Raw genomic sequence first — 57,196 nt, forward strand, 5'->3', positions numbered from 1 at the left:
CGCCCATCCGCTCGTCGGCGATGTGCCCCTCGGCGTCGATGGAGAACGAGTACCGCCCGAGCGCATCGCCGATGGGCCGCGACTCGATCCGGGACAGGTTCACCCCGCGCGCGGCGAACTGCTCGAGCATGTCCAGCAGGGCGCCCGCCTCGTTGCTGGGCAGGTGCACGTCCAGGGTCGTCTTGTCCGCGCCGGTGGGGGCGGGCACCTCGCCCGGGCGGCCGACGAGCACGAACCGGGTGACGGCCCTGTCGTTGTCCTCGACGTGCTCGGCGAGGACGTGCAGCCCGTAGTGCGCGACAGCGGGAGGCGGCACCAGCGCGGCGTCGAACGCGAGCTCCGGGCCACCGCCCTGGGCGACCTGCTCGGCGAGGAGCGCCGCGGGGGCGGTGTTGGACGTGGCAGGCACATGCGCGACACCGGGCAGGTGCGCGGCGAGCCAGCGCCGGCACTGCACCCACGCGTGCGGGTGCGCGGAGATGCGGTGGACGTCCTCGAGCCGGACCCCGGGCGCGGCGACGAGCGTGAACCCGACGGGCACGAGCATCTCGCGCAGCAGCACCAGCGGCTCGCCCACGGCCAGCGCGTCGAGGGTCGCGGTGACGCCACCCTCGGCGGTGCTCTCGATCGCGACCACGGCGAAGTCGGCCAGGTCGGAGCGCACGGCCTCGATCGCGGAGACCACATCCGTCTGCGGCAGGTACTGGGACTCGTCCGGGGAGGCCACCTGGCGCAGGGCGGCCTCGGTGAACGTCCCGGCGGGGCCGAGGTACGCGTAGCGCGGGACGGACATGGACGTCCTCCGGTCGGTGCTCAGGCCGTGGGCTGACGCGGACGGCGGATTGGGAGCGGCTGGTGAGGGGCTCGTGCGGATACCGTGCGCCGCCCGCGCCCAGCAGGGCGTCCGGGTCTGGAGCACGACTGGACGAGCCTAGTGCGACCGTAGGCTGGCCCGGTGCCGACGCCTCCCCGCGCCCTGACCCCCCGCCACGCCCTCGCCACCGCGATGGCGGCCGTGGTGGGCGCGCTCGTGCTGCTGCTCGGGCTCGCCGGCCCGGCCGCCGCCGCCATCCCGGCGTCGACCCCCGCATCGTCCCCCACCGCCAAGTCCAGCGCGTCCAACCCCGCCGCCGTGGAGGCGAGCCACGCGCCTGTGGTGCTCATCGGTACCACGGGCCTGCGCTGGGACGACATCGGCACGCTCACCACCCCCGCGCTGTGGACGATGTCCCGCGAGGGCGCCGTGGGCAGCATCGCGGCCCGCAGTGTCCACTCCTCGAACTGCCCCGCGGACGGGTGGCTGGCCGTGTCGGCGGGCGCCCGCGCCGCGGACCTGGTCGCCGAGGATCGCACCTGCCGCACCCTGCGCGACCCGCTGCCCGACCAGGCGGTGCCGGCCTGGGACGACTACCTGCAGTCGGCGGCCGAGGAGGACTACGCGTCGAGGCCCGGCCTGCTCGGCGACACCCTCGCGGCGACCGGCACCGCGGCCGTCGGCATCGGGCCCGGCGCGGCGATCGCCCTGGCGGGGACGGACGGCGTGCCCGTCGGGCAGCACCTCAACCGCCCGTGGACCACGTCCGCGCTGCAGACTGCGGTGCGCGACGCGCTGGACGGTGGCGCACAACTCGTGGTCGTCGATGTGGGCTCCATCCGCGACCCGGGCCAGAGCACCTCGGACCGGGTGGTGGCGCTGCCCACCGACGAGGCGTCCGAGGACGACGTCGAGACCCCCGAGCTGGTCGGCCCCGACGCCGTGACCGAGCCGACGCACGGCGAGCAGGCGCAGATCATCGACGCGCGCGTGGGCGCCGTGCTGGCTGGTGTCTCGGACACACGCGTCGACACGACGGTGCTGGTGACGTCGCTGGCCGACTCGTCCCGGCGGGCGCAGCTCCAACTCGCCGCCGCGAGCGGCCCGCAGGCCACCGGCGACGGCGACTACGCGGACGCGCTGCTGGCGGCGCGCTCCACCCGTCAGCCCGGCTACCTGCAGACCACCGACGTGACCCCCACGATCCTCACGGCGCTGGGCCTGCGCGGCGACGTGCCGGCGGGCGCGCTGGTCGGCACCACGATCACCACGACCCCCGGCCCGGCGCTGGCCAGCAAGCGCGTGGCACAGCTCGTCGACGACAACGACCACGTGCTCGCCGTCACGCCGCTGGTCTCGTCGTTCTACGTGATCTTCGTGGCGATCAACCTGATCCTGTACGCGCTGGTGACCGTCGGCCTCAACGGCCGGGTGCTCGACTGGTGGGGCCGCACGCTCGACCGCTGGGCGCCCCGCAAGGGCCGCCGCGCGCTGGCCGCCAGCACCGACCCGGTGCTCGTCCTCAAGCAGCTCCGCGTCGCCGGCGTGGCCGTGGCCGCGATCCCGGTCTCGACGTTCCTGGCGAACCTGAGCCCGTGGTGGCGGGTGGACCCGCCCTCGTACGCGCTCACGGCGCTGATCGTCACGTGGGTGGGCGTCATCACGGCCATCGCGCTGCTGCCGCGCTGGCGGAACTGGCTGCTGGGCCCCTTGGGCGTCGTCGCGGCGATCACGGCAGTGGTCATCGCCATCGACATCGCCACCGGCGCGAACCTGCAGCTCGAGTCCCTGATGGGCACCCGCTCGCTCATCGCGGGCCGCTTCTACGGGTTCAACAACACGGCGTTCGCGCTGTTCGCCACCGCGGCCGTGCTGCTCGCGGTCGCCGTGACCAACCCGCTGGTCGCCCGCGGCCGACGGGGCGCCGCCGTGGGGGTCGTGGTGGCCATCGGGGTCGCCGCGACGCTGCTGGACGGCCTGCCGAGCATCGGCGCGGACTTCGGCGGCCCGCCCGCCCTGGTGCCCGGCTTCGCGGTGCTGGCGCTCCTCGCCGCGGGCATCCGCCTCAACTGGTGGCGCGCGCTCAGCGTGCTGGCCGCCGGCGCGGTGACGGTCACGGTGTTCGCGGTCATCGACTGGCTGCGCCCGGCCGACTCCCGCACCCACCTGGGCCGCTTCGTCGAGACGGTGCTCGATGGCGGCCTGTGGCCCGTGGTGGCCCGCAAGCTCAAGCAGAACGTGGACATCCTGTTCAGCAACGAACTGACGCTGCTCGCCATCGGCGGCCTGGTCGTGGTGATCCTGGTGCTGGGCCGCCCGCTGCGCACCGCCGTGGGGGCTCCCGACGGCGGCGCCTACGGGTGGCTGTCCTCAGGCGCCCCGCTCACCCGGCTGGGCACGGACGCCCCGATGCTGCAGTCCGGGCTGGTGGCGCTGACAGTCACGCTGGGCATCGGCTTCGCGGTGAACGACTCGGGGGTGGTCATCCCCGCCATCGGCATCGCGATCACCGTGCCGCTGCTCATCGCGGCATGCGCGAACTGGCTGCTGCTGCTGCGACAGCGGCACCCGGCCGGCGCGCAGGCGCCGTCCGGGCAGGAGGGCGTCAGCCCTTCGGGTCCCGCGCCGGAGTGACGGTGGACCGCAGCGCCCCCGCGGCGCGGCGGACGCGGCGCGCGTTGACGGCGAGCTGCACGTCCCGGTACTGCGCCGCGCGGTGGAGCTGGCCCTTGAGGTCCGCGCCGGACGGCCGGTGCCGCAGATCGCACGGGACCTCCACGGCCACGAAGCCCTGACGCAGCAGGTCGATGGTCATGCCGGTCTCGACGCCCCAACCCCGGGCGAGCGGGGTGGCGGCCTCGAAGGCCTCACGGGTGAGGCAGCGCATGCCCGACAGCGGCTGGGTGGGCGTCCAGCCGGTCATCGCCGCGATGGCGCGGCGCGCGGCGCCCACGACGATGCCGCGTCCACCCGCGCCGGGCTGCGGCGGCAGCAGGGCGATGGACAGGTCGGCGGTGCCCTCGAGCACCGGCGGGACGAGGGGCGCGGTGTTGACTGCCGTCTCCCCCAGGTCCCCGTCGATGAACAGCAGCAGGCGCGGCAGGCGGTCCGGGGCGTCACGCATCGCGACGACGGCGGCGCCCGTCTCCATCGCGGCGGCCTTGCCACGGTTATGCGAGTGGCGCACCACCACGGCGCCGGCCTCACGGGCCACATGTTGGGTGTTGTCCTCGGAGCCGTCGTCGACGACCAGCACGAGGTCGACGTGCGGGATGGCCCGGGCGGAGCGGACGGTGGCGGCGATGCGCCGGGACTCGTCCTTCGCGGGGATCACCACGGCGACGCGCTGACGCGACCGGGCGCCGGGCACCTTCTTGGTGGGGCTGGTGAGCGGCTCGCTGGACGAGACCGCGCGGCGTGAGCCCCGTCGGCGCGACGTCTTGGGCGGCGTCTCCTCGCCCGACGACACGTCGTCGGGGGCGATGTCGTCCGCCTCCTGGGGCTCGGGCGTGGCGTCCACCCGCGCGACCTGCGCGTTCGTCTCGACTTCGGCAGCCTTGCCGCCCTGGCGCATCACGAAGGCCAGCCTACCCAGCCTGCGGGGTCCTCGCCGTCAACGCGGTGGGGACCCCGCAGTGCGGAGGGGGTCAGCGCAGCGTGACCTGACGGGCCACGAGGCCGGCGCGGGCCCGGCGGGCGTTCGCGTCGAGCGGCGTCTCATCCGCCAGGGCGGCCTCGAAACGGGGCAGGAACTCGGTGACGGCGCCCTCAATGTCCTCGGCCTCGGTGCCGCGGGCCAGCTCCCACACCGGCACCACGATGCCGCTGGAGCGGAAGTACCCGACGAACTTGGCGCCGTCGAAGCCCGACTCGCGCTTCGAGTGCAGCCGCGCGAGGGCGTCGAGGACCTTCTGCTCGTCATGCGGCTGCGCCCAGCGCAGGAACTCGCGCGAGCCCATGCGGCACCAGTACGCGGACTCCACGGAGCCCAGCTTGACGGTGGGGATGATGCCCGAGTCGGCCTCCTCGATGGCGGCGGCCAGGTCGGCGGTGCGCTCGGTGCCGGGCGCGAGCCAGTAGCCGAAGCTCTCCTCGACCGTCACCTCGAACGGGATGCTGAGGTCCAGCACGTCCTGCAGGCGCGGGCCGGGGCCGGGCAGGCCCTCGGGCTCCACGGCGGTGCCGGGCTCGACGTCCAGCGCGGCGAGCAGCACGGCCGCGAGGTCGCGGCTCGCGTCGCCGGAGCCGCCCTGCGACTGGAGGGCGAGCAGCACCACGCCGTCGTCGCGGTGCAGCGCCGGCCAGCCCATCGGCAGCACAGTGGTGAGGAGCACCTCGCGCGAGCCGTACTCGGCGGTGGTGCGGGCGGGAGCGGTCGCGGCGGGCACGACCTCCTTGAGGGCGACCCAGTCGGGCTCACCGGGGAGCCCCTCGAAGGGGCGCAGGACGAAATCGACTGAACCAGTGGCCATGGGCGACGAGATTACCCGCTGTGCCGATGTGACCCTCGCCTGAGCGGGTGACCTGCGGCGTTGTCGGTGGCAGGATCGCTGCATGGACCCGCGCGCCGGAACCCTCGCCCAGCCTGCCGACCTCATCGACGTGGACGCGCTCGTCAGCGCGTACTACGAGCGGAGCCCCGATCTGGACGATCCCGCCCAGCAGGTGGTGTTCGGCACCAGCGGGCACCGCGGCTCCGCGTTCGACGGCGCGTTCAACGAGTCGCACATCATCGCCACGACGGCCGCGATCGTCGAGTACCGGCGCGGCCAGGGCACCGACGGCCCCCTGTTCATCGGCCGGGACACGCATGCGCTGTCGCTGCCCGCCTGGCAGACGGCCGTGGAGGTGCTCGCGGCTGCCGGTGTGGAGCTGTTCGTCGACGCGCGCGACTCGTACACGCCGACGCCCGCGGTGTCCCACGCGATCCTGCTGCACAACGGCGCGACCAGCCTCGACGGCGTGCGGGTCGAGGGCCCGGGCCTAGCCGACGGCATCGTCGTGACCCCATCGCACAACCCGCCGCGCGATGGCGGCTTCAAGTACAACCCGCCCACCGGCGGCCCGGCGGGGTCGGATGCCACCGCGTGGATCGCCGCCCGGGCCAACGAGCTGCTGCGCTCGGGCGTCGGCCAGGTGCGGCGGCTGTCGCTCGCGGCGGCCCTCGCCGCCGAGACCACCCACAAGCACGACTTCCTCGAGGCCTACGTCGACGACCTCGCCAACGTGATCGACCTCGACGCGATCCGTGACGCCGGGGTGCGGATCGGCGCGGACCCGCTCGGCGGGGCGTCCGTCGAGTACTGGGGCGCCATCGGCGAGCGGTACGGGCTGGACCTGACCGTCGTGAACCCGACGGTGGACCCGCGGTGGGCGTTCATGACGCTCGACTGGGACGGCAAGATCCGGATGGACTGCTCCTCGCCGTCCGCGATGGCGTCCCTGGTGCGCACGATGGCCGACGGGGCGCCCTATGACATCGCCACCGGCAACGACGCGGACTCCGATCGGCACGGCATCGTGACGCCCGACGCGGGCCTGATGAACCCGAACCACTACCTCGCGGTGGCCATCGAGTACCTCTACTCCGGCGCGCGCCCCGCGTGGCCCGGCGACACCGCCATCGGCAAGACCCTCGTGTCGTCCTCGCTGATCGACCGGGTCGCGGCCGGGCTCGGGCGCCAGCTGCTCGAGGTGCCCGTCGGGTTCAAGTGGTTCGTGCCCGGACTGCTCGACGGGTCCGTCGGCTTCGGCGGCGAGGAGTCCGCCGGCGCCTCGTTCCTGCGCCGCGACGGCCGCGTGTGGACCACCGACAAGGACGGGCTGATCCTGGCGCTGCTGGCCTCCGAGATGCTCGCCACCACCGGACGCTCCCCCTCCCAGCACCACGCCGACCTGGTGCAGCGCTACGGCGAGTCCTGGTACGCCCGGGTGGACGCCCCGGCGACCCTCGAGCAGAAGGCTCGGCTCGCGAAGCTGTCGCCCGAGCAGGTCACCGCCACGACCCTCGCCGGCCAGGAGATCACCGCCAAGCTGACCACTGCCCCCGGCAACGGGGCGGCCATCGGCGGGCTCAAGGTCACCACCGAGGACGCGTGGTTCGCGGCCCGCCCCTCCGGCACCGAGAACGTGTACAAGATCTACGCCGAGTCCTTCATCAGCCCCGAGCACCTGGTGGAGGTGCAGGAGCAGGCGCGGTCCGTGGTGAACGACGCGCTCGCCTGATCCAGGCCCTGGTCCGGGCCCCCGGACGCCGCACATCGGGCATACCCCGCACCCGATAACTGAGTGCGGGGGCACCGCCGTGCGATGAGAGAATCAGCGGGTGTTCAGCCCGTACCGCACGATCCTCGCGCGGCCCGGCGCACTGGCCTTCTCCGCCTCAGGCGTGATCGCACGCCTGCCCATGTCCATGGCGGGCATCGGGATCGTCCTCATGGTCGAGGCGCTGTACCACTCGTACGGCCTGGCCGGTCGCGTGTCCGCGGTCTACGTCCTCGCCCAGGCGATCTGCTCCCCGCAGCTCGCCCGCCTCGTCGACCGCCACGGCCAGGCCCGCGTCATGCGACCCGCCATCACCGTCGCCTCGCTCGGCCTAATCGGCATCGTCACGGCCGCGATGTCCCACGCCCCCACCCCGTGGCTGTACGCGACGGCGGCCCTCACCGGCGCCACGATCGGCTCCTTTGGCGCCCTGGTGCGTGCCCGCTGGTCGAACATGCTCACGTCCTCCCGGGACGTGCACACGGCGTACTCGCTGGAGTCGGCGCTCGACGAGCTCGTCTTCGTGGTGGGTCCCGTGCTCGCGACGATCCTCGCGGCCAACGTGTCCCCCGCCGCCGGCCTGCTGGTCGCGGTGCTCGGGATGATCTGCGGCGGATTCTGGTTCCTCAGCCAGCGGGCCACCCAGCCGGCGCCCACGGTGCGGGAGGTGGACGCGCCCCGGCAGGGGTCGGTGCTCCGCTCCGGCGGCATGGTCGTCCTGGCGATCGTGTTCGTCGCCATCGGCGCGATCTTCGGCGGCACCGACGTCGCGACGGTGGCCTTCGCCGACGAGCATGGGCGCCCGGACCTCGCGGGTGTCGTGCTCGCCGTGTTCGCCCTCGGCTCGCTGATCTCCGGGCTGCTCTACGGCCTGCGGCACTGGGTCATGGCGCTGTGGAAGCGGTTCGTCATCGGCACCCTCGTGCTGGCCGTCGGCGCCTCGCTGTTCGTGCTGGTCCAGTCGATGGCCATGCTCGCCGTCGTGATGTTCGTCGCCGGGTTCGCGATCTCCCCCACGATCATCAACGGCAACGGCCTGGTGCAGCACTTCGTGGCCCGGGAGCGCCTCACCGAGGGGCTGACCTGGGTCGGCACCGCGCTCGGTGTGGGCGTCTCCGTCGGCGCCTCCGTGGCGGGCATGGCCATCGACGCCCGCGGCTCGCACGGCGGGTTCGCCGTGGTGGTCGGGGCTGCGGGGCTCGCGGTGCTCGCGGCCGCCGGGTCGACGCGCGTGCTGCGCAAGGGCACCGCGGACGTCCTGGCGCATGAGGTCGCGGATGCCGAGGTCGAGCCCGAGCCGGTGAGCCCCACTGCCGGCGCCGCCATCACCGCTGCCGAGATCGCCGCGGCGGAGCACTCGGCCAACGCGGCAGATGGCGCGGCCGAACCGCCGGAGCAGGGCCACCCCGGGCGCTAGCCTTCCGGCGTGCTCGACCACGCCCCGGCCCCGCTCGACCCCGCCACGCTGCACGCCCTCGGGACGGTGCTGGCCCCACTCGGGCCGCTCGACCGCGCCGAGCTCCTCACCGGCGGGATGTTCGCCATCACATACCGGGCGACCCTCGCCAACGGCACGCGCGTCGTCGTCAAGACGGCCCCCACCGCCACGGACCGGCTCCTGCGCTACGAGCAGGACCTGCTGCGCACCGAGGCGCTGGTGTACGGCCTCGCAGCCGGCCGGCCGGACCTGCTCATGCCGCGCGTCCTGCTGACCGATCTCAGCCGCAGCGTGCTGCCCAGCGACGTGCTGGTGGTCACGCATCTCGACGGCACGCCGCTGGCCGATCTGGGCGAGGTCGACGCGATGACGAGCCGCCGTGTGGAGCAGGACCTCGGCGCGTTCATGGCCCGCCTGCACACCGTGCGCGGCTCGCGGTTCGGCTACCCGAACGAGGCGACCGGACTGCACGCCGCCACCTGGCCCGAGGCGTTCGGGGCCATGGCGGGCGCGCTGCTCGACGACGCCGCCGCATGGGGCGCCGAGATCCCCGCCGATCGGGTGCGCGCGGCGTTGGCCCGGCACGCCGCGGCACTGGCCGAGGTGCGCTCCCCGGCGCTCGTCCACACCGACCTGTGGCCCGGGAACCTGTTCGTCGAGCCGACGACGGGCGCCCTCGTCGGGGTCATCGACACCGAGCGCGCCGTGTGGGGCGACCCGCTGCTGGAGCTCGCGGGCGCCGACCAGATGGGACTGGGGCCCGTCCCGGAGGCGCTGCTCGAGGGCTACTCCTCCGCCGGGGGCTCGCTCGCGCTGGGCACGCTGTCCGGGGAGGCCCGCCTGTGGCTCTACCGGATGTACATGAGCCTGGTGCTGACCGTCGAGATCGGCCCGCGCGGGTACACCGGCGACTGGCTCGGGGGGCACCGCGCGAAGGCCTGGGCGAACCTGCACGCGGCGCTGGACGCGCTGGGCTGACGGCGGCGGTGTGCTCGACGTCGCACGTCGGCCCGGGTGCGGCCCGCAGATTGCCGGACCACGATGAGAGCGGCCAGCACCCCGGCCAGCACCCCCGTGGAGGTCCCTCATGGCACACCAGAACGTCGCCGAACAACTCGTCGCCCAGATCATCGCCGCCGGGGCGCGGCATGTGTACGGCATCGTCGGCGACAGCCTCAACCCCATCGTCGACGCGATCCGCCGCGCGGCGAAGGACGGCGCCGACATCGCCTGGGTGCAGGTGCGGCATGAGGAGTCGGCGGCATTCGCGGCTGCGGCGGAGGCCGAGCTGACGGGACGCCTGGCGGTATGCGCGGGATCGTGCGGGCCGGGCAACCTGCACCTGATCAACGGCCTGTATGACGCGAACCGCTCACGGGTGCCCGTGCTCGCGATCGCCTCGCACATCCCCAGCCCGCAGATCGGCACCGGCTTCTTCCAGGAGACCCACCCGGACCGGCTGTTCACCGAGTGCTCGGTGTTCTCCGAGATGATCTCGACGGCCGCCCAGGCGCCCCGGGTGATCCGCTCGGCGATCCACCACGCGTACGGCGCCCCGGGCGTCGCGGTGCTGACGCTGCCCGGCGACGTCGCCGAGCTCGAGGCGCCCGCGATCGTCCCCGACGTGCTGACTCCCCCGGAGCCGCCGCGCGTGGTGCCGCATGAGGACGCGCTCGAACGCCTCGCGGCGGTGATCGACGACGCCAAGAAGGTGACGATCTTCGCGGGCGCGGGGGTCCGGGGCGCGCATGACGAGGTGGTCGCCCTCGCCGAGCGGCTGCACGCGCCCATCGGGCACACGCTGCGCGGCAAGGAGTGGATCCAGTACGACAACCCGTTCGACGTGGGCATGACGGGGCTGCTGGGCTACGGCGCGTGCCAGGCGGCGCTCGACGGCGCCGATCTGGTCCTCATGCTCGGCACGGACTTCCCCTACGACCAGTTCCTGCCCGCCGACGTGGTCACCGCGCAGGTGGACATCGAGCCCACCCGGCTGGGGCGGCGCACCCGCAAGGACGTGGCGGTGGTGGGTGATGTCGGGGAGACCGTCCGGGCGCTGCTGCCCCGCGTGCAGCGCAAGCGCTCGCACCGGTTCCTCGATCAGATGCTGCGCAAGCACGAGCGGGCGATGACCGGCGTGGTCGGCGCGTACACCAAGGATGTGGAGCACCACACACCGATCCATCCCGAGTTCGCGGCGGTGCTGCTCGACGAGGAGGCCCCCGAGGACGCGGTGTTCACCGTGGACACGGGCATGTGCAACGTGTGGGCCGCGCGCTACCTCACGCCCAGCCCTCAACGCCGGGTCATCGGCTCGTTCCTGCACGGCTCGATGGCCAACGCCGTGCCGCATGCCATCGGCGCCGCGCATGCCGACCGGGACCAGGGCCGGCCCGCCCGCCCGGTCATCGCGCTCGCCGGGGACGGCGGACTGTCGATGCTGCTGGGCGAGCTCATCACGCTGGTGCAATACCACCTGCCGGTGAAGGTCGTGCTGTTCGACAACGCGACGCTGGGCATGGTGCGCCTCGAGATGCTGGTGGACGGCCTGCCGTCGTTCGGCACCGACTCCCCGGCCGTCGACTACGCGGGCGTCGCCCGGTCGTTGGGCATCCACGCCGAGCGCGTCGAGGACCCCGGCCGCGTCCGCGACGCGCTGCGTGAGGCGCTCGCGCACGACGGGCCCGCGCTCGTCGACCTGGTCACCGACCCGCACGCGCTGTCCCTGCCGCCGAAGATCACGCGCCAGCAGGTCGCCGGGTTCACCGCGGCCATGAGCAAGGAGATCCTGGGCGGCGGGATGGGCGAGGTCATGGCGATGGCCCGCTCGAATCTGCGCAACGTGCCGCGCCCCTGACCGCCGCCTGGGGCTCGGCGCGATCACGGCTCGGTACGATCGCTGCCGTGGGCGGCGAGCCCCGGGCCGCTGACGCGGACCGCACCGAGGAGAGCTTGAGGGTCGATGTCGGACGTGCAGCACGTGGTGGTCATGGGAGTCTCGGGCTCCGGGAAGACCACCGTCGCCCAGCTCGTCGCGGAGCGCCTGCACCGGCAGTTCCTGGAGGCCGACGACCAGCACCCCGCGGCCAACGTGGCCAAGATGGCGGCGGGCGAGCCGCTCACCGACCAGGACCGCGCCCCCTGGCTCGCGACCCTGCGTGACTGGCTGGCCGAGCAGACCCGTGCGGGCCGCCCCAGCGTGCTCACCTGCTCGGCGCTCAAGGTCGCCTACCGCGACGTGCTCCGCGCCGGCGGGCCCGTGCTGTTCGTCCACCTGGACGTGACGCCCGACGTGCTGGCCCAGCGGATGGGCCAGCGCGTCGGCCACTTCATGCCACCCGCGCTGCTGGGCTCCCAGCTCGCCGCGCTCGAGCCCTTGCTGCCCACCGAGCCCGGGTTCACGCTCGACGCCACGGGCACGGCGCAGTCGCTGGCCGCCCAGATCGCCGACCGGGTGCGCGCGCTGTCCGACACGACGATGTGACCCCGACGACGTGGCCTGCGGGCTACGTGGCCGGCGGCGCCAGGATCTGGGACCCGACGAGAACGGGCGTGCACATCCGTGCGCTGAGCACGACCGCGGCCGGGATCTCCCACAGCGGATCCCAGTGCGCTGTGAACCGCAGCGCGTCGCCGCCGTGCACAGTCGGAGGGACGAAGAAGATCAGCGCACCCGACCCACGCGCGGCCGGCCAGTACTGCTGGACCCGGCCACGGGCGACGACCGCACGCTTCTCGTAGGCGGTCACCGGCCCGGCGCGGTGGGCTTCTTCAAGGTCGCGGAGGTCCTGCTCGCGCAGCTCACCGTCCAGGACGGCGTCGCTGAGCGCGTCCCCGCTGGCGTAGAACATCGCCGTCTGCGTGTGCGTCACGTCGAGCAGTGCCGCCGACGGGGTCGCGACCCCGAGGAGGTCGAGCACGGGGAACGCGGCGGGGATCGGGGTGTGGACCTGGCCGGGGAACGGCTCGAACTCCTGGCTCCGGAGCGCGGGGAGCCTCTTTCCCTCCCACCAGGTCCTGGCGGGGAACTCCATCTGGGTGGGGTCGTACGTCGGCCAGCTCACGAGTACATCCGATCGATGGTCCTGGCGAGCAGGACGGTGGTGTTCATGCGGGCGGAGGCCACGATCGCGTCGCGGACCGCGGTGGGCAGGTCGGTGGCGCTCAGGCTCACCAGCAGCCCGTCCACGTTCGACAGGCGGTACTCGCCTCTCACGGTCGGAGCGCAGACCAGGGCGTACTCGCCGGTCACGTCCGAGTGCGCGGGCCACAGGCGCAGCAGGCTGCCGCGGCGCGCGATCGCGCGCTTCTCACGGGTGAACAAGACCTCGCGGTCGATGCTGAACCAGTCGTGCTGCTCGCGGGTCATGTCGGAGGGGTTCACGTGGGCGTCGCTGAGCTCGTGCCTGATGTTGTAGAACCACGCGGTCGTCGCGTGCTCGAGGTCGAACAGGGGCGCGGTCCCCGCATCGGCCAGCGTCCCGGTCTCCCGGCGCGGGAACGGCACCGGGGTGGGGACAGCGTGCGACGGGGCGCGCCATGACGTGTCGTCGGTGAGGCCGGCCAGCCATGCGGGGTCGATGCGCGCGGGCACGTACTCGTCCGGGAGCACGTCGGTCACGGGAGGGGGCATGGGCTGGATCGTGCCACGTGCGGACCTTCTGAGGGCGAGGTTCGACCGCGAGCGCAGGATGACGCCCTGGCCGATCAGCCGCCTAGTCGGCTGGCGTGGGGGACGGCGCGTCCATGCCCGGCACCTGTCGGCGCCGCGGCGGCTGAGCCGGCTCGGTGGGCTCCAGTGGCTTCGTGGCCGGCCCCTCCAGCGGGGACCCGGTCGCGTCGAAGCGGGACCCGTGCAGCGGGCAGTCCCAGGACCGCTCCGCGTCGTTCCACGTGACGATGCCGCCCAGATGCGTGCACACCCCCGAGACCCGTCGGGTCACCCCGCCGACGGTGCACACCGCCTCCGGGTGCCGGAACCGGGCCCGCTCGATGCGTCCCTGCCCCTCCGGCGGGGTGGGCCGCTCCGCCACCGCCGGCCATGGGCGCAGCCAGTCCGAGGCCAGGCGGACGCCCACCTCCGCGTTCCACCGGGCGACGGTCCCCGCGCCCCTCACCAGCTCGCGTGGCCGCCACGGCCGCCAGTCGGCCGCCCAGCGCGGCGGGTGGTCGCCCAGCAGCTCGGCGGCCATCACCAGCGCGGCCGCCACCGCCGTCGTCATCCCCCACTTGTCGTACCCGCTCGCGAACAGCACCCGCCCGTTCGTCGGGACGAGCCGTCCCACCAACGGCAGACCGTCCGACGAGGCGTAGTCCTGCGCCGACCACGCGTGGGTCACCACCGCGCCCGGGAAATGCCGCTCCGTCCACCGGGTCAGCCGGCGCACATGCGCGCCCGTCGGGCCGCCGCGCCCCGTCACGTGACCCGCGCCGCCCACCAGCAGCATCGCGCCCGCATCCGCCGTCGACTCCCCCGCGGCGACCACCGGCGTGCTGCGCACCGAGCGGGTGTCGCCATCCGATGACAGGTACATCCCCGGCGGCAGGTCGCCCGGCGCCTGGCAGGCCAGCGCATACGAGCGGCGCGCCTGGAGCCGGCCGAAGAACCCCCCGCGATCGAGCACCGGGGCTCCCGTCGCGAGGACCACGGTGTCGGCGCGGGTGTCCCCCCGCGTCGTGCGCACCACATACGTCCCCGCAGGCTCCCGGTGCGCGCCCAGCACCCGGGCGCGGTCCACGATGCGACCGCCGCGCGCCACCACGTCCTCCGCGAGCGCCGCGAGCACGTCCATCGGGTCGAGCTGCGCCTGATCGGCCAACTCCACGGCGCCGACCACCGCCACCGGCAGCTCCAGCTCGTCCCGCCACTCCACGGGCAGGCCGAGCCGCTCGGCCACGCGCATCTCCTCGTCGACCCGGACCAGGCCGGGTCCCGTGGTCGCATACGTCACCGCGGGCCGCCGCTGATACGCGACACCATGCTCGTCGCAGTACCGCAGCAGCCAGTCCATGCCCTCCCGGCTGCCCTCGAGGTACGACTCCTGCACCGGCTCCGGGTGCCGGCGCGCCATCGAGGACAGCCGGGTCCCCTGCAACAGGCTCACCTTGGCCGTCGAACGCCCCGTGGTCCCCGCGCCCACCCAGCGCGACTCCACCACCACCACCGACCAGCCCGCCCGGGCCAGCAGCAGCGCAGTCGTCAGGCCGGTCAGGCCAGCGCCGACGACCACCACGTCATGCGGATCCGCCAGCTCGGCGGAAGGCCCCGCGCCGCCATCGGTGGCCAGGGCCCGCGCGTCAAGCCGGTCGAGCCACAGCGACGTGCGCGCGACCATGGTGGATCAGGGAGTGGACCGGTAGTCGGAGTCAGTGGTCCCGCCGAGGTCGGGCCCGCCGGAGGCGCCGGTCGTCGAGGAGCTGGGCGACGAGACGTCCGGCGAGGGGCTGGCCCACGGGTCGTCCGAGGATCCCGACGTGGCCTTGCTGCGCAGGTCGCTGACCTTCTCCTGCACCCGCGGGTCGTTCCACGAGTCCGTCAGCTTGGCCTTCACCTTGTCGAGCTTCTCGCGCCCCGCCGGGGTCCCGAGCAGGTACCCGAGTCCGGCTCCGAGGACGAATGCCGCCTTGCCCTTCATGTAAAGCCTCCACTCGCTCGTACTCCATCAGTGCGTGCTGACGAGCGTAGGCGGGGCAGGTGGCGACCGCCTCCCGACAGCACACGCTGGGTCGGCCAGGCATCTGGCGCCTCCGGACCCGATCAGTCGAGCGGAGCCAGCCCGTCATCGAACTTCCGCATCTGGCGGTAGACCTGCTGCCACGAGTGCCCGTTCGCAATCCAGGCCGGCGCTTGGAGGGCGGGGCACGCTCGAGGACCTGCCTCGTGCTGAGCAAGCGCAGCAGACCCGTCGCGTTGTGCTGCTCGAGCCATCGGCGCTCGCGCAATGCGCGGCGTCGACCGTCGCTCTCATCGATGAGCACGACCACAGACGTCCCCTGCTGCGCGAAGAGTGACGCGTGCGCCAGCACCAAGATCTCACCCAGTGATTCCGAGCTCCGGACTCGTGTCGCCGCGGGCATGCCGCTGATACGTGACACCGCCGATTCGAACGCTCGAGATGCCAAGTCGTCGTTCAGGACCTCCACCCGCCCGGAATCCCTGAGCTTCAGCCAGGTCGCTTGTGCACCGGTCCGCGCGAAACGGGGATCGCGGCACTTCCCAAGAATCTCCCGGTCGACCCTCTCCGCGGTCTTCAACCTCACGTTGCTCGTCGAGGCCAGTTGCACGAGGACGTTTTGCTGGCCGACCGCGAGGAAGTTCAGGCATGGGCCAGCGTCGAGCAGGATGCTCACGGGCCGCCTTCCGAATTCGTGTCAGGGAACAGCGGCGCGCTCGGATCCCATTCATCGTCATCGTCGTTCCATGCGTCCGCATCGTCGACGGGCACAGGTGGGCCAAGCTCAGATTCGAGGTCTGCCGGGGACTGGCCATACCAGTGAGCGAGCTCGGCCACGCTGAGAACGCCACGTCGGTAGCCCTCGACAGCGCGGCTCATCAGGCCCTGGGGAGCGCGGGGCGCCTGGGAGGTCACCGCGAGCGCCCTGTACTGATCAGCCCATCCGAATCGGGCGGCAAGCCTGGAGGCTGAATCCGATGACCACTCAGTGCACGTGTCCTGGCTGATCTTCCCCAGAGTGCGCAGCTGGATCGCCGCCATGGCTGGTGACACCTCGAAGCGCTGCACGAGATCAGACAGGTGCGCCTGCGTCAGCGGCCCGTCGAGCTTGGCGACGCGCCGCCGCACACCGTCAAGCGGGATGAGCAGATGACGAGCGAACGCGTCGGCGCGGATCTCCTCGGGGGTACGAGAGCCCGGCGTCAATGTGACCCCTGCGTCGAGGTCGCCTGCGAGCACGTGGCCCAGCTCGTGGGCGATGCTCGAACGCTGCCGCATCGGATGGGGAGTGGTGGCTACCGCGATGATGAGGAATCCCGTGGTCGGGTGGCACATCGTCAGGCCGTGCTCGTCCTGCCCGGCGTCCATGCTCATGACATCGATCCCGCAGGCGCGGTAGACCAGCTCGAACAGGTCATTGATCGGGGCATCGTCCAACTCGTAGTCGCGACGGACCCGGTCCGCGAGCGCTCGTGCTCGATCCTCGTTGCTACTCATGCCCGGGGGATGCCCTGGCCGGTCAGGTAGTCGTCGAGCTCGAGGCACGCGTAGAGCCGCTCGCGCATCTGCGTCATGGCGGAAGACGTGCCGTCCGTGCGCGCCGCGTAGCGAGCGTTCTCCCGCACGTGCGCGTACCCGGTGATCGCCGCCGCCCGCACCGCGAAAAGGTCGGCGAGGAGCACGAGCTCGTCACCCTTGAGGACGCGCTCGCCTGCCTCGATGCGTGAGTACGTCGGCTGGGACACCTCGATAGCGCGGGACGCCTCTTCCTGCGAGATACCCGCCTGCTCGCGGAGCTCACGTACACGCCGGCCGAGGGCCGTTGCGTCGATTTCCATGTGAATACTCCTCCTGTGTTCATTCAGTCTGTCAGAGGCGCCGTCTCGGCGACAAGACCCCTTGACGCATCACACAGAACCCGCGCAGCGGCGCCAGCATGTCGCGAACGCCGACCGCACCCTCGCTGCTGCGCGCTTCCACAGTTCCCCAGAGCCACGCCCGCGCCTGGCCGTCGTCGGCAAGGCTGCAGTCGCTGATGTGCGGCGACCATCCCTCCGACCTCAAGAGGCCCCAGGTGGCAGCAGGAACTCTGACTCGCGAACCGCTCCGTGACCGGGCCGCAGACCAAGCCCACCAAACCCGCTCTGAGCGCCGCGCCGCAAGGCTCGCCGCGCACCGCGCCCAGCAGGCCGCCGCCGCTGAGGCGGTGGCAGCGAAGGAGGGAGACAAGCGGGCCCGCGCCCTCCAAGCGGTCCTGCGACGCCGACGGCGCCACGCGCTGGTCATCCTGGCCGCCGCCGCCGCGCTCGCCGTCGTGGCCAGTTGGGGTGCTGCGCGGATGGCCGATGCCCATCCGTGGTCGCAGATGCGCTGGATGATCGGATTCGGTGGACGCGGCGGCTCTGACGTCGCCACGCAGCACATCGCCACCGCGGATGCCCGGTGGTTCGTGCTGGCAGTGCAATTGATCCCCGTCGCGCTAGCCGGGGTGTCCCTGCTGTTGTCGCTGCCCCACCGCGAGCGCGAGCGCACGCTCCACGCCGTGCCGATGTGGCTGGGGGCGGCATTGGCGCCTGCTCTCGCCATCTGCCTGCTCGGACGGTTCGCGACGCATGCGGCGGGGCCCGGGGTCAGCCCTCGGCGGTGAGCGGCAGGCGTCGGACGCTGCGGAATCGGCGCGGCTCGCCGTCGATGGGGTCGGTGAAGGCGAGCTCCCCGGCGAGCAGCTGCAACGGGTTGCTGAAGTCGTCCACCGGGATGTCTCGCACCACCGGGTACAACGGGTCGTTGACGATCGGAATGTCGAGCCCGTGCAGGTGCAGGCGGAGCTGGTGGGTGCGTCCCGTGCGGGGGGTCAGGCGGTAGACCCCGTGGCCGTCTGCCTCGGACTCCAGCTCGACGAGCGTCTCGGCGTTGACCGGCGCCCCGGGGACCACCTGCGCCTGCCACGCGCCGCGCTCCTTGTGGATGTGGTTGCGCACCACCACCGGGAACTCCAGGTCCGGGCGCAGGGGCGCCAGCGCCCAGTAGGCCTTGTCCACCGCGCGACGCTCGAACAGGCTCTGGTAGGGCCCGCGCCACTGGGGCTCGGTGGCGAGCATCAACAGCCCAGACGTGACGCGGTCCAGGCGATGCAGCGGCGACAGATCCGGCAGGCCCAACTCCGCGCGCATGCGCACGACCACGCTCTGCATCACATGCCGGCCGCGCGGGATCGAGGAGAGGAACGCGGGCTTGTCGACCACCACGAGCCGCTCGTCGCGGTGCACCACGTGGATCGGGGCGGTCACCTCGGGCTCGTCGCGCAGGTCGCGGTGGAACCACACGAACTGATGCGGGGCGAACGGGTCCTCCTCGCGCACCGCGCGCCCGCCCTCGTCGACGAAGCGCTGCTGCGCCAGCATCCCCGGCACGTCGACGTGCTCGGGCAGCTTGTGGCGCAGCCAGGCGCCCATCGTCGGCCACTCGTCCGGCCGCGAGCGGTCGCGGTCCGGGGTGCGCAGCCACGCGGCGCTCAGGCCATGGCGGGCCGGGAGCGGGGAGGGGGGAGGCACCTGGCGATGGTACGCAGCGTTCCGATGAGGCCATCTGCGCGGCCGGACAGGCGCCCGGGTCTCCCCGCGTGGCGACGGCCAAGGAGCCACGCGAGCACAGGGGCAGAGCGAGCCGATGCACGTCGCCTGGCCCGTCGCCCACGCCGTTCTGGACCACATCGATCAGCAGCTCGACCGCGCGCCGTCCGAGCTGCTCGTGGGGGATCGCGAATGTGGTCACGCCTGGTCGCATCCACTCGGCGAGCGGGTAGTTGTCGAACGAGACGATGGAGACGTCGTCGGGGATGGCGAGCCCGGCCTCGTGGAGCGCCTGGTAGGCGCCGAACGCCAACCGGTCGTTGAAGCAGATGATCGCGCGCGGTCGCGGGTGCTCCCGCAGCAGGTCGTTCGTCGCGCGCCAGCCCTGCGGGGGCAGCCAGTCGCCGCAGAGGTGGCCGGATGCGGGTTCGAGGCCCGCGGCCGTCAAGACCTCCCGGATCCCGGCCAGCCGCTCGATGCCTGCCACGGTGTCCGGCGGCACGTCCTGCGGATCTGGCCCGGCGCCGATGAGGTGGATCTCGCGGTGCCCGGAGTCGAGGAGGAGGCGTGCGGCGGCGCGTCCGGCCTCGATCTCGTCGGGGACGACGGCGGGGGCGCTCGTGGGCTCTTCCGGAAGGGTGTTGAGCAACACCGTCGGCATCCGGTTGAGCAACGCCGGGACTGCGCGGGTTCGGGTGAACATGGACGTGAGGATGATGCCGTCGACCTGTCGGTCGTGCATCGCCTCGAGCAGCGCGCCCTCGATCTCGGGATCGCCCTCGGTCTCTCCGATGAAGAGCATGAATCCGTGGTCCCGGGCGGCCTCGATGGCGCCCTTGATCATGTCGCCCGCGAGCTGCGAGGTGGCCACCGTGTCGGAGACCAGTCCGAGCGTGCGGGTTTTGCCTTTGCGCAGCCCGATCGACACGATATTCGGCCGGTAGGAGAGTTCGGCGGCGGCCTCTCGGACGCGTTTTTGGACGCGCTGCGAGATGCGCAGCTCGTCGCCACGCCCAGAAAGAACCAGAGATGCGGTCGGCGATGACACGCCCGCGGCGCGTGCTACATCGGCCAATGTCACGCGGCTGTTGCCCACCTGACTCCCCTCGTCGCTTCGGGATCCTAGACGGGCGCCGCCGTCTCGAGCGCTTGTCGAAAGCGATTCCCCGCAGATCGGGCGTGATCGATCTGTGACCACCGCCGGCTTGACATTGCCCGCCTCCAATCGAGAGCATCCTCGTGCTAAGCCGATTTAGCAAATCCGATCCGGGCCCCACCGGATGCGTTCCGACGAAAGGGAGACGACGTTGTCTCGAGCCCCTCTGAGGACCCGGCCCAGTACTGTCACGGCAGCACTGTGCCTGGCGAGCCTCATGACCATCGCCGCCTGCGGCGCACCTGGCGCCACCACGGGTGACGACACCAAGCCCACTGCCGGAAACGCCAGCGCCTCGGGCGAGGCTCCGACGTGCGGCTCCGACGACGTCGTGCTCAGCGCGTACATCGAAACGGGCTTCCCCCTGCCCAAGGCGCTGACGGAAGAATTCACCGCGCAGCACCCCAACGTGACGTTCGACATCCGCGAGGACCAGTTCGCGGTCATCACGCAGAACGCGCCGCGCATCCTCGCCGACAATCCGCCGGACCTGATGCGCCTGCCGCAGATGTCCGACCTCGCGAAGGACGGGCTGCTGCTCGACCTCGACCCCTACGCCGAATCGCTCGGGTGGGACGAGTGGCCCGCCTCGCAGCTCCTGCAGATGCGCGTCGACGATGAGGGCCGCCGCGGCGACGGCCCCCTGTACGCGATGGGCCTGAATTACTCGATGACGGGGATCTTCTACAACAAGGAGATCGCCGCCGAGCTCGGCATGACCGAGGCGCCGCAGACCCTCGCCGAGCTCGACGCGCTGCTGCAGAAGGCGAAGGACGCCGGCTACAACCCGATCGGGCAGTTCAACGGCGGCGCGACGGGCGGCCTCGCCTTCCCGCTGCAGGCGCTCATGGCCTCCTACGGCGACGCGTCGAAGATCAACGCCTGGACGTTCCAGCAGCCCGGCGCGACCATCGCCACCCCGGAGAACATCAAGGCCGCCGAGCACCTCGACAAGTGGATCAAGGCCGGCTTCTTCGCCGATGACGCCAACGCCATCGACTACGCCACGATGATGAGCCGTTTCATCGACGGCAAGTCGCTGCTGATGTTCAACGGCGACTGGGAGTCGGGCAACCTCGACGCCCAGATGCCCGGCAAGGCCGGCTTCTTCCTGCTCCCGCCGCTCGAGGCGGGCGGCAAGGTCGGCGCGATGTCCGCGCCCCTGACCTACGGGATCGCGGCGAAGGCCAAGAACGCTGACTGCGCCGCGTACTTCCTCGACTGGATCGCGACGAACGACGAGGGCCGGACGATCGCCGTCGAGATCGGCGGCTCGCACCCCATGGGCCAGACGGGCGCCTTCATGCCCGAAGTCGACGCGGAGTCCGTGACCGCCCAGACGCTGGCCGCGGGCACCACCATCGGCGAGGACGACGGCGCGATGGAGTTCATCGCCAACGCCACCGGTGAGATCTACGCCAAGAGCTGGACGCCGAACCTGCAGAAGCTCGTCGCCGGCCAGCAGACGCCCGAGGGGCTCCTCACGGCCGTGCAGGCCGACTACGAGAACCAGATCGGCGGCTGACATGACAGCGACGACCGGAACGCCCGGTCGCCGCGAGACGGTTGAGTACTCGACAACCAGCCAGGAGGCCAGGCGCCGCGCCCTTAAAGCGCGGCGCCTGCGCCGGGGCTGGGCAGCACTCGCCCTCGTGGTGCCAGCGGCCCTCTTCTACGGCGTGTTCGTCCTGCGGCCGCTCGCCCTGACGTTCCAGTACTCGTTCTACGACTGGAACGGCGTGACCGAGGCGACCTGGGTCGGGTGGGACAACTACACCCGGCTCCTCGGCGAGAGCGAGATGCTCGGCTCGATCGTCAACGCGCTCGAGCTCATCATCTACTTCTCGTTCGTGCCGGTGGTCCTCGGGCTGTTCGCGGCGGCGACCATCCGCAAGTTCGCCACGAGCCGGCTGGCGATCATCTCGCGCACGGTGCTCTTCCTTCCCCAGGTCATCCCCCTGGTCGCGGCGGGCATCATGTGGACCTGGCTGATGGCCTCCGACGGGCTCGTCAACCAGATCCTGCGCGCCATCGGCCTCGGCTCGCTCGCGCAGGCGTGGCTGGGCAACTTCGACACGGCCCTGCCCGCCGTCGGCGCCATCGGCGCGTGGGTGGCGCTCGGCCTGTGCATGCTCCTGCTGCTCGCCGGCATGACGAAGATCGACCCCGCGCTCTACGAGGCGGCCCGCATCGACGGCGCCGGGGCGATCCGCGAGTTCTTCGCGATCACCCTCCCGAGCCTGCGCCAGGAGATCGGCGTGTGCGTCACGGTGACGGTCATCGCGGCGCTCGCCAGCTTCGACATCATCTACATCTCGACCCAGGGCGGCCCGGGGAACAGCACGCTCGTGCCCGGGCTGGAGATCTACTACCTGGCGTTCTTCAGCCGGGAGATCGGACAGGCCTCCGCGCTCGCGGTGGCCTTCATGCTCCTCGTGCTCGCGATCGTGCTGCCCATCCAGCGACTCACCAAGGACAGTGACTCATGATCGCCTCCCGCCGAGAGAAGTGGGTCGGCAACGTCCTCCTGGTCCTCCTGATGGCCGTGACGATCGTCCCGTTCCTCACGCTCTTCGTCACCGCGCTGCACCCGGCGGGCACCTACCCGTCGGGACTGGAGTGGCCCGAGGAGCCGCACTGGGAGAACTTCGCCTCCGCGTTCCAGGCCGCGAACATGGGCAAGCTGCTGCTGTCGAGCGCGCTCATCGTCGTCGGCGTGGTCCCCGTGGCGCTGCTCATCGCCACGCTGGCGGGCTTCGCGCTGGGCCACTTGCGCCCGCCCGGGCACCGGTGGATCTTCCTGGTGTTCCTGCTCGGGCTCACCCTGCCGTTCCAGGGCGTCATCGTCCCGCTCTACTACCAGATGCGGGAGTTCGGCCTGCTGAACACCCGGTGGGCGATCATCCTGCCGCTCATCGGGCTGTACATGCCGTTCGCGGTCATGTGGATGCGCGCGCACTTCGTGAACATGCCCACCGACCTCTCCGAGGCGGCGCGGATGGACGGCGCGAACACGTGGTCGCTGTTCACCAAGATCCACCTGCCGTTGTCGATGCCCGCCCTGTCGTCGCTGGCGATCCTGCTGTTCCTGTGGACGTGGAACCAGTTCCTGCTGGCAGTGGTCCTCGTGGACGACTCGACGAAGCGGACCATGGCCGGCGCCCTCGGGGCCTTCCAGGGGCAGTACGGGACGGACATCCCCCTGCTCTGCGCCGGGTCGATCCTCATCCTCACGCCCACCCTGATCGTCTTCCTCGTGTTCCAGCGCCAGTTCGTCTCCGCGCTCCTGCAGGGAGCGATCAAGGGATGAGCTCTGGACTGCCCCCGTTCGACCCCGAGATCTCCCTCGCGCTGGCCGAACGGGCCGACATCGTCGTGACTTCGCTCGCCCCTGACGAGATCGACGTGCTGCGGGCTCGGGCCACCCCGCCGGACATCCACGCCGTGGCCGCGGAGGCCGGTGGCGCGGTCAGCGAGCACCGTGCGCCGGGCCGCGAGGGGGACGTGCCGGTGACGGTCGTCCGGCCGCAGCACAGTCCTGGGCCGGTCCCCGTCCTCCTCCACCTCCACGGTGGCGGGCTCATCGCCGGCGCCGTGTCCGACAACGTCGACGCGGCGCTGGCCGTCGCGCCGGGGTGGGCCGTCGCTTCGGTGGACTACCGGCTGGCCCCGGAGCACCCGTACCCCGCAGCCGTGGAGGACGCGTACGCGGCGCTGCTCTGGCTCGTCGCCGAGGCGGAGCAGTTGGGGATCGACCCCGCCCGCGTCGTCGTCACAGGCGTCAGCGCCGGTGGCGGGCTGGCCGCCGCGCTCGCGCTCCTCGTGCGGGACCGCAACGGGCCGCCGCTGCTCGGCCAGCTCCTCGTCTACCCGATGCTGGACGATCGCAACGACAGCGCCTCAGGACATCAGATGGCAGGCGCCGGCTCATGGGACCGCACCGCCAACGCGACCGGCTGGGGCGCCTACCTCGGCGCGGACGCGGGAGGACCGCACACCCCCGCCTACGCGTCCGCGGCCCGGGCCGACACCCTGCGGGGCCTGCCACCGGCGTTCATCGACGTCGCCTCGGCCGAGACGTTCCGCGACGAGTGCGTCGAGTACGCCGCGCGCCTCTGGGCCGATGGCGGCGACGCCGAGCTGCACGTGTGGCCCGGCGGCTGCCACGGGTTCGACGGGCTCGCCCCATCCGCTCGCATCTCCGTCGCGGCGCGCGCCGCACGAGCGAGTTGGCTCGATCGCCTCCTGGCCCGCGCCCCCCGCGACGCGGAGCCCGCCGCACACCCGCTGCCCCACCCACATCCGCCGATCCGCACCCTGACGGAGTCCCTGACGTGAACACCCGCCCCCAGCTCATCGCCTACGCCGACCGCCTCGCCGGGAGCGTCTCCGGGCTCGCCGACCTGCTCGACGGGCCGCTCGCCGGAGCGTTCGGCGGAGTGCACGTGCTGCCGTTCTTCACCCCGCACGACGGCGTCGACGCGGGCTTCGACCCCCGCGACCACACCACCGTCGACCCGCGGCTGGGGACGTGGGAGGACATGCGCTCACTCGCGCAGGGCCGCACCGTCATGGCCGACCTGATCGTCAACCACGTCTCCGCGCAGTCCGAGCAGTTCATAGACGTCCGCGAGCGCGGCGACGCCTCGCCCTGGGCGCCGATGTTCCTCACGCTCACGTCGGTGTTCCCCGACGGCGCTGCCGAGGCGGACCTGGCGCGCGTCTACCGGCCCCGGCCGGGCCTGCCCTTCACCACGATGACGCTGGGCGGCGAGCGGCGCCTGGTCTGGACGACCTTCACCTCCGACCAGGTCGACATCGACCTGCGCACCCCGCAGGCCTGGGACTACCTGGACTCCGTGGTCGACGCGCTCACCGCAGGCGGGGTCACGCAGATCCGGCTGGACGCCGTCGGGTACACCGGGAAGCAGGCGGGCACGGACTGCTTCATGACCCCCGCCACCGACGAGTACACCGAGCGGATCGTGCAGCGGGCCCACGCGCGCGGCGCCTCCGTGCTGGTCGAGGTGCACGGCCATCACACCCAGCAGATCGAGATCGCCCAGAAGGTCGACCACGTCTACGACTTCGCCCTGCCGCCGCTCGTGCTGCACGCGCTCACCGCCGCCGACCTCGAGCCGCTGGCGCACTGGCTGCGGATACGCCCCGCGAACGCGATGACGGTGCTCGACACGCACGACGGCATCGGCATCGTCGACGTCGGGCCGTCCGACCTGCGCCCCGGCGAGCCCGGCCTCCTCGAGCCCGACCAGATCGACGCGCTCGTCGAGGCGATCCACCACAACAGCGGCGGCGCCTCACGCCTCGCCACCGGGGCGGCCGCGTCGAACCTGGACCTCTACCAGGTCAACTGCACGTTCTACGACGCCCTCGCCCGCGACGACCAGCGGTACGTGCTCGCCCGCCTGATCCAGCTCTTCGTGCCGGGCACACCCCAGGTGTACTACGTCGGCCTCCTGGCCGGAGAGAACGACATGGACCTGCTCGAGCGGAGCGGTGTGGGCCGTGACGTCAACCGCCACCACTACACGCCCGACGAGATCGCGCACCACCTCGAGCGCCCCGCAGTCCGCGCGCAGCTCGACGCGCTGCGCGTCCGCGCCGCGCACCCCGCATTCGACGGGACGTTCGCCTGGGACCTCCAGGGCACGCGGGGGCGGATGGCGTGGACGGCGGGCGACGAGCGCGCCGAGCTCGACTTCGACGTCGCGGATGGGTCATACGCGATGACGGTCAGCGACGGCACGAGCACTATCGACGTCGTGTCGTCGGGGAGGCTGACGCCGCGCGTCGGCTGACGACGCGGGCCGAAGCGAGGGGAGTGACACCCGCGACTGCCGGTCATATGATTATTGACGCCGTTCTATATAAACCGGAGGCAGAGCATGGCGATGACCAGCGTGGATCTTCCCGAGGACCTCGTCGCTGAAGCGATGCACGCCCTCGGGGCGAAGACCAAGCGCGAAGCGATCACCAGCGCACTGGAGGACGTCGTGCGCCGAAGCCACCAGCGCGAAGCCCTGGGCGCGCTCAGCCAGATGACCTTCGCCAGCGACCTGCTCGATCCGGAGGTTCGTGCGCAGGCGCGCCGGTGAGCAAGTCCAGCGCGCGCCGCATCGCAGACAGGCGCGCAGCGATGAAGCCCGCACCAGTCCGACCGGAACCCACTGCGGACCTGCGCTACCTGATCGACAACAGCGTGTGGGCACGCGTGCCGACCTCCCCGACGATCGCGCAGCGCGTCGCGGACATCCAGCGTGATCACACGATCTGCGTGACCACCGCTCAGATGGTCGAGCACGGGTACAGCGCCAGGAACCCCGTCGAACTCGACGCCTCACATCGGGCGATGTCGACGTTCACCGTGCTGCACATGTCGCCGACGACGCACACCGTGGCACTCGGCATCCAGCAACGGCTGTGGCACAACGGGCTGATCCGGTCCGCGGGGGCGTTCGACACTCTCATCGCCGCCGTCGCGATCGAGCATGACGTGACAGTCCTGCACTACGACAGGGACTTCGAGCACATCGCCTCAGTCGTCAGCGAGTTCCGCGAGGAATCGCTCGTCGATCTCGGTTGATGACGGCGGGCAGCTGCGGGTGAGGCAACATCACCGATCCCACACGGTGCCGATCTCGCGGAACTCGGCGAGCGCCTCGTCACGGGTGGCGAGGGTGAGGTTCTCGATGATCGCCTGAGCGGCGAGCAGCCGGTCGAACGGGTCCCGGTGCTCCCACAGCAGCGTCCCGGCGAGCAGGGCGTGCTCGTGGGTGATGGGCAGCGACGTGATCTGCATGTCCGAGAGGCGCGCGCCCCACGCTTGGACGAGCGGCATGTACTCCTCGGGGAGCTTCCCCAGCCGGGTCTTGGTCGCGATCTCCATCGCGCTGGCGGCGGAGGCGAACACTGTGACGTGCGGGTCGGCCAGGACGGAGCGCAACGTGACGGGCACGCGGTCGGGGGCGAAGACGAGCCACAGGAGCGTGTGCGTGTCGAGCAGGTACGCCCTCACTCCCATGCCGCCAGCTCGTCCTCGGTCATCGGCTCGAAGAACGAGTCGGGGATGTCGGGGCCGTCCATGATCCCGAACTGTCGCGGCTTGCGCTCCGCGGGCACGAGGCGCGCCACGGGGGTGCCGGCGCGCGCGATCCAGACCTCCTCGCCGCGTTCTGCACGGGCCAGCAGGTCGGACAGCTTCGCTTTGGCATCCTGCACGTTGACCGTGAGCATGGCACCTAGTCTACCTAGACCAGACTGGCTGGTCCAAGGGGTGCGGAGCGGGCGGAGGCGGTCAGGCGCCTTCGGCGCGCCCTTCGCGCCAGTACCCCATGAACGCCACGGACCGCCGGTCGACGCCGCGCTCGCTGACGAGGTGCCGGCGGAGCTGCTTGATGACGCCGGCCTCTCCGGCGAGCCAGGCGTACAGCTCGGTGGAGCGGGTGAGCGCGGCGCCCTCGGGGTCGATGGGCACCTCCCAGAGGATGCCGGTCTCGATGTCGACGTCTTCGATGCTGGTGGCGGTGGGGCCGATCGGCGGGGCGAGGAGCCGTTCGGCGGCCTCGTGGACGGCGGGGATGAGGTGGGCGCCGTGGGCGGCGCCGTCGCGCGGCAGCCAGGTGACGCGGATGCCGGGCGGGGCGTCGATCGCGAGGATGTCGGCGGCGCAGGGCACCTCGAGGACGGCTTCGCCGCGGGCGCCCGGGTCGAGCTCTTCGAGGATGGACGCGATGGCGGGCACGGCGGTCTCGTCGCCGGCGAGCAGCACGGCCAGGCTGTGCTCGGGCTGCACCCATTCGACGCCGCCGCACCAGCCGTCGTACCGGGCGTTGGGCCCGCAGATCGCCAGGGTGGCGCCGGGGGTGGCGCGCCGGGCCCAGCGGGTGGCGGGGCCGACGTCGCCGTGGAGCACGATGTCGACGTCGATCTCGTGGGCGTCCTGGCGGACGGCTCGCACGGTGTAGGTGCGCAGCAGAGGGCGCACGTCGTCGGGCATCGCGCGCCACGCGGAGTACCAGTCACCCTCGCCGCACAGCTCTGTGACGGCGGCCGGGGAGGCGGCGCCGGGGGCGGCGAGGATGAGCTTGATGCGCTGGTCGAGGCCGGTGTCGGCGAACTGGTCGAGGTCCTGGCCGGTGAAGGTGATCCGGCGGAAGCTCGGGGTGAGGTCCTCGACTCGGGCGACTTCGACGGCGAAGACCCGGAACGGGCTGACGACCGCCGGAGCGGTCAGCGTTGCGCTCACAGGACAACCCTTCGTGTTGAGGTATGCCTACCCTAACTGCCCTCATCCACTTCCGGCTGTGGCCCGTGTCACATGCTCGCATCCGACGTGGTTGGCCCCGTCGTACGAAGGTCCTGGTCGTGGCGATCTGGCGCGCACGCTGGCAAGATGCGGCCGTGGCGCCCCGCTCGTGGCGCCGGCCGACAGGAGCTGCTGCCGTGATCACCGCCCATCAGGTCCGCCAGATCTCGTTCGCCCGCACGCGCGGCGCCGGTGCGTATGACGCGACGGCGGTCGACCACATGCTCCAGCGCGTCGCCACCACGCTCGAGGCCCTCGAGCAGGGCCGGACGGCCAGCCCCGACGGGTCGCGCCTGCTCCTCCCCCGCGACATCCGCACCGGCGAGCCGCCCGTCGCGAACGGCCACGACGCCGGCTACTCGGCCGCAGAGGTGGACGCGTTCCGCGCCCAACTGGTCGCCACGCTCGAGGAGTACGTGCGCCGGCACGCCGGGCCACGTCGCAAGGCCTCGAGCGCGGCTGAGCAGCAGTCGTCGGGCGCGCCGGCGAGCAGGCCGTCGGCGGCGCCCTCGGCCACGCCCTCGCCGACGATGGCGGCGCCCGCCGTGTCCGCGGCGACGGCCTCTGCTGCGGCGGCCGCCGCGACCCTGACCACGGCGCAGGACTTGTCGTCGGCGCCGGAGGGCCTGAGCGCCTACGACGTCGTCCTCGGCCTGCAGACCGCGGGCGCCGCGTTGTTCGGCGATCAGCGGGACCGGCTCTTCGTCCGGACGCCCGAGGGGCGGCTCACCCGCGTGGTCGCCGTCGACACCGTGGCGGACGGGATCGTCGTGCACGCCCTGTCTCTTATACACACCCGACGCTGCCGACGATCTTACGCGTGTAGATCTCGGTGGTGGCGTGCCCCGTGATCACCGCCGACCAGCTCCGCCGCCGCGCACTGTCGAGCAGCTACCGCTCGGACGGTTACGACCAGACCCAGGTCGACCACTACCTGGAACTCGCCGCCGCGACGCTGTCGGCACTGGAGGAGGGGCGCCCGGGGGCGAGCACTGCGGCGACGATGCTGCTGCGGGAGATGAAGACGGCGAAGTTCGGGCCCCGGCGGTCGGGGGCGGGTTACGCGTCGACGGAGGTGGAGGCGCTGCGCACAGGCGTCGTGGCGGCGTTGGAGGCGTACGTCGGATCGACGGCGCCTGCCACGTCCACAGGGGCTTCCCCGGCCCACCTGCCGCCGGCCACGACCTCCTCCAGCGCCGCCACGACACCGGCCACGCCGAACCCCACGCCCCACGCCAGCCCCGCCACCGCACGCGTGACAGCGCCGACCGTCGTCAGCGCATACCGCGAGCTCAGCGCCTTCGACCTCATCATGCGCGTGCAGAGCGGCCGCACCACGCTGATGGCCACGCGGGGCGAGCGCGTCGTCGTGCAGACCGCCTCGGGGGCCCTGCACGCCATCGGGTCCGTGGAGGACACACCCGACGGCGTGGTGCTCAACCTGGTGTGACGGTCCTCAGCGTGTGACGGTCGTCAGCTGACGGTCGCGCCGAACAGCAGGCCCAGCACGTACGTGGCCCCCGCGGCGCCATAGCCGATCGCGAGCTGCCGCAGCGCCCGGCGCAGCGGCGGGCCACCCGAGAGCACACCCACGGCCGTGCCCGTGCACAGCAGTGCGATGCCGACCAGCACCGACGCGATGGCCACGGCTGCCAGGCCCTCGACGCCGAAGAGGTAGGGCAGCACGGGGATCAGGGCGCCCGATGCGAAGAAGCAGAAGCTCGCCCCGGCGGCGCCCATCGCGGTGCCGATCGTGTCGTGCTCCTCGGCCGCCTCGCCGTCGACCGGCGCCCCGCCCACGGGCATCCCGAACGTGGGCGCCTGCGTGGAGCCGAGCGAGCGCAGCACCTGGTCGGCGCGCTCGTGGGCGTCATCCGGGGACATGCCGCGAGCGCGGTAGACCAGGGCGAGCTCGTTGGCGTCGACGTCGAGGTGCGGCAACGCGGCGTGAGCATGCTGGCCGGGGGTCGAGGCCTCCATCAGCTCGCGCTGGGACCGCACCGACACGTACTCCCCGGCGGCCATGGACAGCGCCCCGGCGAGCAGCCCGGCCAGGCCGGTGAGCAGCACTGTGGCGTTGGACGCGCCACTGGCGCCAATGCCGAGCACCAGGGCGAGGTTGCTGACCAGCCCGTCGTTGGCGCCGAAGACGGCGGCCCGGAACGTGCCGGAGATGCGGTTGCGGCCCCGCAGCGCGAGCCCTCGCACGACCTCCTCGTGGATCCGCTCGTCGGCGGCCATGGTGGCGGTGGCGTCGACGTCCGACTCGTAGCTGGACCGGGCCTCGGCGCGCTGCGCGAGCGCGAGGACGAACACGGAGCCGAACCGGCGGGCCAGCCAGCCGAGGGTCCGGGTGCGCCAGTCGCCGCGCAGGGGGCGCCCCACGTTGTCGCCGAGCAGGTCGAGCCAGTGCGACTCGTGGCGGCGCTCCGCCTCGGCGAGCGCGAGCAGGATCGCCCGTTCCTCGCCACTGCGACGGTTGGCCAGGTCCCGGTAGACGGCTGCCTCGGCGCGCTCGTCGGCGAGGTAGCGGCGCCAGCGGCGGATCTGCTGACGGTCTGGCTCCCGGCGGGGGTGCGGGTGGGGGTCCTCGGTGGGCATGAGGGCGATCATCCCATCTCCCCCGCCGCCGCTGCCCGGACCTCGAGGGAGCCCTCAGCGGCCGCGGCGTCGGCGGATCACCCGCGTGATGGACCCTCTCGAGTTGCTAGGTGGGCACGTGTGCAGAACGGTGGTGCATGCGCCACCGGCTGAACGAACCGGGGCCGGGTGCGCACGAGGAGGGGGCCAGAGATGCACGCCGAGACGCGAATAGAGCCAGACACCGCCGCAGTGGCGCCCGCACGCCGCTGGGCGCGCGAGCGGCTGGCCGAGGCCGGGGTGGGTGGCCCAGCACTGGACCTGCTCGTCCTCCTGGTCAGCGAGGCGGTCACGAATGCCGTGGAGCACGCCGATCCGCCGGTGCACCTGCGGGTGGATGTCGACGGGGTCCGCACCCGGGTCGAGGTCTCCGACGGCGCGCGCGCCGAGCCGATACTGCGCAACCCGCCGCCGACGGCGGAGGGTGGCCGCGGCGTGATGTTCGTCGACCGGCTGGCCTCCCGATGGGGCACGGTGGCGCACACGGACGACGAGAGCAAGGCGGTCGAGAGCAAGACGGTGTGGTTCGAGCTGGTGCACGACGACGCGCCCACCGAGCTGGCGCCGAGCCCGCACGCCCGCACCGACGACTGACCCGCGTCACGCGCCCACCCCCATGCGGCGGGCGCCCCTCAGCCGCGCCCGGGGAGCCGTCCCGCACGGCGGCGGCGCACGACGCTCCGCACGGCATAGATGCCGATGAGCACCGCGCACAGGCAGACCGCCGACGCGAGCTGGCCGCGGGCATCGGCATCCGTGAGCATCAGCGCCATGAACGCGATGAGCAGGCCGAGCGTCGCCCAGGACAGCCACGGGTGGCCCCACATCCGCACGGTCAGCAGCCCGTCCCGCTCGAGCCGGGGCCGCAGCCGGATCTGCGCCACCGCGATGAACACCCACACCAGGATCAGCGAGGCCCCGGCGGCGCTCAGCAGGATGCCCAGCAGCGTGTCCGGCAGCAGCCAGTTGAGGCCCACGCTCACCAGCGCGCACACCACCGACAGGCCCACGGCGCCGACGGGCGCGCCCTGGCGGGACACCCGGAGCAGCGCGCGCGGGCCGTCGCCGCGGCGGGCCAGCGAGTAGGACATCCGCGAGGTGCCGTACACGTTCGCGTTGAACGCGGACAGCAGCGCGACGACCACCACGATCTCCATCACCAGCGGCAGCGCGGGGATCCCGGTGCGGCTCAGCACGGCGACGAACGGGCCCGCGACCAGCTCGGGCGCGTCCCACGGCAACACCAGGACCATCACGGCCACCGAGCCGATGTAGAACAGCAGGATCCGCCACACGACGCTGCGGGCGGCGGCGGCGATGGCGCGTCTCGGGTCCCGCGACTCGGCTGCCGCGATGGTGACGATCTCGATGCCCCCGAAGGCGAACACGACCACGAGCAGACCCGCCGCGATGCCGCCCATACCCTGCGGCGCGAAGCCGCCGTGGCCCAGCAGGTTGCTGGTCCCGACCGGCTCGGAGCCCGGCAGCAGGCCCAGCGCGAGCAGGGCGCCCACCACCAGGAACAGCACCACCACGGCGACCTTCAGCGAGGCGAACCAGAACTCGAACTCCCCGAAGTTGCGCACCGCCGCGAGGTTGACCACGGCGAACGCGGCCACGAGGAGCAGCGCGATGGCCCACTGCGGCAGCACGGGCAGCCATCCGTGGATGATCTGCGAGGCGCCCGTGATCTCCACGCCGAGCACCAGCACGAGCGTCGCCCAGTACAGCCAGCCGAGCGTGAACCCCGCCCATCGGCCGATGCCCTCGTCTGCGTAGGTGGAGAACGAGCCGCTGGACGGCAGCGCGGCGGCCATCTCGGCGAGCATCCGCATCACCAGGACGACGAGCACGCCCGCGACGACATACGACACGAGGATCGCGGGCCCGGCGAGGCTGATGCCGGCCCCAGCGCCCAGGAACAGCCCGGCGCCGATCGCGGAGCCGAGGCCCATCATCGTCAGGTGCCGCACCCGCAGTCCGGTGCCGAGCTGCTCGCCCGTGGGCTCGTCGGCGCCGCGGGGCTCAGGCGTCAGGGCGTCCGGTCGGGGGGTGGGCTGCACGGTGTGAGGCTAACGAGTCCACCCGGGTCCGCCCCGGGACCATGCGGATCGGCGCCCCGTCACCCAGCGGACACCCAGGGTTCTCGCGTACCGTCGTCGAGTCCGCCGCCCTCCGGGACGGGATGACCGACCTGAAGGATTGAATCCGTGCGCCGACGACTGGCAGCGTCCACTCTCGCCCTCGCCCTGCTCCTCGCGGGCTGCTCCGGTGACAGCGGGTCGGACGACCCCACCTCGTCCCCTGACGCGAGCACCACCGCGGAGGCCACCGCCTCCGCCGAGGACATCGCGGCCCTCGAGGCTGTCTCCGTCGAAGGGGACCTCGGCGCGGAGCCGACCGTCACCTACGACAGCTGGCCGTTCACCGTCTCGGCCGCCGTCGCGCGGGTCGTGTCGGAGGGCTCGGGCGCCGCGCTCGAGGAGGGCCAGGTCCTGACCGTCGACTACCTCGCCGTGTCCGGCGAGGACGGCTCCACGCAGGGCAGCACGTACGACGCCGCGCACGAGTCGATCACGCTCGGCGACGTGAACATCGTCCCGCAGCTCAACGAGGTGCTCACCGGGCAGTCGGTGGGCGCGCGCGTGCTGCTCGCCGTCCCCGGCACCGAGGGCACCACGATCATGTCCATCGAGGTCGTCGACGCCGTGACGGTGCCGGACCGCGCCGAGGGCGAGGCTGTCGCCCCGGTCGAGGGCCTGCCGACCGTCACCCTGGCGGAGGACGGCGAGCCGTCGATCACCCCCGCCGAGGGCGACGCGCCCACCGAGCTCGTGGTCCAGCCCCTCATCCAGGGCTCCGGCCCGGCGGTCGAGGCCGGCCAGGCCGTCACCGTGAACTACAGCGGCTGGCTGTGGGACGGCACCGCATTCGACTCGTCGTGGGGCTCCACGAAGTTCACGACGACGATCGGCGCCGGCCAGGTCATCCAGGGCTGGGACCAGGGCCTCGTCGGCCAGACGGTCGGCAGCCAGGTGCTCCTGATCGTGCCCGCGTCGCTCGGTTACGGCGACACGGCCACCGGCACGATCCCGGCCGGCTCCACGCTGGTCTTCGTCGTGGACATCCTCGCGGCCTCCTGATCTGCACCTGATCTGACGACGAAACCCCGGGACTCCGTCGAGGAGTCCCGGGGTTTCGTCGTCTCCGGCGCCGTCAGCCCACGCCGTTCAGTCCCAGGTGAGCTGCCAGCAGTGCTCGCCCGGCCGCCATGGGTTGACGCGGCGCTGCAGCTCCTGCGGCATGCCGCGGGCGTCGTCGAGGCCGTACCCGTCCCGCGCGGACTCCCACAACGTGGTGCAGTCGCAGGCGCCGTCATGCGGCCAGCCAGGCACGTGCAGGTCCGGGAGCGCGTACAGGAACACGCCCTCGGCGGTGATCCGCTCGTCGTCGCGAGCCGGTCCGGCCGCGTAGCCGTGCACCTCGACGACACCCGGATGCGCCACCGCTGATCGGAGGGCCGCGCCGAGGGTCGGGGAGTCGCGTTGGGTCGTCGCGAGCTGGCTCACGGTGAGCTGCGCGAGCAGCTGCCCCGCGCCGTCGGCCCCGAGCCCGGCGAACCGCACCAACCCGTCGTCGCCGTTGACCTCGTGCACCGTGCGACGAGAGCCGAGCGGGCGGTAGTCGTGATAGGCCCACGGCACGTGCTCGGAGGTGGTGAAGGGGGCCAGCACGTCGGCGACGGCGAGCGTCCAGCCCCGTGGGCCAAGGCCGCCAGGCGGCCGGGGCAGCGTGCCCGTCCCGAGCTGCGCCTCCCACATCCCGGCCACGTCGACCGTCTCGACACTGTCCACCAGAACCGCCCCCTGTCGCCCCCTGCTGACTGGGCGCGCCAAACTGGTGCCTGCGCCTCGTCGCACCGGCACGCCCTGGCTCGATCCTGGTGGACCCGCTGTGGTCCCCGCTCGCCGACACTCCGGGCTCGGCCCGCTGACCAGCACAAAGAGTGAACGGTGAGCGCGGAACCTGTCCGATACGTGGACATCAGCGGAGACTGCGCCCGAGACGGTCGGGCCGTTCGTCCCCATTCGCGGTCCGGCGCATGCGCCAGGCTGGCCCCATGACCGGCTACGCCGTCCTCGACCTCGAGACCACCGGATTCTCCGCCACCCGCGACGACCGCGTGCTCGAGGTCGCGGTGGTGCTCCTGGACGCGAAGGGCGTGGTCGAGCAGGAGTGGTGCACCCTCCTCGATCCCGGCCGCGACCTGGGCGCGGAGGAGCGGCGCGGCATCCCCCGAGCAGACGTCGCGCTGGCGCCGTCGTTCGCGGAGGTCGCCCCGTGGCTGGTGCGGCTGCTCGGCGGCCGCGTGCTCGTGGGCCACAACGTGGGCTTCGATGTGCGCTTCCTGCAGGCCGAGCTGGACCGGGCGGGGACAACCCTGCGCCTGGACCCGGAGCACTGCCTGTGCACGATGCGGCTCGCCCGGGATCGGCTGCCCGGGGCCTCGCGTGGGCTCGCGGTGTGCTGCGAGCTCGCGGGCGTGCCGTACGACGGCGCGCAGTCCGCGCTGGGAGACGCGCGGGCGAGCGCCGGGCTGCTGCGGCACTACCTGGACGCGGGGACCTTGGACAGGGCTGACACCGCCGGCGCCGTCCCCGTGGAGCAGGTGGACGGACTCGACGTCCCAGAGCCCCGCGCGGCGCACCGTGGGGACAGCGGCTCGCTGCACCACTGGCTCGCGACCCTTGCGGACCGACTCCCCCGTGTCAGCGAGCCGCCGCACGCCGACGAGTACCTGGACCTGCTGGACCAGGCCTTGCTGGACCGCGCGCTGTCCGCGCAGCACCGCGGCTCGCTGCTGGCCGCCGCGCAGGAGGCCGGGCTGGACCTCGCGGACGTGGACGATCTGCACCGCGCCTACCTGGGGTCGATCGCGCGGGCTGCCCTGGTGGACGCCGCGGCGGGCGGCCGTGGGCTCACAGCCATCGAGGCCGCCGAGCTGCGCGACATCGCCGGCGCGCTGGGCCTGGGCGACGACGACCTGACCGTCGCCCTGGCGCCTCCGGGCACCCCCATCCAACGTCCGCTGATCGGCCTGGAGGAGGGCGACCGGGTGGTCTTCACCGACGACTTGAGCCGCCCGCGCGATGAGTGGCACGGCCTCGCGCGTGAGGCCGGCCTCGTGCCCTGGTCGCACGTCACCCAGGACACCCGGCTGCTCGTGGCGTCGGACCCGGACGCGCTGTGCGGCAAGGTGCGCACGGCCCGACGGCACGGGATCCCGGTGCTCACCGAGCACGCTTTCGCGGGGATGCTCGCGCAGGCGCCCGAGGCCTGAGCTCGGCCCGACCCGCACGGGGACGGCCGGAGGGCCCGGCTCGACGAGCCAGGCCCTCCGGGCGCACGCGCGTCACCAGTTGGCGAGCGCGCGGCCTTCCTTGTCCTCGAACTTGCCGAGCAAGATGATGACGAAGTCGTACAGCGTCCAGAAGCCCAGGCCGCCGAAGGTCAGGAGCATGGCGACGCCGGTGCCGATCTTGCCGACGTAGAACCGGTGAATGCCCAGCACCCCGACGAAGAACGCCAGGACAGCGGCGACCGTGCGGTTGCGCGGGCTGCTGTGGGGGTCAAGGACACGGGCCGCGGGAGCAGCGGTCTCGGACATGGCGACCAACCAATCTGTGAGGTGTCGGATGAGCGGCCGCCGCGTGGTGACCGCTCGCCGAACGGCTAGGTGAAGCCCACAGAGTAGAGGGGCATATGACGCAAGGAGCCCAGAGGCTCGCAAAACGGGACGCGATATCGGCGCGCTGCGACACCCAGCGGCAGCCAGCCCGCTACCCGCGCGCCCAGGGCGGCTCCTCGCCCAACTTCTCGTAGTACCGCGTGAGCTGCTCCTTCACCTGGGGGATGTCCGCCGCTGGCAGGTCGACACCCCCGCGCGAGCCGTCCATCACCGCCGCCGCGGCGAAGATCCCGCGTGGCACGGCCTCGATCCTGCCGTCGACGACGTCCGCGATCAGCAGCTTGTGCGCCGTGAAGTCCTCCTCGCGCTCCGCGTCGTACCAGAGGAACGCGTCGTCGTAGGCCGTGTTCGGACCGTCCTCGGCGCCCGTGAACTCGCGCACCCGCTTCTCGGCGGCAGCGGCATCCCACGGTCGTTCGCGCGGGGCGAGGGGGAAGTCCTGGAACGGGGGAACAGCCATGGCCGCCTCCTGCGGATGCGTGATCGCACGACGCCCGGGGGCCCCGAGCGCGTCCCTTCGAGCGTGGCGCCGCACCACGGTGGCGGCATCCCCAACCCTGCGGGAGCGCGGGGCGCGCGGGGTGTGGCACCGTTCACCCGTGCCGTCCCCCCGTGCGCGAGCAAGCCGCTCGTCCTCTGCCCGTCCCACCCGTTCGACGCGCGGCCGCTGGGCGCTGCTGCTGGTCCTGGCCGTCGCGATCGGCGTCGGGACGCCGATGTGGCAGGACGCCCGCGCGGGCGCCGACGTCCCCGTGACGGCCGCCGACCTGGCGGACGCGCGCACCGCCCTCGACGGGCTGGCCGTGAAAGGCCGGGCGCCCAAGACCGGCTACGAGCGCAGTGCGTTCGGCCAGGCCTGGGCGGATGTCGACCGCAACGGCTGCGACACCCGCAACGACATCCTGCGCCGCGACCTGGCCGATCTGACGTTCAAGGCGGACACCGACGGCTGCACCGTGCTCACCGGCACGCTCACCGACCCCTACGGCGGCGCCGTCATCGCGTTCGAGCGCGGCGAGCGCAGCTCCGAGGTGCAGATCGACCACGTCGTCGCGCTGTCGGACGCCTGGCAGAAGGGCGCCCAGCAGTGGACCACGGAGGTCCGCACCGCCTTCGCGAACGACCCCGCGAATCTGCTCGCCGTCGACGGGCCGCTCAACCAGCAGAAGGGCGCGGGTGACGCGGCCACCTGGCTGCCACCGCTCAAGGGCTACCGGTGCGTGTACGTGGTGCGCCAGATCCGGGTGAAATCCGCCTACGGGCTGTGGGTGACCCAGGCCGAGCACGACGCTATGGGCAGGGAGCTGGACCGCTGCGTCACCGCTCCGGCAGCCTCCTGACACCCCTGCGAGCCGGGCGCCGGGCCGGCCTGGGCGCGGCTCTCGGACGGCCCTGAGCCGAGCCTTGCCTTGCTGGCGGCGGCCTCGCGGGCGGCGTACACCAGAGACATGCAGTGGTGGCGCGCGCTCGTCCGGCAGTACCCGCTCGTCCTGGCGACCCTCGGCATCGCGGCGCTCGGCGGGGTCCTCACCGCCACCGGCGCCGGGGGCGCGGCACAGTGGGTGATCAGCGGGTACGCGCTGGCCATCGCCGCCGTGCAGGCCGTCTCGATGGTCCGCGAGCTGCGGTCCGGCACCTGGGGCATCGACATCCTGGCCGTGACGGCCATCGTCGCGACTGTCGTCGTCGGCCAGCACTGGGCCGCGCTGCTCATCGTGCTCATGCTCACCGGCGGGGTCGCGCTCGAGGACTACGCCGCAGGCCGTGCCCGACGCGAGCTCAGCGCCCTGCTCGCCGCCGCGCCGCAGACCGCGCACGCCGTCGGACCGGACGGCGCCGTCCACGACGTGCCCGTCGACGACGTGCGGCCAGGCGACCAGCTCGTGGTGAAGCCGGGCGAGGTCGTCCCCGTCGACGGCGACCTGCTGAGCGCCACCGCGACAGTCGACGAGTCGTCGCTCACCGGGGAGTCGCTGCCCGTCGAGCGCGTGGCCGGCGACGGGCTGCTGTCCGGCGCGGTGAACGGCCCGGCGGGGATCCGGATGCGCGCCACGGCCGCTGCCAGCGAGTCGCAGTACCAGCACATCGTCGCGCTGGTGCGGGAGGCGTCAGAGTCGAAGGCGCCCTTCGTGCGGCTCGCCGACCGGGTGGCCGTCCCCTTCACCGCCGTCGCGTTCCTCATCGCCGGGGTGGCCTGGGCCGTCTCCGGTGACGCGTCGCGCTTCGCCGAGGTACTGGTCGTGGCCACGCCGTGCCCGCTGCTCATCGCCACCCCTGTCGCGTTCATGGCGGGGATGTCGCGCGCCTCGAAGAACGGGATCATCGTCAAGAACGGCGGGGCCCTCGAACGCCTGGCGCGGGTCAAGACCGCCGCCTTCGACAAGACGGGCACCCTCACCCGCGGCCGGCCCGAGGTCGTGGCCGTCGAGCCGCGCGACGGGCTCCCCGCCGACGAGCTGCTGCGACTGGCCGCCAGCGTCGAGCAGTACTCGAACCACTCGCTGGCCGCGTCGATCGTCCACGCCGCCACCTCCCGGGGCCTCGCGCTGAGCCCGGGACGCGGCGTGCGGGAGAGCATCGGCCACGGGGTCAGCGCCGAGGTCGACGGGCACAGCGTCGCCGTGGGCAAGGAGGCCCACATCGCCGGCCTCGTCGGCGGGGAGCTCCAGCCAATCGAGCTCGAGCCGGGGCAGCTCGCGGTGTACCTCGCCGTCGACGGCATCCATGCCGGGTCGATCACCCTGGCCGACGCCGTCCGCCCGGAATCGCTGCACACCGTCACCCGGCTGCGCCAGCTCGGCGTCCGCCACACCGTGATGCTCACCGGCGACGGCGAGGCCACCGCCCGGCACGTCGCCGACGCCGTGGGCATCGACGACTTCCGCGCCGACTGCCTGCCGGCGGACAAGGTCGCGGCCGTGCGGGCGCTGCCGGACCGGCCCGTGATGATGGTCGGCGACGGAGTGAACGACGCCCCGGTGCTCGCCGTCGCCGACGTGGGTGTGGCGATGGGCGCGAAGGGGTCCTCGGCGGCCTCCGAGTCGGCGGACGTCGTCATCCTGCTCGACGACGTGGACCGCGCCGCCCGCGCCATCAGCATCGGCCACCGCACCGTGCAGGTGGCCATGCAGGCCATCGGGATCGGGGTGGGCATCAGCCTGGTCCTGATGATCACCGCGGCGTTCGGCATGATCCCCGCGATCGTCGGCGCGGGGCTGCAGGAGCTCGTCGACCTGACCACGATCCTGTGGGCCCTGCGCGCCTCCAGCGCCGGTCGCGGCGAGCCCGCCGACCATGCCGTCACGCCCCGAGCGCCGACCCTCCGCACCGCTCCCGCGGCCGCGTGAGACTCCGCCACGAGGTCGCGCCGCGAGAAAGCGGCGAACCGTCATGAACAGGGTGGTCCACAGTTGTGGACAACTGTCCTGAACCCACCCGAACCACCCCTGACCTGCCCGGATATGCCCGCGAACTACCCGAAATAGGCTCCGGCGAGCCAAGTGGACCCCCATCCGAGCGCCGCGAGGCACACCACCAGGAACACCCCCACCCAGACGATGCCCGGCACCCGCGTGAGCTTCGCCAGGATGTCCGCGTCAGAGGACGCGCCACGGCTCCGGCGCCGTGAGGTCTGCAGCTCCAGCACTGCGCGCGGGGCCCCCAGCAGCAGGAACCACGTCACCAGGTAGGCGAACGCGGACTGCAGCTCCGCGCTCCCCCACCACGTCACGCCCACCAGCACCGCGCCGCTGACGAGCACCGACCACAGCCCGTACCAGTTGCGGATCTGCACCAGCAGCAGCGCGAGCGCGAGCACCAACAGCCAGAGCAGCCCCACCGCGTACCCCTGGCCGAGGAGCCAGGCGGCGCCCAGCCCCAGGATCGCGGGACCCACGTACCCGGCGAACGCGGTGGCGATCATGCCGGGGCCGCGCGGCTTGCCCACCGACAACGTGAGCCCCGAGGTGTCCGAGTGCAGCCGGATGCCAGCGAGCCGCCGGCCGGTCAGCAGCGCCGTGAGCGCATGGGAGCCCTCATGCACGATGGTCAGCACATGCCGGGTCAGCCGCCACAGCACTGGCACGGCCAGGCAGACCAGTGCCGCCGCCAAGGCGCCCAGCACCACGGCCTGGGGCGGGTCGGGCTGCGTGGTGGTGGCGCGCTCCCATATGTCGGTGAGCAGGTTCATAGGTCAGCGGCCTCCGGTCGGGACGAGCACATCGGTTCCGGTGGCGGTGAGCCGCACACCGGTGTCGACCACCGTCACGTCGGTGACCGCCACACCCTGGGGCAGCCCGTCGATCGGGATGGCCAGGTCGTTCAGCATCGACCCGAGACCTCCGGGCAGCGACCCTGCCGAGACCTCCACCCCGCCGAACTGGACGCTCGTCACCTCGATACGGATCTCGCCGACGTCGGCGCGCGGGACGAGGTGCGCGGACCACGGCAGCCCCAGCGCGTTGCCCATGGCGATGAGCTCCTCGCCCTCGGGGCTCAGCGTCACGGCGACGCCCGTGTGCTCTGTGACGAGCTGCTCCAGCGCGCCCGTGCTGAGCGTGCCGGTGATCACCGCATGCTGCACGGCGTACGGCGCCCGAGTGCTGACCCCGCGGGCCGTGACGTCCACGTCGTTGAGGGGCGTGCCGTCCAGCGTGATCGCGTCGGCGTGCGCGGTGACCTCGTCAAGGGTGCCGTTGAGGGCCTGCGTGAGGAACGGGAACCCGTGGACGTCGATCTGCGGCGTCCCGGAGACGTCGAGGCTCTGCTCGACTTTGGCGACGGCCAGCCGCTCGGCGGCAGCCACCGCGACCCGGTCCGCGATCACGCCCAGCCCCACGAGGAGCACGAGCAGGACCAGGAGTGTGATGCCAAGACGTCGTCCCATTCGGTCAGCGTAAGGAGTCACGGACGCGGGGCGCCCACGAAGCCGTCAGGCCCCGGGACGCCCCGCGTCGGATGCGCATCGGATGCGGTCAGTTCGCCTTCGCGTCGCCACCCCGCGCGGAGCCCACCACGCTGGCGGCCGCGCCGCCCGCGGCGCCGCTGAGCAGGCTGTTCAGGTCGAGCCCTGTGAGGGACTTGATGACGTCCTGCCCCTCGCTGAGCACCTGCGCGACGTTCTTGGTGAGCGCCGAGGCGCCGTCGGTGGAGACCACCGTCAGCGAGTCGATGGCGCCGATCGGCTCGGCTGCCGCCCGCACGATCTCCGGCATCAGCGCGATGACCTGCTGCGCGAGGACGGCGGCTCCCTGCTCCCGCAGCGCCTCGGCCTGCGCCTTGGTCGCCTCGGCGGCGGCCAGGCCCTCGGCACGGGCCGCCGCGGCGCGGGCCAGGCCCAGCGCCTCGATGGCCTTCGCCTCGGCGAGCTGGCGGTCCCGCTCGGCGTTACCGGCGCGGATCGTCGCCTCGGCAGCCGCCTCGGCGTCCTGCACGGCGGCGACCTTGTTCGCCTCGGCGATGCGGGTCCGCTTGAACGCGTCCGCCTCAGTGGCGGCGTTCGCGGCGTCACGCTCGGCGTTGGCCTGCTGGACGGCGGCGTACGCGGCGGCCTCGGCCGGCTTGCGGACGTCGATGTCGAGCTGCTCCTCGGTGACCTTCGCCTGCTCGGCGAGGGCCTCACGCTGCTCGGTGGCGACCAGGCGGTCCTGCTCGGCGCGCGCGAGCTGCCCGGCGGCCTCCGCGTTGGCGTTGGCGCGGTCCGTCTCGGCCTTGATGCCGGCCTGCTTCAGCGAGAGGTCCCGCTGCCGCTCCGCGATCTGCTCCATCGCCTGGATCTTGGCGAACTCGGAGACCTGCTGGGCCTCCGCCTCCTTGACCTCGGCGACCTGGCGGGCGCGCGCGGCCTCGGCACGGCCCAGGTTGGCCAGGTAGTCCGAGCCGGGCGTGGAGATGTCGGAGATGTTGAGCAGGTCGACCTGCAGGCCCTGCTCCGCGAGGTCCGTCTTCGTCGAGGCGACCACCGCGTCCTGCAGCGACTTCCGGTCGGAGATGATCTGCTCGATCGTCATGTCGCCGATGATGGCGCGCAGGGACCCCTCGAGGGACTCCTTGATGACGTCGGTCAGCGTGGCCTGCTGGGAGAGGAAGCGCTGGGCGGCACGCCGCACGCCCTCCTCGTCGCCGCGGACCTTGAAGTTGATGGACGCCTTGATGGCGAGCTTGATGCGGTTGCGGTCGACGCCCTCGACAGTGATGCCGATCTGGCGCTGCTCGAGCGAGATCGGGAAGCCCTGCTGCAGCACCGGCCACACGAACACCCGGCCGCCGACGATGACCCGCTGGCCGCCCTCGGGGGTCGCCGCGTTCCGGCCCGCCCCGCGGCCCACGATGATCAGGGCCTCGTTCGGGGGCACGCGGCGGATCCGCTTGGTGATGAGGGCGATCACCGCGAAGAACGCGATGACGAGGGCGGCGACCGCGATGACGGCCGCACCACCCGAGAAGAAGTCATTCATGATGATCCCCGGCGAGCCGGGGCTCCTTTCGTCGGTGCGGACGGGGTCGGTGCTGCGGTGGAGCTACGGCGCGGGGTGCTCAGGCGCCCCGGCGCCGGTCAGGCCTTGGTCACGCGCACGCGCGATCCGGAGACGCCGATCACGACGACGCGCTGACCTGCGTCAAGGACGTCGTCGGACCACGCCAGGCGGCTCTCCAGGTCACGGACCCCCTCGAGCCGCACCTCGCCGCCATCCGGCCCGGTGGTCGCGGTGAGCACGCCGAAGGCGCCCTCGAGCGCCGGTGGCGGGGCGTCCTCGCCGTCGGCGAGCCGGTTGATCATCACCTGGGCGACTGCCGCGGAGATGGCCGCGAAGAGCACCGCGAAGGCGTAGGTCCACACCGTGGGGAGGTCGTTCGCGACGGCGATGACGCCGCTGGCCCCGAACACGACGGCGCCGATGCCGACCGCGGAGCCGGACAGCCCGACGTCACCGAAGCTCAGCTCGCCGAAGACCTCGCCGAGCACAAGCGAGACGACCAGGAGCAGGAGGCCGATGCCTCCGATAATGGAGAAGAGGAGCACGGGGGCCGCTTTCGACACTGGGGGGCGGGTGCCGCCAGTATGACGGCTCCAGCCCCGCCGGGGGTTGACCCGTTCAGGTCATGTGCGCCTGCGCGCGCCCCGGCAGGGCTGGGGGGTGGACAGCCAGGTCAGAGGCCGACCTCGCAGGCGATGGCGAGACGGTCGGCTGCGGCGCTGCCCTCGGTGAGCGCAGTGGTCATCTCGGGCTCGGCCAGCTCGTAGGTCGCCGGCTGGAAGATCGCCAGCAGCGCGTTGGCGTCTGCCTCGTGCTCGGCGCCCAGGTCGGCCTTCGCGGCCTCCATGAGCTGGGTCACCGTGAGCAGCATCGCGTCGTCCGCCTGCTCGCCGGCAGAGGTGACGATCGCGAACAGGCTGTTCGGGTCGTCGGCGAAGAGGATCTCGCAGCCGCGCTCCTTGCCGGTCAGACCCGCCACCGACCCGGGCAGCACCAGCGAGCCCTCGACGACGGGCGGCAGCGCCACCGCAGGAGCCTCGCTCTCAGCGGCGGCAGCGGCGGCCGCGGCCTCCTCAGCAGCCTCGAGATCGGCGGCGGCCTCTGCGGCATCGACGGCCTCGGCTGCCGCGGCGACCCGCTCCTCCTCCGCCTCCACCAGGGCGATCCCCGCGGTCACGAGGATGATCGTCGAGACCACCGTCGCGACGAAGGCCAGCGTCGAGACGACGATGCCGGCGATCGCCAGGCCCTTGCCAGGCCGGCCGCTGCGACGGGTCCGCACCAGCGCCGCGATCGACAGGCCCAGGCCCACGGGCCAGACCAGGAACGCCAGGACCAGCCCCGCGATGGCCAGGCCGTCGGTGCCGGTCGGGGCGGGGGCGCCCTGGGCGGCCAGCGGCGTGCCGTATGGCGGCGGCTCGGTGGCCAGCGCGGCGTCGACAGGCACCGTCGCCGCGGGGACGTCAGAGGCATCGACCACGTCGGGGACGTCAGTGGCGTCCGCGGGCTCGACCACTGCGTCGTCCTCCACCACAGGCGTCTCCGCGTTCGCGTCAGCCTCTACCTCGACGTCCGGGTCCACGTCTGCCTCCGACTCCGACTCCTGCTCGGGCGCGGCCTCCACCACGAGGACGCTGCCCTCGGCGGCGGCCTCGCCTTGCGGGGTCGCGGACTCATCGGCGGCCGGCGCGACGCCCTCGGGCTGGGCGGGGATCGGCCGCGTGGGGTCGGTCGTTTCCTGGGGGTCAGACACGATGTCTCCGGGGGGATTCGGGGGATTCCCGCTGCTCGATCGAGTGCGGGCAGTCGCCTGGCGGCGCCACCCAAGCAGGTCGTCGGCCCGTGTGAAGCCGCTGTCCACCAGGTGGTCGCTTTCATCCCGTTCGCACGGTTGATCCGCTTCGCCCGTCCGCCTGGCGAGCCAGGGGGAATCCCGTTCGCGCGGATCGGCGTCGGGGAGGCACGCTGACCTCCTGGAGTCGCGCTCGCGCGGCCACCCGGCCTCTCAGCACGTCAACCCCGCACCGCATCTGGAGTGACAGTGACCGCGCCCTCGGGCACCACGCCGCCCTCGGGCGCCACCTCCGCCTCAGCCAGCCCGTGGCGGGGCAGCCACCGCATCGTGACGATCGGGCTCGTGGCCCTCGCCAGTCTGTCGGCCTTCGAGGCGTTGGCCGTCTCGACCGCGATGCCGACCGTCGCCACGGCCCTCGACGGGTTCCACCTCTATGCGATGGCCTTCGCGGCGCCCATCGCGTCGAGCGTGGTCGGGATGACGATGGCCGGCCGCTGGTCGGATCGGCGCGGGCCGGGCCCGGTGCTGGTGTGGGGCGTGGCGCTGTTCGTCCTCGGCGTGCTGGTCGCCGGGCTCGCGGTGAGCATGGAGATGCTGGTCGTGGGCCGCGTGGTGCAGGGCGTCGGCTCGGGCCTGGAGATCGTCGCGATGTACGTCGTCGTCGCGCGGGCATATCCCGCGCTGGTGCGACCACGGGTGTTCGCCGCGTTCGCCGCCGCCTGGGTGATCCCCGGCGTGGTGGGGCCGCTGATCGCAGGCCTGATCGTGGAGCACGTGGGCTGGCGGTGGGTGTTCCTGGCGGTGCCTGCCCTGGCGATCCCCGCGCTGCTCGCCGTGCGGCCGGCGACGGCCGGGCTCGGGCCGCAGGACGACGGGGCCACCGGCGGGGCCGCCTCGGGCCGCACCGCTCAGCGCCTGCTGCCGTTGTCGCTGCTCGCGGCGGTGGCCGTCCTCGCGCTGCACCACGGCGGCCAGCAGAAGGGGGTCTCCGCGGCGGTGTGGATCGTCCTCGCTGGCGCGGCCCTCGCGGTGAGCCTGCCGCCGCTGCTGCCTGCGGGCACGCTGCGCTCGAGGCAGGGCCTGCCCACGGTGATCCTGCTGCGCGGCCTGATGAGCGCGGCGTTCTTCGGTGGCGAGGTGTTCCTGCCATTGCTGCTGCAGAGCAGGCATGGCCTCAGCCCGTCCGGGGCTGGTGCGGTGCTCACGCTGGCGGCGGTCACCTGGTCGGTGGGCTCGTCGGTGCGGGGCCGGGTCACCACCCTGCGGGACACCGTGTTCCTGCGGGGCGGCACGCTGGTGATGGCTGTCGGCACGGCGATGGCCGCGCTGCTCGTGGCGCCGGCCACCCCGGTGCTGATCGGGTATGCGGGCTGGGCGCTGACCGGCTTCGGCATCGGGCTGGCGATGCCCACCACCTCGGTGCTCACGCTGCAGCTCTCCACCCCGGCTGAGCAGGGCGCCAACAGCTCTGCCCTGCAGACGATGGACGCGATCGCGACGGCCCTCGCGCTGGCGCTCGCCGGGTCGCTGTTCAGCGCGCTGGGCGGGACGTCGTCGGACTCGGCGTTCATGGCGGGATTCGGTGCGGCCGGGGTGATCGCGCTGGTGGCCATGGCGCTGTCGGGCCGGGTCGTCGCCTCCCGCCGCGCCAACGACGGGACTGGCCCGGCCACGCCCGCGAGCGCCCTGTCCGACGCCACCGCAATCGCCGCCCCCACCCCCACTCCCACCGCCGAGCCGACCACATAGGCCTGTCCGCTCTGTCCACGATGTGAGCAACGGGAAGAATCGTCGGCCTCGGCGCGGTTCCCCTCCTCATGGACCTCCCACGCGCCCAGGCCGCCGCGCCCGCACGCACGCGCATCAGCCTCGGCCTCGTGCTGCTGCTCTCTGCCCTCACGGCGGTGGGGCCGTTCACCTTCGACACCTACCTCGCGGCGTTCCCCGAGATCGCCGATGACCTGGGCGCCACGCCGGCGGCCGTCCAGCTCACCCTCACGGCATCGCTCGCGGGCCTGGCCGCGGGGCAGTTGCTGATCGGGTCGTTGTCGGACGCGTTCGGGCGGCGCCGCCCACTGATCGTGGCGTTGGGGCTGTACGCGGTGACGTCGGCGGCGATGCTGCTGGTGCAGACCATCGAGCTCTTCACGGCGCTGCGGGTGCTGCAGGGCTTCTCCGCGGCGGCGGGCATGGTGCTGTCGATGGCGATGGTGCGCGACAGGTTCTCGGGCGATGCGGTGTCCAAGGTGATGGCGCGGCTGATGCTGGTGGTGGGCGTGGCGCCGGTGCTGGCCCCGACCATTGGCGCGCAGCTGCTGCGGCTCGGGTCGTGGCGGCTGATCTTCGCCTTCCTCACGGCCGTCGGCGTCGCGCTGCTGATCCTCGCTGTGACGGCGCTGCGCGAGACGCTGCCCGTGGAGCGGCGCCGCACCGGGGGCACCATCGCGGCGTTGCGCTCCTACCGCGAGCTGCTGATGGACCGCGGGTTCCTGGGGTTGGCGCTGCTATCCGCGTTCTACCTGTCGGCGATGTTCACCTACGTGTCCTCGTCCACATTCGTCTTCCAGGACGGCTACGGGCTGACGGCGCAGGAGTTCGGCTGGGTGTTCGCGGGCGGCGCCGTGTCGATCACCGCCGGGACGCAGATCGCGGGCGCACTGGTGGGGCGGTTCCGGCCGCAGCAGGTCCTGGCGGGCGGCATGGTCGGCGGGGTGGCCGCGTCGCTCGCGCTGGTGGCCGTGGCGGCGGCGGGCGCGTCGTTCTGGCCGCTGACGCTGCTGATGATGCTGACCCTCGGCACCGCCGGGCTGGTGATGCCCTCGGCGCCGGCGATCGCCCTGGAGGCGAACCCGCATCGGGCAGGCTCCGCCGCAGCCCTTCTGGGCGCTCTGCAGTTCGGGCTCGGGGCGGTCATCGCGCCGCTGACGGGGATCGGCGGCCCGCCGAGCGCGCTGGTCATGGCGGTGTTCATGTGCGGGACGATCCTCGTCTCGGCGCTCCTGCTGCTCACCCTGCGCCGCACGTGGCGGCGGGCCCAGAGCACCGTCCTGGCGCAGGAGCACACCCGGCAGCCGGAGCGCCCGGCGGTGGGAGTGCCACTCGCCACAGACTGACGTCTCACCGCGCGAGCCGCCCGGGATGCCGGTAGGAATGTCCGGCATGACAACCATCGGGCTCCACGCCTCGCACGAGCAGGTCCACCCGACCGCGCTGCTCAGCGCGGTCCGACGCGCCCAAGACGCCGGCTTCGGGGCGGCGATGTGCTCCGACCACTTCGCCCCGTGGAGTGAGCGCCAGGGCCACTCCGGGTTCGCCTGGTCGTGGCTGGGCGCCGCGCTGGCCACCACCGACTTGCCGATGGGCGTGGTCAACGCCCCTGGCCAGCGCTACCACCCGGCGATCATCGCGCAGGCCTCGGCGACACTGGCCGCGATGTTCCCCGGCCGGTTCTGGGTGGCACTCGGCTCCGGTGAGAACGCGAACGAGCACATCACCGGCGACAGGTGGCCGGACAAGCCGACGCGTGACGCCCGCCTGCGCGAATGCGTGGACGTCATCCGCGCGCTGCACGCCGGCGAGGAGGTCACCCACCACGGCCTGGTCACGGTGGACCGGGCCCGGGTGTGGACGCTGCCGGAGATCCCGCCGCTGCTCATCGGCCCGGCGGTGTCCGTCGAGACCGCCCGCGCGCATGCCGACTGGGCGGACGGGCTGATCACCACCAACCAGCCGATCGAGAAGCTGCGCGCCCTCGCGGGCGCCTACCGGGACGCCGGCGGGCAGGGCGACCTCGCGTTGCAGGTGCACCTGTCGTGGGCGCCGGACGAGGAGGCCGCGATGGCCATCGCCCGCGACCAGTGGCGGACGAACACCTTCGCGCCCCCGGTGTGCTGGGACGTGGACACCCCGCAGGCCTTCGACATCATCGGCGAGCACGTGCCCGACTCCCAGGTGCGGGGCACCGTGCTGGTGGGCTCCGACCTGGGGCGGCTCACGGACCAGATCGCCGAGCTGGCGGACGTCGGCTTCGAGCAGGTGTACCTGCACCATGTGGGCCAGCACCTGGAGGGGTTCGTGGACGCGTTCGGCGAGCACGTGCTCCCGCAGCTCAGCGGCGTGGGGGTGGCGGCATGAGGATCACCGACACCGGCGACCTGTGGTGGAAGAACGCCGTCGTCTACTGCCTCGACGTCGAGACCTTCATGGATTGGAACGGCGACGGGATCGGCGACTTCGCGGGCCTGACCCAACGACTCGACCACCTGGCCGACCTGGGCGTCACCTGCCTGTGGCTGATGCCGTTCTACCCGACGGCCGAGAAGGACGACGGCTACGACATCACCGACTTCTACGGCGTGGACCCGCGCCTGGGCACCCACGGCGACGTGGTGGAGATGATCCGCACCGCCCGCGACCGTGGCATACGCGTCATCGCCGACCTGGTGGTCAACCACACGTCCGACAAGCACCCGTGGTTCAAGGCCGCCCGGTCCAGCAAGGACAACCCCTACCGCGACTTCTACGTGTGGCGCTCCGACGCGCCGCCGCCCACGCAGCACGAGGTGGTGTTCCCCGACCAGGAGACCTCCATCTGGGAGTTCGACGAGAAGACCGGCGAGTACTACCTGCACCGCTTCTACAAGCACCAGCCCGACCTCAACGTGTCCAACCCGAAGGTGCGGGACGAGATTGCCAAGGTCATGGGGTTCTGGCTCGAGGTGGGGCTATCGGGGTTCCGCGTGGACGCCGTGCCGTTCCTGCTCGAAGGCGCCGAGGTGGAGCCGGGCGCCGAGGACGGCGACCCGCACTCCTACCTGCGCGCGCTGCGCTCGTTCCTGGGCCGGCGCTCCGGCGACGCGATCCTGCTGGGCGAGGTGAACCTGCCGCATGCCGAGCAGGTGAAGTTCTTCGGTAGCAGCGACGGCGACGAGCTGACCATGATGTTCGACTTCGTCGGCATGCAGAGCCTCTACCTGGCGATGGCGCGCACCGACGCGGCGCCGCTCGAGAAGGCACTGCAAGACCGGCCGCCGATCCCCCGCGACGCCCAGTGGGCCACGTTCGTGCGCAACCACGACGAGCTGACCCTCGACAAGCTCACCGAGGGCGAGCGCCAGGAGGTGTTCGCGGCGTTCGGGCCCGAGGAGGACATGCAGGTCTTCGGCCGAGGGCTGCGCCGACGGCTGCCCCCGATGCTCGACGGCGACCCGCGCCGCGTGCGCATGGCCTACTCGCTGCTGTTCTCGCTGCCCGGCACCCCGGTGCTCTTCTACGGCGAGGAGATCGGCATGGGCGAGAACCTCGACCTCGACGGGCGGATGGCCGTCCGCACCCCGATGCAGTGGACCTCAGGGAAGAACGGCGGCTTCTCCACCGCCGCCCGCCGCCGCCTGCCCGGGGGCGTGGTGGAGGGCGGGTTCGCGCCCGAGCACGTCAACGTGGCCGACCAGCGCCACGACCCCGACTCGCTGCTCGCGTTCGTCCAGCAGCTCGTGCGCCGCTACCGGGAGTCCCCGGAGCTCGGCTGGAGCGAGGTCGAGGTGCTCGACCAGCCCCACGCGGCAGTCTTCGCGCACCGCGCCACGTGGGACGACGGCTCCCTCGTCGCGCTGCACAACCTGGGCCCCGAGCCGCTGACCGTGCCGCTGCGGCTGCCCGACCTCGACACGGAGGTCGAACTCGTGGACCTGCTGGGCCAGGGCACGGTGACCTGCGACGAGCACGGCGCCGTGGAGGTCGCGCTGGACGGCTACGGCTACCGGTGGCTGCGCGTCGTGGCACCGGGGGTGCGGCGGCTGGTCTGACGGCTACTCGTAGCTGACCGCGTCGAGCACCGGCAGCCGGGCGGCGCGCACCCCCGGCCACACGGCGGCGAGCACGCCGACGACGATGGCAAGCAGCACCATGCCGAGCAGGCTGGCCCACGGGACGGCGAGGTCGGTGAGCCCGTCGGCGGCGAACACCGTGGGCATCGTGGAGGCGAGCGCGACGCCGACGGCCAGCCCGACGACGGTGCCGAACACGGCGGTGAGGATCGATTCCACGGTGACAGTGCCGGCGAGTTGGAGCCGCCCGAGGCCGACGGCGCGCAGCAACCCGATCTCCCGGGTCCGCTCGATCACCGACAACGCCAGGGTGTTGACGATGCCCAGCACCGCGATGACGATCGACAGCCCCAGCAGCGCGTACAGGATCACCAGCACCTGGTTCACCTGGTCGGCGAGCCCGGCGACGAACTGCTCGGTGTCCAGCACGGAGACGATGACGTAGGGCCGCACGGCTTGGGTGAGCTGGTCGCGGAGCTCGCCGAGGTCGGTTCCGGGGGTAGCGGTGACGAACACCGTCGGGATGGTGCGCTCGACGCTGGGCACGAGCGCGTCGAAGACGTCGGGCGACACGACGAGCGGCGCGGGGATCGCGGACGAGTCGATGATCGCGCCGACGCGCAGCTCCAGGGCTCCGGAGCCGCCGGTGAGCGTGAGGCGGTCGCCCACCTCCCAACCCTCGTCCTTGGCGGCCCCACGTTGTACGGCCACCTCACCGTCCTCGAGCGTCGTGCGGAGGTCCCCGTCGACCTCCTCGACCTGCAGGCTGCGGCCGATGGTCGCAGGGTCGATCCCGGCGAGCAGCACCGACGACTGGTCTCCCGCGTTGCCACCCGGCCCGCCGACCAGCACCTGGCCGGCGTAGAACGCGTCCGCGGCGGCGACGTCCGGCAGCGCGCGCACGGCGGTAACGGCGTCCGCGGGGATCGAGCCGGAGGCGGGCGTGCTGAGGATGTAGTCGGTTCTGGCCTCGCGCGCGACGATCGCCTGGGTGGAGGCCGTGGTCGACGCGGCGATGACAGCGGCCGCCCCGACCAGCGCCATGCCGATCATCAGGGCGCCTGCCGTGCTGGCGGTGCGGCGCGGGTTGCGCACCACGTTGCCGCGCGCGAGCCTGCCCACCGGCTTGATCCATGCCACGAAGGGCGCCGCGAGGACCCCGATGCTCGCGCGGGCGATCACCGGGGACAGCAGCAGCACGCCGATCACCACCCCCGCGGCGCCGTAGCCCAGGAGCTGCGGAGCCCGGTCCGCCTCGGGCCGCCACACGGCCACGAGCACCCCTACGGCGCCCAGCAACCCGAGGCCCGCGCCGATGGCGGCCCGCAGCCGCAACGGCCGCTCGGGCGCCGTCGTCTCATCGCGCATCGCCTCCACGGGTGGCACCAACGCCGCCCGCCGGGCTGGCACGAACGCCGCGACGAGGCTGACCAGCGTGCCCACCACCAGCGAGATCGCGACTGTCGAGGCGTTGAGCGGGATGCTGCCCGTGAGCGTCATCCCCATCGACTCCAACACCCGGCGCAGCACCTCGACCAGCGCGAGCCCTCCGGCGATGCCCAGCGCCGAGCCGATCAGCCCGATGACGGCGGCCTGCACCAGGATCGACAGGAGCACCTGCAGCGGCGAGGCGCCCACCGCGCGCAGCAGCGCGAACTCCCGCGTGCGCTGCCGCACGGACATGGAGAACGTGTTGGCGATGATGAACGCACCCACGAACAGCGAGATGCCGGCGAAGACCAGCAGGAACGTGAGGATGAACCCGAGGATCGCCTCGATGGCGGCGCGGCTCTCAGCGCGCGCGTCGTCACCGGTGACGGCCTGCGCGGGGGTGGCCGCGGGCGCCGCGTCCCGGACCACGGGCTCCACCCGGTCGACGAGCGACGACTCACTCAGCCCCTGCTCGCCGTACACGGCGATGGTGGACACCATGCCGTCGGGGGCGAACAGCGCGCGCCCGGTGGCCGGGTCCAGGTAGACGAGCGTGGCGCCGGCGGTGGGGGCCACAGCGTCCACGTCGCCGACGATCACGACGTCCAGCAGCTCGCCGCCCAGCACGATCTGGGTGGCGTCCCCCACCTCGAGCCCCGAGGCGTCGAGGCTGGAGTGCTCCAGCGCGATCTCCCCGGCGCCGTCCGGCAGCCGCCCGTCGATCACGTCCACTCCCCGCGTCTGCGGGTACAGCACCAGGGCGATGCTGGGCGCCTGCGTGCTCTGCACCGCTGTGCCGTCGGCGCCGACGAGCACCACCGGGCCGGACAGGTCGGGCAGCGCGGCGGTGACGCCGTCCACCCCGGCCACGACGTCGGCGAGCCCGATCGGCACCTGGTTGCGCGCGTCGGACGCCTCCCCGCCGACGGTGGACTCCCCCGGCGCGCGATCGGCGCCGCGCACGTACGCGTCGCCCAGCATCGACGTCTCGACGATGTCGGTGAACGTCGAGGACAGCATGGTGCGCAGCGCGAACGTGCCCGCGACGAACGCGATGCCCAGCGCGACGGCCAGCATCGTCAGCAGGAACCGCACGGGGTGGGCGCCGATGCCCCGCAGCGCGACCCGCAGCATCAGGGGGCCTGGTGGCGTGCGCCGAGCGCCTCGAGCACCGTGGCGGGGGTCGGGTCGACGAGCTCGCCGACCAGCCGGCCGTCGGCGAGGAACAGCACACGGTGCGCGTAGGACGCGGCGGTCGGCTCATGCGTGACCATCACCACCGACTGGCCAAGGTCGTCCACCGACCGGCGCAGGAAGCCCAGCACCTCCGCGGAGGACTCCGAGTCGAGGTTGCCCGTCGGCTCGTCCGCGAAGACGACCGCCGGGCGGGACATGAGGGCCCGCGCGCAGGCGACCCGTTGCTGCTGCCCGCCGGAGAGCTCGGAGGGCTTGTGGTGCAGCCGGTCGCGCAGCCGCACCGCGTCCACGACGGTGTCGAAGAAGTCGCGGTCGATGGGCTGGCGCGCGATGTCGAGCGGCAGCGTGATGTTCTCCGCCGCGGTCAGCGTCGGCACCAGGTTGTACGCCTGGAACACGAAGCCCAGGCGGGTGCGGCGCAGCTTGGTGAGCCGGCGCTCGCTCAGGCGGCTGACCTCGACGCCGTCCACCTCCACGGCGCCGGCGGTGGGGCGGTCCAGGCCCGCCATGCAGTGCATGAGCGTCGACTTGCCCGATCCGGACGGGCCCATGATCGCCGTCAGCTCACCTCGGCCGAAGTCCACGTCGATGCCGTCCAGCGCCTTGACGGCCGTGTCGCCCGAGCCGTAGGTCTTCACGAGCCCGCGAGCGCGGGCGATCGGGCCGGTGGCGGTGTCCGCGCTCGAGCGGGCGGGCTCGGCGGGTGGGGCGTGACTCATGTGGCCTCCGCGCGGGGCGTCCCGGCGCGCGCCGCCGATCCCCCTCGTCAGCGTAGGAGCACCCCGGACATGACGCCGCCGGGGGCGCCTGATGGCGTGCCCCGGCGGCGTCTCCCAGTGTCGGGCTACTCGTAGCTGACAGCCTCCAGCACCGGCATCCGCGCGGCGCGCAGCCCGGGCCACAGCGCGGCCAGCACCCCCACCACCAGCGCGAGCACCAGCATCGACCCGAGGCTGCCCCACGGGACCGAGAGGATCGTCAGGCCGTCATCGGTGAACACCCGCTGCATCGCGGCGGCGAGCCCCACCCCTACGACCAGCCCCACCACGGTGCCGAACAGCGCGGTGAGCACCGACTCGATGGTCACCGTGCCGGAGAGCTGGAGCCGCCCGAGGCCGACGGCGCGCAGCAGCCCGATCTCCCGGGTCCGCTCGATCACCGACAACGCCAGGGTGTTGACGATGCCCAGCACCGCGATGACGATCGACAGCCCCAGCAGCGCGTACAGGATCACCAGCACCTGGTTCACCTGGTCGGCGATGCCCGCGACGAACTCGTCCTTGTCGAGCAGCGAGATCACCACATACGGCGACAGCGTCTCGGTGAGCGCCTCACGGGCGTCCTCGAGGCCCACGCCGTCGGCGGTGGAGATGAACACGTTCGCGACGTGGCGCTCGGACGGCACGATCATCTGGTCGTACATGTCCAGTGACATCGCGGAGGCCACGCCCAGCGCGTTGGACGAGAAGATGGCGCCGACGGTCACGTCCTGCTGCCCGCCGCTGCCCAGGAACGTCAGCTCGTCGCCGACCTTCCAGCCCTTCTCCTCGGCGACGCTCTCCTGCAGGGCGATCCGCCCGTCGGCGAGCACCTGCGTCAGATCGCCCTCCACCTCCTCGATGTCGAGGCTGCGGCCGAACGCCAACGGGTCGATGCCGGTGGTGCTCAGCAGCTGGTCGGCCGCCGGGGTCGTGCCGGCTCGGTCGGCCAGGAACACCCCGAAGTACAGCGCGTCGGCGGTGTCGACCTCGGGCAGTGCCCGCATCTCCTCGACCGCCTGCTCCGGGATGGAGCCGCTGGTGGCGGCGGCCGTGATGAAGTCCGCCACTGCCTCCTTCCGCACCACGCTGCCCAGCGAGGCCTGCGTGGTCGCCGCGATGACGGTGGCCGCGCCGACCAGCGCCATGCCGATCATCAGGGCGCCAGCGGTGTTGGCCGTGCGGCGCGGGTTGCGGACCACGTTGCCGCGCGCGAGCCGCCCGATGGGCTTGACCAGCGCCACGAACGGCGCGGCCAGGACGCCCAGGGCCCCGCGGGCGATCACCGGCGCCAGCAGCAGCATGCCGATCACGACAGCCGCGGCGCCGAAGCCGATGAGCATCTCGCCGCTCTCCAGCTCGGGCTTGAGCGCGGCGACCACGACGCCGACGACACCGAGGCCGCCGACAGCAGCGCCGATGATCGCGCGCACCTTCAGCGAGCGCTCAGCGCTGACCACGTCGTCCCGCATCGCCTCGACGGGCGGGATCATCGCGGCGCGGCGGGCCGGCAGGAACGCGGCCCCCACGCTGACGAGCGTGCCCACCAGCACCGAGATGACCACAGTCGTCGGGTCGAGCGGGATGTCGCCCGCCAGGCTCATGCCCATGGACTCGAAGGCCACGCGCAGCACGGAGACCAGCCCCACGCCACCGGCAACACCGATCAGCGACCCGATGACGCCGACCACCGCGGCCTGGACCAGGATCGACGTGAGGACCTGTGTGGGCGAGGCGCCCACGGCCCGCAGCAGCGCGAACTCCCGCATGCGCTGCCGCACCGACATCGAGAACGTGTTGGCGATGATGAACGCGCCCACGAAGAGCGAGATGCCGGCGAAGACGAGCAGGAACGTCGAGATGAAGCCGAGCTGGCCCTCGATGTCCGCGCGGGCCTCGACCCGCATCTCGGCGCCGCCGACCACCTCGGCGGAGGAGTCGGAGCCGGCGATCACGGCGTTGACGCCGTCGACGATCTCCTGCTCCGGCACGCCGTCCTCGCCGTAGACGGCGATCGTGGCGACCTGGCCGTCGGGGGCGAAGTCGGCGATGGCCGTGTCGACGTCGACGTAGATGATCGTGGCGCCGGCCATCGGGCCGCCGGGGTCGATCTCGCCGACCACCTCGACCTTGCGGATCTCGCCAGCGACGACCACGTTCGTGGTGTCGCCGAGCTCCAGCCCCGAGCTGGCCAGGGTCGCCATCTCCAGGGCGACCTCGTCGATCCCCTCCGGCGCACGGCCGTCGACGATCGTGCTGGTGCGGTCGTCGGGGCTGTACATCACGGCGAAGCTCGGCGCCTGCGTGGACTGCACGGCGGTGCCATCGGCGCCCACGAGCACCATCGGGCCGGAGACGTCGGGGAGCGCGGCCTGGACGCCGTCGACCTCGGAGAGCTCGTCGGCCAGGGAGATCGGGATGCGGTTGCGCGTGTCGCCGACCTCGGTGCCGACGTCGGCGGTGCGGATCGACGCGTCAGTGCCGCGCACATACGCGTCGCCCAGCATCGTGGCGTCGACGATCCCCGTGAACGTCGACGAGAGCATCCCGTTGAGCGAGAACGTGCCGGCGACGAACGAGATGCCCAGCGCGACAGCCAGCAACGACATCAAGAAGCGGACCAGATGCGCGCGGATCGCGCGCAGTGCCACCCGCCCCATCAGACGGCGGCCGAAGTCGTGGCCTGGCGCGCGCGGGCAGCGACGGAGCCGAGCATCTCGAGCACCGACGCGGGGGTCGGGTCCAGGAGCTCGCCGACCAGGCGGCCGTCAGCCAGGAACAGCACGCGGTGCGCGTAGGACGCGGCCGTCGGGTCGTGCGTAACCATCACGATGGACTGGCCCAGCTCGTCGACCGAGCGGCGCAGGAAGCCGAGCACCTCGGCAGCGGAGGCGGAGTCGAGGTTGCCGGTGGGCTCGTCGGCGAACACGACCGCCGGGCGGGAGACCAGGGCCCGCGCGCACGCCACCCGCTGCTGCTGCCCGCCGGACAGCTCGTTCGGCTTGTGCCCCAGCCGGTCGCCGAGCCCGACGGCCGCGACCACAGCGTCGAAGTGCGCCTTGTCGACGGGACGCCGGGCGA

The 57,196-nt window shown here is 72.5% G+C and carries 52 protein-coding genes and 1 pseudogene (1 of these 53 cut by a window edge); 25 read left to right on the top strand and 28 right to left on the bottom strand.

The window, feature by feature from the left end; genetic code table 11:
- Positions 1–793: prephenate dehydratase (gene pheA / locus BN3788_RS05530; protein ID WP_066582895.1), on the bottom strand; the 793-nt coding region annotated here is incomplete at its 3' end.
- Between the two features lie 162 nt (positions 794–955).
- Here pheA and BN3788_RS05535 point away from each other — a divergent pair.
- The gene (locus BN3788_RS05535; protein ID WP_066582896.1) at positions 956–3,448 is read left to right on the top strand and encodes a hypothetical protein; all 2,493 of its coding nucleotides are present in this window, start codon (positions 956–958) and stop codon (positions 3,446–3,448) included.
- Here the strand turns inward: BN3788_RS05535 and BN3788_RS05540 are convergent.
- Entirely contained in the window at positions 3,420–4,388 is a 969-nt protein-coding gene (locus tag BN3788_RS05540; RefSeq protein WP_390619892.1) for a glycosyltransferase family 2 protein, read from the bottom strand. The genes BN3788_RS05535 and BN3788_RS05540 overlap by 29 nt on opposite strands.
- A 73-nt stretch (positions 4,389–4,461) precedes the next feature.
- The gene (locus tag BN3788_RS05545) at positions 4,462–5,286 is read right to left on the bottom strand and encodes a DUF5926 family protein (RefSeq protein ID WP_066582898.1); all 825 of its coding nucleotides are present in this window, start codon (positions 5,284–5,286) and stop codon (positions 4,462–4,464) included.
- A gap of 82 nt (positions 5,287–5,368) precedes the next feature.
- Here BN3788_RS05545 and pgm point away from each other — a divergent pair, with 82 nt between their 5' ends.
- The 5 genes from pgm (at position 5,369) to BN3788_RS05570 (ending at position 12,000) form a co-directional block, all read left to right on the top strand.
- Positions 5,369–7,039: a phosphoglucomutase (alpha-D-glucose-1,6-bisphosphate-dependent) gene (gene pgm / locus BN3788_RS05550; RefSeq protein WP_066582900.1), complete on the top strand. Its 1,671-nt coding sequence runs from the start codon at positions 5,369–5,371 to the stop codon at positions 7,037–7,039.
- Between the two features lie 100 nt (positions 7,040–7,139).
- Positions 7,140–8,495, top strand: coding sequence for an MFS transporter (locus BN3788_RS05555; RefSeq protein WP_066582904.1), 1,356 nt, complete (start codon positions 7,140–7,142; stop codon positions 8,493–8,495).
- A 9-nt stretch (positions 8,496–8,504) separates the two neighbouring features.
- Positions 8,505–9,494, top strand: coding sequence for a phosphotransferase family protein (locus tag BN3788_RS05560; RefSeq protein WP_066582906.1), 990 nt, complete (start codon positions 8,505–8,507; stop codon positions 9,492–9,494).
- Between the two features lie 109 nt (positions 9,495–9,603).
- Entirely contained in the window at positions 9,604–11,373 is a 1,770-nt protein-coding gene (locus BN3788_RS05565) for a pyruvate dehydrogenase (RefSeq protein ID WP_066582908.1), read from the top strand.
- Positions 11,374–11,478: 105 nt separating this feature from the next.
- On the top strand, positions 11,479–12,000 hold the full coding sequence (locus BN3788_RS05570; RefSeq protein ID WP_066582909.1) for a gluconokinase: 522 nt from the start codon (positions 11,479–11,481) through the stop codon (positions 11,998–12,000).
- Between the two features lie 22 nt (positions 12,001–12,022).
- On the opposite strand, the gene BN3788_RS05575 is transcribed toward BN3788_RS05570, so the two are convergent.
- From BN3788_RS05575 to BN3788_RS05600, 6 genes are all read right to left on the bottom strand, one after another.
- Positions 12,023–12,580: a hypothetical protein gene (locus tag BN3788_RS05575; protein ID WP_066582911.1), complete on the bottom strand. Its 558-nt coding sequence runs from the start codon at positions 12,578–12,580 to the stop codon at positions 12,023–12,025.
- Entirely contained in the window at positions 12,577–13,149 is a 573-nt protein-coding gene (locus BN3788_RS05580) for a hypothetical protein (protein ID WP_147525060.1), read from the bottom strand. The genes BN3788_RS05575 and BN3788_RS05580 overlap by 4 nt, the downstream gene beginning before the upstream one ends.
- Positions 13,150–13,231: 82 nt before the next feature.
- Positions 13,232–14,851 carry an FAD-dependent oxidoreductase gene (locus BN3788_RS05585; protein ID WP_066582914.1) on the bottom strand — a complete coding sequence of 540 codons (1,620 nt, stop codon included), beginning with the start codon at positions 14,849–14,851 and terminating at the stop codon, positions 13,232–13,234.
- A 6-nt stretch (positions 14,852–14,857) separates the two neighbouring features.
- Positions 14,858–15,151, bottom strand: a complete 294-nt coding sequence (locus BN3788_RS18935) for a hypothetical protein (RefSeq protein WP_066582916.1) — start codon at positions 15,149–15,151, stop codon at positions 14,858–14,860.
- A gap of 711 nt (positions 15,152–15,862) precedes the next feature.
- Positions 15,863–16,687, bottom strand: a complete 825-nt coding sequence (locus tag BN3788_RS05595; RefSeq protein ID WP_066582919.1) for an ImmA/IrrE family metallo-endopeptidase — start codon at positions 16,685–16,687, stop codon at positions 15,863–15,865.
- Positions 16,684–17,028, bottom strand: coding sequence for a helix-turn-helix domain-containing protein (locus BN3788_RS05600; RefSeq protein ID WP_066582921.1), 345 nt, complete (start codon positions 17,026–17,028; stop codon positions 16,684–16,686). The genes BN3788_RS05595 and BN3788_RS05600 overlap by 4 nt, the downstream gene beginning before the upstream one ends.
- A 368-nt stretch (positions 17,029–17,396) precedes the next feature.
- Between BN3788_RS05600 and BN3788_RS05605 the strand changes: the two genes are divergently transcribed.
- Positions 17,397–17,837 (top strand): hypothetical protein, encoded by a 441-nt coding sequence (locus BN3788_RS05605; protein ID WP_066582923.1) that lies wholly within the window; start codon positions 17,397–17,399, stop codon positions 17,835–17,837.
- Here the strand turns inward: BN3788_RS05605 and BN3788_RS05610 are convergent.
- Entirely contained in the window at positions 17,821–18,744 is a 924-nt protein-coding gene (locus tag BN3788_RS05610; protein ID WP_066582925.1) for a pseudouridine synthase, read from the bottom strand. The two genes, BN3788_RS05605 and BN3788_RS05610, sit on opposite strands and share 17 nt — an antisense overlap.
- A 142-nt stretch (positions 18,745–18,886) precedes the next feature.
- Positions 18,887–19,960, bottom strand: a pseudogene (locus BN3788_RS18515) (LacI family DNA-binding transcriptional regulator); the annotation flags it as partial.
- Positions 19,961–20,135: 175 nt separating this feature from the next.
- On the opposite strand from BN3788_RS18515, the gene BN3788_RS05620 reads away from it, so the two are divergent.
- The 7 genes from BN3788_RS05620 (at position 20,136) to BN3788_RS05650 (ending at position 26,522) form a co-directional block, all read left to right on the top strand.
- Entirely contained in the window at positions 20,136–21,443 is a 1,308-nt protein-coding gene (locus BN3788_RS05620) for an ABC transporter substrate-binding protein (protein WP_082812626.1), read from the top strand.
- Between the two features lies 1 nt (position 21,444).
- Positions 21,445–22,407, top strand: coding sequence for a carbohydrate ABC transporter permease (locus BN3788_RS05625; RefSeq protein ID WP_066582930.1), 963 nt, complete (start codon positions 21,445–21,447; stop codon positions 22,405–22,407).
- Positions 22,404–23,228 carry a carbohydrate ABC transporter permease gene (locus tag BN3788_RS05630; RefSeq protein ID WP_066582932.1) on the top strand — a complete coding sequence of 275 codons (825 nt, stop codon included), beginning with the start codon at positions 22,404–22,406 and terminating at the stop codon, positions 23,226–23,228. The genes BN3788_RS05625 and BN3788_RS05630 overlap by 4 nt, the downstream gene beginning before the upstream one ends.
- A complete protein-coding gene (locus BN3788_RS05635) occupies positions 23,225–24,256 on the top strand; it encodes an alpha/beta hydrolase (protein WP_066582934.1) in 1,032 nt (343 codons plus the stop codon). The genes BN3788_RS05630 and BN3788_RS05635 overlap by 4 nt, the downstream gene beginning before the upstream one ends.
- Entirely contained in the window at positions 24,253–25,737 is a 1,485-nt protein-coding gene (gene gtfA, locus BN3788_RS05640) for a sucrose phosphorylase (protein ID WP_066582936.1), read from the top strand. Before BN3788_RS05635 ends, gtfA begins: the two co-directional genes overlap by 4 nt.
- A gap of 87 nt (positions 25,738–25,824) precedes the next feature.
- Positions 25,825–26,034: a type II toxin-antitoxin system VapB family antitoxin gene (locus BN3788_RS05645; protein ID WP_066582938.1), complete on the top strand. Its 210-nt coding sequence runs from the start codon at positions 25,825–25,827 to the stop codon at positions 26,032–26,034.
- 41 nt (positions 26,035–26,075) lie between these two features.
- Positions 26,076–26,522: a PIN domain-containing protein gene (locus BN3788_RS05650; RefSeq protein ID WP_147525061.1), complete on the top strand. Its 447-nt coding sequence runs from the start codon at positions 26,076–26,078 to the stop codon at positions 26,520–26,522.
- A gap of 30 nt (positions 26,523–26,552) precedes the next feature.
- Here BN3788_RS05650 and BN3788_RS05655 read toward each other — a convergent pair whose 3' ends face one another.
- The 3 genes from BN3788_RS05655 to BN3788_RS05665 form a co-directional block, all read right to left on the bottom strand.
- Positions 26,553–26,960, bottom strand: coding sequence for a type II toxin-antitoxin system VapC family toxin (locus tag BN3788_RS05655; RefSeq protein WP_066582942.1), 408 nt, complete (start codon positions 26,958–26,960; stop codon positions 26,553–26,555).
- Positions 26,951–27,172 (bottom strand): type II toxin-antitoxin system Phd/YefM family antitoxin, encoded by a 222-nt coding sequence (locus tag BN3788_RS05660; RefSeq protein ID WP_066582944.1) that lies wholly within the window; start codon positions 27,170–27,172, stop codon positions 26,951–26,953. Before BN3788_RS05660 ends, BN3788_RS05655 begins: the two co-directional genes overlap by 10 nt.
- Before the next feature lie 61 nt (positions 27,173–27,233).
- Positions 27,234–28,184: a siderophore-interacting protein gene (locus BN3788_RS05665; protein WP_199824742.1), complete on the bottom strand. Its 951-nt coding sequence runs from the start codon at positions 28,182–28,184 to the stop codon at positions 27,234–27,236.
- 197 nt (positions 28,185–28,381) lie between these two features.
- Between BN3788_RS05665 and BN3788_RS18940 the strand changes: the two genes are divergently transcribed.
- A complete protein-coding gene (locus BN3788_RS18940) occupies positions 28,382–29,095 on the top strand; it encodes a hypothetical protein (RefSeq protein WP_066582947.1) in 714 nt (237 codons plus the stop codon).
- On the top strand, positions 29,092–29,694 hold the full coding sequence (locus BN3788_RS05675; protein ID WP_147525062.1) for a DivIVA domain-containing protein: 603 nt from the start codon (positions 29,092–29,094) through the stop codon (positions 29,692–29,694). The genes BN3788_RS18940 and BN3788_RS05675 overlap by 4 nt, the downstream gene beginning before the upstream one ends.
- Before the next feature lie 23 nt (positions 29,695–29,717).
- Here the strand turns inward: BN3788_RS05675 and BN3788_RS05680 are convergent, their stop codons facing one another.
- A complete protein-coding gene (locus tag BN3788_RS05680; protein WP_390619778.1) occupies positions 29,718–30,857 on the bottom strand; it encodes a VIT1/CCC1 transporter family protein in 1,140 nt (379 codons plus the stop codon).
- Positions 30,858–31,037: 180 nt separating this feature from the next.
- On the opposite strand from BN3788_RS05680, the gene BN3788_RS05685 reads away from it, so the two are divergent.
- Positions 31,038–31,478 carry an ATP-binding protein gene (locus BN3788_RS05685; protein ID WP_066582949.1) on the top strand — a complete coding sequence of 147 codons (441 nt, stop codon included), beginning with the start codon at positions 31,038–31,040 and terminating at the stop codon, positions 31,476–31,478.
- A 38-nt stretch (positions 31,479–31,516) separates the two neighbouring features.
- Here BN3788_RS05685 and BN3788_RS05690 read toward each other — a convergent pair whose 3' ends face one another.
- Positions 31,517–32,947, bottom strand: coding sequence for an amino acid permease (locus BN3788_RS05690; protein ID WP_234346507.1), 1,431 nt, complete (start codon positions 32,945–32,947; stop codon positions 31,517–31,519).
- Between the two features lie 147 nt (positions 32,948–33,094).
- Between BN3788_RS05690 and BN3788_RS05695 the strand changes: the two genes are divergently transcribed.
- Positions 33,095–34,027, top strand: coding sequence for an FKBP-type peptidyl-prolyl cis-trans isomerase (locus BN3788_RS05695; protein ID WP_066582950.1), 933 nt, complete (start codon positions 33,095–33,097; stop codon positions 34,025–34,027).
- Between the two features lie 87 nt (positions 34,028–34,114).
- On the opposite strand, the gene BN3788_RS05700 is transcribed toward BN3788_RS05695, so the two are convergent.
- The gene (locus BN3788_RS05700) at positions 34,115–34,738 is read right to left on the bottom strand and encodes a hypothetical protein (protein ID WP_066582951.1); all 624 of its coding nucleotides are present in this window, start codon (positions 34,736–34,738) and stop codon (positions 34,115–34,117) included.
- Between the two features lie 266 nt (positions 34,739–35,004).
- Here BN3788_RS05700 and BN3788_RS05705 point away from each other — a divergent pair, with 266 nt between their 5' ends.
- Positions 35,005–36,225 (top strand): exonuclease domain-containing protein, encoded by a 1,221-nt coding sequence (locus BN3788_RS05705; protein WP_159066857.1) that lies wholly within the window; start codon positions 35,005–35,007, stop codon positions 36,223–36,225.
- A gap of 72 nt (positions 36,226–36,297) precedes the next feature.
- Here the strand turns inward: BN3788_RS05705 and BN3788_RS05710 are convergent, their stop codons facing one another.
- Both BN3788_RS05710 and BN3788_RS05715 read right to left on the bottom strand, forming a co-directional pair.
- Complete coding sequence (locus tag BN3788_RS05710; RefSeq protein ID WP_066582954.1) at positions 36,298–36,552, bottom strand: TM2 domain-containing protein; 255 nt, start codon at positions 36,550–36,552, stop codon at positions 36,298–36,300.
- A 172-nt stretch (positions 36,553–36,724) separates the two neighbouring features.
- Positions 36,725–37,093 (bottom strand): hypothetical protein, encoded by a 369-nt coding sequence (locus BN3788_RS05715; RefSeq protein ID WP_066582957.1) that lies wholly within the window; start codon positions 37,091–37,093, stop codon positions 36,725–36,727.
- A 139-nt stretch (positions 37,094–37,232) separates the two neighbouring features.
- On the opposite strand from BN3788_RS05715, the gene BN3788_RS18530 reads away from it, so the two are divergent.
- Both BN3788_RS18530 and BN3788_RS05725 read left to right on the top strand, forming a co-directional pair.
- On the top strand, positions 37,233–37,973 hold the full coding sequence (locus BN3788_RS18530; RefSeq protein WP_315969739.1) for an HNH endonuclease family protein: 741 nt from the start codon (positions 37,233–37,235) through the stop codon (positions 37,971–37,973).
- Positions 37,974–38,081: 108 nt separating this feature from the next.
- Entirely contained in the window at positions 38,082–39,980 is a 1,899-nt protein-coding gene (locus tag BN3788_RS05725; protein WP_082812630.1) for a heavy metal translocating P-type ATPase, read from the top strand.
- A 125-nt stretch (positions 39,981–40,105) separates the two neighbouring features.
- Here the strand turns inward: BN3788_RS05725 and BN3788_RS05730 are convergent, their stop codons facing one another.
- The 5 genes from BN3788_RS05730 to BN3788_RS05750 all read right to left on the bottom strand — a co-directional run bounded on the left by BN3788_RS05730 (position 40,106) and on the right by BN3788_RS05750 (position 44,862).
- The gene (locus BN3788_RS05730) at positions 40,106–40,822 is read right to left on the bottom strand and encodes a M50 family metallopeptidase (RefSeq protein WP_066582958.1); all 717 of its coding nucleotides are present in this window, start codon (positions 40,820–40,822) and stop codon (positions 40,106–40,108) included.
- Between the two features lie 3 nt (positions 40,823–40,825).
- Positions 40,826–41,518: an LmeA family phospholipid-binding protein gene (locus tag BN3788_RS05735; RefSeq protein WP_066582960.1), complete on the bottom strand. Its 693-nt coding sequence runs from the start codon at positions 41,516–41,518 to the stop codon at positions 40,826–40,828.
- An 88-nt stretch (positions 41,519–41,606) separates the two neighbouring features.
- Positions 41,607–43,088: an SPFH domain-containing protein gene (locus BN3788_RS05740; RefSeq protein ID WP_066582961.1), complete on the bottom strand. Its 1,482-nt coding sequence runs from the start codon at positions 43,086–43,088 to the stop codon at positions 41,607–41,609.
- Between the two features lie 98 nt (positions 43,089–43,186).
- Entirely contained in the window at positions 43,187–43,654 is a 468-nt protein-coding gene (locus tag BN3788_RS05745) for an NfeD family protein (RefSeq protein WP_066582962.1), read from the bottom strand.
- 128 nt (positions 43,655–43,782) lie between these two features.
- On the bottom strand, positions 43,783–44,862 hold the full coding sequence (locus BN3788_RS05750; RefSeq protein WP_066582963.1) for a DUF4190 domain-containing protein: 1,080 nt from the start codon (positions 44,860–44,862) through the stop codon (positions 43,783–43,785).
- A gap of 288 nt (positions 44,863–45,150) precedes the next feature.
- Between BN3788_RS05750 and BN3788_RS05755 the strand changes: the two genes are divergently transcribed.
- The 4 genes from BN3788_RS05755 (at position 45,151) to BN3788_RS05770 (ending at position 50,708) form a co-directional block, all read left to right on the top strand.
- A complete protein-coding gene (locus BN3788_RS05755) occupies positions 45,151–46,653 on the top strand; it encodes an MFS transporter (protein ID WP_199824743.1) in 1,503 nt (500 codons plus the stop codon).
- Positions 46,654–46,721: 68 nt separating this feature from the next.
- On the top strand, positions 46,722–48,017 hold the full coding sequence (locus tag BN3788_RS05760; RefSeq protein ID WP_066582964.1) for a multidrug effflux MFS transporter: 1,296 nt from the start codon (positions 46,722–46,724) through the stop codon (positions 48,015–48,017).
- 25 nt (positions 48,018–48,042) lie between these two features.
- A complete protein-coding gene (locus BN3788_RS05765) occupies positions 48,043–49,038 on the top strand; it encodes a TIGR03885 family FMN-dependent LLM class oxidoreductase (RefSeq protein ID WP_082812631.1) in 996 nt (331 codons plus the stop codon).
- A complete protein-coding gene (locus BN3788_RS05770; RefSeq protein WP_066582966.1) occupies positions 49,035–50,708 on the top strand; it encodes an alpha-amylase family protein in 1,674 nt (557 codons plus the stop codon). The genes BN3788_RS05765 and BN3788_RS05770 overlap by 4 nt, the downstream gene beginning before the upstream one ends.
- Positions 50,709–50,711: 3 nt before the next feature.
- On the opposite strand, the gene BN3788_RS05775 is transcribed toward BN3788_RS05770, so the two are convergent.
- From BN3788_RS05775 to BN3788_RS05790, 4 genes are all read right to left on the bottom strand, one after another.
- On the bottom strand, positions 50,712–53,294 hold the full coding sequence (locus BN3788_RS05775; protein WP_066582968.1) for an ABC transporter permease: 2,583 nt from the start codon (positions 53,292–53,294) through the stop codon (positions 50,712–50,714).
- Positions 53,294–54,076 (bottom strand): ABC transporter ATP-binding protein, encoded by a 783-nt coding sequence (locus BN3788_RS05780; protein WP_066582969.1) that lies wholly within the window; start codon positions 54,074–54,076, stop codon positions 53,294–53,296. The genes BN3788_RS05775 and BN3788_RS05780 overlap by 1 nt, the downstream gene beginning before the upstream one ends.
- Positions 54,077–54,201: 125 nt before the next feature.
- A complete protein-coding gene (locus BN3788_RS05785) occupies positions 54,202–56,775 on the bottom strand; it encodes an ABC transporter permease (RefSeq protein WP_066582971.1) in 2,574 nt (857 codons plus the stop codon).
- On the bottom strand, positions 56,775–57,196 hold the 3' portion of the coding sequence (locus tag BN3788_RS05790) for an ABC transporter ATP-binding protein (RefSeq protein WP_066582973.1). Its footprint extends 388 nt past the window's final position; only the last 422 of its 810 coding nucleotides appear in the window; its start codon lies beyond the right edge, outside the window — the gene reads right to left on this strand; its stop codon occupies positions 56,775–56,777. Before BN3788_RS05790 ends, BN3788_RS05785 begins: the two co-directional genes overlap by 1 nt.

The organism is Cellulomonas timonensis, from assembly GCF_900046455.1.
Taxonomy (GTDB): Bacteria; Actinomycetota; Actinomycetes; order Actinomycetales; family Cellulomonadaceae; genus Cellulomonas_A; species Cellulomonas_A timonensis.

Excerpts from the sequence above, each read along its gene's own strand:
- BN3788_RS05565 (WP_066582908.1), top strand. The coding sequence starts at position 9,604 with ATGGCACACCAGAACGTCGCCGAACAACTCGTCGCCCAGATCATCGCC.
- BN3788_RS05730 (WP_066582958.1), bottom strand. The coding sequence starts at position 40,822 with ATGAACCTGCTCACCGACATATGGGAGCGCGCCACCACCACGCAGCCC.
- BN3788_RS05570 (WP_066582909.1), top strand. The coding sequence starts at position 11,479 with ATGTCGGACGTGCAGCACGTGGTGGTCATGGGAGTCTCGGGCTCCGGG.
- BN3788_RS05630 (WP_066582932.1), top strand. The coding sequence starts at position 22,404 with ATGATCGCCTCCCGCCGAGAGAAGTGGGTCGGCAACGTCCTCCTGGTC.
- BN3788_RS05540 (WP_390619892.1), bottom strand. The coding sequence starts at position 4,388 with ATGCGCCAGGGCGGCAAGGCTGCCGAAGTCGAGACGAACGCGCAGGTC.
- BN3788_RS05585 (WP_066582914.1), bottom strand. The coding sequence starts at position 14,851 with ATGGTCGCGCGCACGTCGCTGTGGCTCGACCGGCTTGACGCGCGGGCC.
- BN3788_RS05600 (WP_066582921.1), bottom strand. The coding sequence starts at position 17,028 with ATGGAAATCGACGCAACGGCCCTCGGCCGGCGTGTACGTGAGCTCCGC.
- BN3788_RS05635 (WP_066582934.1), top strand. The coding sequence starts at position 23,225 with ATGAGCTCTGGACTGCCCCCGTTCGACCCCGAGATCTCCCTCGCGCTG.
- BN3788_RS05620 (WP_082812626.1), top strand. The coding sequence starts at position 20,136 with ATGACCATCGCCGCCTGCGGCGCACCTGGCGCCACCACGGGTGACGAC.
- BN3788_RS05785 (WP_066582971.1), bottom strand. The coding sequence starts at position 56,775 with ATGGGGCGGGTGGCACTGCGCGCGATCCGCGCGCATCTGGTCCGCTTC.
- BN3788_RS05580 (WP_147525060.1), bottom strand. The coding sequence starts at position 13,149 with ATGCCCCCTCCCGTGACCGACGTGCTCCCGGACGAGTACGTGCCCGCG.
- BN3788_RS05650 (WP_147525061.1), top strand. The coding sequence starts at position 26,076 with ATGAAGCCCGCACCAGTCCGACCGGAACCCACTGCGGACCTGCGCTAC.
- BN3788_RS05740 (WP_066582961.1), bottom strand. The coding sequence starts at position 43,088 with ATGAATGACTTCTTCTCGGGTGGTGCGGCCGTCATCGCGGTCGCCGCC.
- BN3788_RS05715 (WP_066582957.1), bottom strand. The coding sequence starts at position 37,093 with ATGGCTGTTCCCCCGTTCCAGGACTTCCCCCTCGCCCCGCGCGAACGA.
- BN3788_RS05760 (WP_066582964.1), top strand. The coding sequence starts at position 46,722 with ATGGACCTCCCACGCGCCCAGGCCGCCGCGCCCGCACGCACGCGCATC.
- BN3788_RS05595 (WP_066582919.1), bottom strand. The coding sequence starts at position 16,687 with ATGAGTAGCAACGAGGATCGAGCACGAGCGCTCGCGGACCGGGTCCGT.
- BN3788_RS05680 (WP_390619778.1), bottom strand. The coding sequence starts at position 30,857 with ATGATCGCCCTCATGCCCACCGAGGACCCCCACCCGCACCCCCGCCGG.
- BN3788_RS05765 (WP_082812631.1), top strand. The coding sequence starts at position 48,043 with ATGCCGGTAGGAATGTCCGGCATGACAACCATCGGGCTCCACGCCTCG.
- BN3788_RS05780 (WP_066582969.1), bottom strand. The coding sequence starts at position 54,076 with ATGAGTCACGCCCCACCCGCCGAGCCCGCCCGCTCGAGCGCGGACACC.
- BN3788_RS05655 (WP_066582942.1), bottom strand. The coding sequence starts at position 26,960 with ATGGGAGTGAGGGCGTACCTGCTCGACACGCACACGCTCCTGTGGCTC.
- BN3788_RS05770 (WP_066582966.1), top strand. The coding sequence starts at position 49,035 with ATGAGGATCACCGACACCGGCGACCTGTGGTGGAAGAACGCCGTCGTC.
- BN3788_RS05645 (WP_066582938.1), top strand. The coding sequence starts at position 25,825 with ATGGCGATGACCAGCGTGGATCTTCCCGAGGACCTCGTCGCTGAAGCG.
- BN3788_RS05660 (WP_066582944.1), bottom strand. The coding sequence starts at position 27,172 with ATGCTCACGGTCAACGTGCAGGATGCCAAAGCGAAGCTGTCCGACCTG.
- BN3788_RS18935 (WP_066582916.1), bottom strand. The coding sequence starts at position 15,151 with ATGAAGGGCAAGGCGGCATTCGTCCTCGGAGCCGGACTCGGGTACCTG.
- pgm (WP_066582900.1), top strand. The coding sequence starts at position 5,369 with ATGGACCCGCGCGCCGGAACCCTCGCCCAGCCTGCCGACCTCATCGAC.
- BN3788_RS05725 (WP_082812630.1), top strand. The coding sequence starts at position 38,082 with ATGCAGTGGTGGCGCGCGCTCGTCCGGCAGTACCCGCTCGTCCTGGCG.
- BN3788_RS05625 (WP_066582930.1), top strand. The coding sequence starts at position 21,445 with ATGACAGCGACGACCGGAACGCCCGGTCGCCGCGAGACGGTTGAGTAC.
- BN3788_RS05735 (WP_066582960.1), bottom strand. The coding sequence starts at position 41,518 with ATGGGACGACGTCTTGGCATCACACTCCTGGTCCTGCTCGTGCTCCTC.
- BN3788_RS05775 (WP_066582968.1), bottom strand. The coding sequence starts at position 53,294 with ATGCTGCGGGTCGCGCTGCGGGGCATCGGCGCCCACCCCGTGCGGTTC.
- BN3788_RS05545 (WP_066582898.1), bottom strand. The coding sequence starts at position 5,286 with ATGGCCACTGGTTCAGTCGATTTCGTCCTGCGCCCCTTCGAGGGGCTC.
- BN3788_RS05685 (WP_066582949.1), top strand. The coding sequence starts at position 31,038 with ATGCACGCCGAGACGCGAATAGAGCCAGACACCGCCGCAGTGGCGCCC.
- BN3788_RS05705 (WP_159066857.1), top strand. The coding sequence starts at position 35,005 with ATGACCGGCTACGCCGTCCTCGACCTCGAGACCACCGGATTCTCCGCC.
- BN3788_RS05710 (WP_066582954.1), bottom strand. The coding sequence starts at position 36,552 with ATGTCCGAGACCGCTGCTCCCGCGGCCCGTGTCCTTGACCCCCACAGC.